The sequence below is a fragment of the Prevotella lacticifex genome (assembly GCF_019973375.1).
GTDB classification, from domain to species: domain Bacteria; phylum Bacteroidota; class Bacteroidia; order Bacteroidales; family Bacteroidaceae; genus Prevotella; species Prevotella lacticifex.
The window spans coordinates 149,459-207,129 of record NZ_BPTV01000003.1 but is presented as its reverse complement, the minus strand read 5'-3'; the positions used below and the strand labels follow the sequence as shown (position 1 = coordinate 207,129).

The 57,671-nt window shown below is 46.0% G+C and carries 46 protein-coding genes, 1 tRNA gene, 1 rRNA gene and 3 pseudogenes (1 of these 51 cut by a window edge); 26 read left to right on the top strand and 25 right to left on the bottom strand.

Features of this window, described 5'->3' with window-relative positions; translation table 11 throughout:
- The 8 genes from LDN30_RS14650 to LDN30_RS14615 all read left to right on the top strand — a co-directional run.
- Positions 1 to 207, top strand: the 3' portion of a protein-coding gene (locus LDN30_RS14650) for a DUF1810 domain-containing protein (protein WP_223930051.1). The gene continues 711 nt to the left of window position 1, outside the view; 207 of the gene's 918 nt are visible here — the last part of the coding sequence; its start codon lies beyond the left edge, outside the window; it ends in the stop codon at positions 205 to 207.
- Positions 208 to 363: 156 nt separating this feature from the next.
- A complete protein-coding gene (locus LDN30_RS14645) occupies positions 364 to 996 on the top strand; it encodes a hypothetical protein (RefSeq protein ID WP_223930049.1) in 633 nt (210 codons plus the stop codon).
- 343 nt (positions 997 to 1,339) lie between these two features.
- Positions 1,340 to 1,624, top strand: coding sequence for a hypothetical protein (locus LDN30_RS14640; protein WP_223925384.1), 285 nt, complete (start codon positions 1,340 to 1,342; stop codon positions 1,622 to 1,624).
- Positions 1,625 to 1,653: 29 nt separating this feature from the next.
- A complete protein-coding gene (locus LDN30_RS14635; protein ID WP_223927116.1) occupies positions 1,654 to 2,856 on the top strand; it encodes a hypothetical protein in 1,203 nt (400 codons plus the stop codon).
- Between the two features lie 37 nt (positions 2,857 to 2,893).
- The gene (locus LDN30_RS14630; RefSeq protein WP_223928292.1) at positions 2,894 to 3,481 is read left to right on the top strand and encodes an HNH endonuclease; all 588 of its coding nucleotides are present in this window, start codon (positions 2,894 to 2,896) and stop codon (positions 3,479 to 3,481) included.
- 73 nt (positions 3,482 to 3,554) lie between these two features.
- Positions 3,555 to 4,022: a hypothetical protein gene (locus LDN30_RS14625; protein WP_223928291.1), complete on the top strand. Its 468-nt coding sequence runs from the start codon at positions 3,555 to 3,557 to the stop codon at positions 4,020 to 4,022.
- A 27-nt stretch (positions 4,023 to 4,049) separates the two neighbouring features.
- Positions 4,050 to 7,844 carry a DEAD/DEAH box helicase family protein gene (locus LDN30_RS14620; protein WP_223930047.1) on the top strand — a complete coding sequence of 1,265 codons (3,795 nt, stop codon included), beginning with the start codon at positions 4,050 to 4,052 and terminating at the stop codon, positions 7,842 to 7,844.
- Complete coding sequence (locus tag LDN30_RS14615; protein ID WP_223930045.1) at positions 7,828 to 9,810, top strand: hypothetical protein; 1,983 nt, start codon at positions 7,828 to 7,830, stop codon at positions 9,808 to 9,810. The genes LDN30_RS14620 and LDN30_RS14615 overlap by 17 nt, the downstream gene beginning before the upstream one ends.
- A 600-nt stretch (positions 9,811 to 10,410) precedes the next feature.
- Here the strand turns inward: LDN30_RS14615 and LDN30_RS14610 are convergent.
- From LDN30_RS14610 to LDN30_RS14595, 4 genes are all read right to left on the bottom strand, one after another.
- Positions 10,411 to 10,484, bottom strand: a tRNA-Arg gene (locus LDN30_RS14610).
- A 145-nt stretch (positions 10,485 to 10,629) separates the two neighbouring features.
- Positions 10,630 to 12,984, bottom strand: coding sequence for an ATP-dependent helicase (locus tag LDN30_RS14605; RefSeq protein WP_223930043.1), 2,355 nt, complete (start codon positions 12,982 to 12,984; stop codon positions 10,630 to 10,632).
- A 119-nt stretch (positions 12,985 to 13,103) separates the two neighbouring features.
- Positions 13,104 to 13,781: a monofunctional biosynthetic peptidoglycan transglycosylase gene (mtgA, locus tag LDN30_RS14600; RefSeq protein ID WP_223930041.1), complete on the bottom strand. Its 678-nt coding sequence runs from the start codon at positions 13,779 to 13,781 to the stop codon at positions 13,104 to 13,106.
- Positions 13,782 to 13,990: 209 nt separating this feature from the next.
- Positions 13,991 to 14,680 (bottom strand): YiaD family glycine zipper/OmpA-like lipoprotein, encoded by a 690-nt coding sequence (locus tag LDN30_RS14595; protein ID WP_223928286.1) that lies wholly within the window; start codon positions 14,678 to 14,680, stop codon positions 13,991 to 13,993.
- 128 nt (positions 14,681 to 14,808) lie between these two features.
- On the opposite strand from LDN30_RS14595, the gene proS reads away from it, so the two are divergent.
- Positions 14,809 to 16,296, top strand: a complete 1,488-nt coding sequence (gene proS, locus LDN30_RS14590; RefSeq protein ID WP_223928285.1) for a proline--tRNA ligase — start codon at positions 14,809 to 14,811, stop codon at positions 16,294 to 16,296.
- Between the two features lie 35 nt (positions 16,297 to 16,331).
- Entirely contained in the window at positions 16,332 to 17,249 is a 918-nt protein-coding gene (locus LDN30_RS14585) for a hypothetical protein (protein WP_223928284.1), read from the top strand.
- Positions 17,250 to 18,116: 867 nt separating this feature from the next.
- Here the strand turns inward: LDN30_RS14585 and LDN30_RS14580 are convergent.
- Positions 18,117 to 18,761, bottom strand: a complete 645-nt coding sequence (locus LDN30_RS14580; protein WP_223928283.1) for a hypothetical protein — start codon at positions 18,759 to 18,761, stop codon at positions 18,117 to 18,119.
- 392 nt (positions 18,762 to 19,153) lie between these two features.
- Between LDN30_RS14580 and LDN30_RS14575 the strand changes: the two genes are divergently transcribed.
- On the top strand, positions 19,154 to 19,468 hold the full coding sequence (locus LDN30_RS14575; RefSeq protein ID WP_223928282.1) for a hypothetical protein: 315 nt from the start codon (positions 19,154 to 19,156) through the stop codon (positions 19,466 to 19,468).
- Between the two features lie 1,224 nt (positions 19,469 to 20,692).
- Here the strand turns inward: LDN30_RS14575 and LDN30_RS14570 are convergent.
- Complete coding sequence (locus LDN30_RS14570; RefSeq protein WP_223928281.1) at positions 20,693 to 21,424, bottom strand: sulfite exporter TauE/SafE family protein; 732 nt, start codon at positions 21,422 to 21,424, stop codon at positions 20,693 to 20,695.
- 481 nt (positions 21,425 to 21,905) lie between these two features.
- Here LDN30_RS14570 and LDN30_RS14565 point away from each other — a divergent pair, with 481 nt between their 5' ends.
- Complete coding sequence (locus LDN30_RS14565; protein ID WP_223928280.1) at positions 21,906 to 22,718, top strand: KilA-N domain-containing protein; 813 nt, start codon at positions 21,906 to 21,908, stop codon at positions 22,716 to 22,718.
- A gap of 4 nt (positions 22,719 to 22,722) precedes the next feature.
- Positions 22,723 to 23,868: a hypothetical protein gene (locus tag LDN30_RS14560; RefSeq protein ID WP_223928279.1), complete on the top strand. Its 1,146-nt coding sequence runs from the start codon at positions 22,723 to 22,725 to the stop codon at positions 23,866 to 23,868.
- A gap of 285 nt (positions 23,869 to 24,153) precedes the next feature.
- Here LDN30_RS14560 and rrf read toward each other — a convergent pair.
- From rrf to LDN30_RS14505, 11 genes are all read right to left on the bottom strand, one after another.
- Positions 24,154 to 24,266, bottom strand: a 5S ribosomal RNA gene (gene rrf, locus LDN30_RS14555).
- A 12-nt stretch (positions 24,267 to 24,278) separates the two neighbouring features.
- Positions 24,279 to 25,412 (bottom strand): retropepsin-like aspartic protease, encoded by a 1,134-nt coding sequence (locus LDN30_RS14550; protein WP_223928278.1) that lies wholly within the window; start codon positions 25,410 to 25,412, stop codon positions 24,279 to 24,281.
- Positions 25,402 to 25,716, bottom strand: coding sequence for a hypothetical protein (locus LDN30_RS14545; protein ID WP_223928277.1), 315 nt, complete (start codon positions 25,714 to 25,716; stop codon positions 25,402 to 25,404). Before LDN30_RS14545 ends, LDN30_RS14550 begins: the two co-directional genes overlap by 11 nt.
- A gap of 222 nt (positions 25,717 to 25,938) precedes the next feature.
- Positions 25,939 to 27,141 (bottom strand): hypothetical protein, encoded by a 1,203-nt coding sequence (locus LDN30_RS14540; RefSeq protein WP_223925382.1) that lies wholly within the window; start codon positions 27,139 to 27,141, stop codon positions 25,939 to 25,941.
- 29 nt (positions 27,142 to 27,170) lie between these two features.
- The gene (locus tag LDN30_RS14535; protein ID WP_223925384.1) at positions 27,171 to 27,455 is read right to left on the bottom strand and encodes a hypothetical protein; all 285 of its coding nucleotides are present in this window, start codon (positions 27,453 to 27,455) and stop codon (positions 27,171 to 27,173) included.
- A gap of 210 nt (positions 27,456 to 27,665) precedes the next feature.
- Complete coding sequence (locus LDN30_RS14530) at positions 27,666 to 28,037, bottom strand: hypothetical protein (RefSeq protein WP_223928276.1); 372 nt, start codon at positions 28,035 to 28,037, stop codon at positions 27,666 to 27,668.
- A gap of 69 nt (positions 28,038 to 28,106) precedes the next feature.
- On the bottom strand, positions 28,107 to 29,159 hold the full coding sequence (locus tag LDN30_RS14525) for a transposase (RefSeq protein ID WP_223925205.1): 1,053 nt from the start codon (positions 29,157 to 29,159) through the stop codon (positions 28,107 to 28,109).
- A complete protein-coding gene (locus tag LDN30_RS14520; protein WP_223925203.1) occupies positions 29,137 to 29,577 on the bottom strand; it encodes an ISAon1 family transposase N-terminal region protein in 441 nt (146 codons plus the stop codon). The genes LDN30_RS14525 and LDN30_RS14520 overlap by 23 nt, the downstream gene beginning before the upstream one ends.
- Before the next feature lie 463 nt (positions 29,578 to 30,040).
- Entirely contained in the window at positions 30,041 to 31,402 is a 1,362-nt protein-coding gene (mobV, locus tag LDN30_RS14515; RefSeq protein WP_223928275.1) for a MobV family relaxase, read from the bottom strand.
- A 378-nt stretch (positions 31,403 to 31,780) separates the two neighbouring features.
- On the bottom strand, positions 31,781 to 32,152 hold the full coding sequence (locus LDN30_RS14510; RefSeq protein ID WP_223928274.1) for a hypothetical protein: 372 nt from the start codon (positions 32,150 to 32,152) through the stop codon (positions 31,781 to 31,783).
- Between the two features lie 4 nt (positions 32,153 to 32,156).
- Positions 32,157 to 33,386 (bottom strand): site-specific integrase, encoded by a 1,230-nt coding sequence (locus tag LDN30_RS14505; protein ID WP_223928273.1) that lies wholly within the window; start codon positions 33,384 to 33,386, stop codon positions 32,157 to 32,159.
- A 552-nt stretch (positions 33,387 to 33,938) separates the two neighbouring features.
- Between LDN30_RS14505 and citD the strand changes: the two genes are divergently transcribed.
- The 5 genes from citD (at position 33,939) to citC (ending at position 39,311) form a co-directional block, all read left to right on the top strand.
- Positions 33,939 to 34,220: a citrate lyase acyl carrier protein gene (gene citD / locus LDN30_RS14500; protein WP_223928272.1), complete on the top strand. Its 282-nt coding sequence runs from the start codon at positions 33,939 to 33,941 to the stop codon at positions 34,218 to 34,220.
- A gap of 66 nt (positions 34,221 to 34,286) precedes the next feature.
- Positions 34,287 to 35,177, top strand: a complete 891-nt coding sequence (citE, locus tag LDN30_RS14495) for a citrate (pro-3S)-lyase subunit beta (protein WP_223928271.1) — start codon at positions 34,287 to 34,289, stop codon at positions 35,175 to 35,177.
- Positions 35,174 to 36,706 (top strand): citrate lyase subunit alpha, encoded by a 1,533-nt coding sequence (gene citF, locus LDN30_RS14490; RefSeq protein WP_223928270.1) that lies wholly within the window; start codon positions 35,174 to 35,176, stop codon positions 36,704 to 36,706. The genes citE and citF overlap by 4 nt, the downstream gene beginning before the upstream one ends.
- An 84-nt stretch (positions 36,707 to 36,790) precedes the next feature.
- Positions 36,791 to 37,540, top strand: a complete 750-nt coding sequence (citX, locus tag LDN30_RS14485) for a citrate lyase holo-[acyl-carrier protein] synthase (protein WP_223928269.1) — start codon at positions 36,791 to 36,793, stop codon at positions 37,538 to 37,540.
- Between the two features lie 22 nt (positions 37,541 to 37,562).
- Positions 37,563 to 39,311, top strand: a complete 1,749-nt coding sequence (gene citC, locus LDN30_RS14480) for a [citrate (pro-3S)-lyase] ligase (protein WP_223928268.1) — start codon at positions 37,563 to 37,565, stop codon at positions 39,309 to 39,311.
- 147 nt (positions 39,312 to 39,458) lie between these two features.
- On the opposite strand, the gene LDN30_RS14475 is transcribed toward citC, so the two are convergent.
- From LDN30_RS14475 to LDN30_RS14460, 4 genes are all read right to left on the bottom strand, one after another.
- Entirely contained in the window at positions 39,459 to 40,340 is an 882-nt protein-coding gene (locus LDN30_RS14475; RefSeq protein ID WP_223928267.1) for an RsmE family RNA methyltransferase, read from the bottom strand.
- Positions 40,341 to 40,517: 177 nt separating this feature from the next.
- Positions 40,518 to 41,186 (bottom strand): bifunctional nuclease family protein, encoded by a 669-nt coding sequence (locus LDN30_RS14470; RefSeq protein WP_223928266.1) that lies wholly within the window; start codon positions 41,184 to 41,186, stop codon positions 40,518 to 40,520.
- 34 nt (positions 41,187 to 41,220) lie between these two features.
- A complete protein-coding gene (locus LDN30_RS14465; RefSeq protein ID WP_223928265.1) occupies positions 41,221 to 42,555 on the bottom strand; it encodes an MFS transporter in 1,335 nt (444 codons plus the stop codon).
- Positions 42,556 to 43,145: 590 nt separating this feature from the next.
- Positions 43,146 to 43,775, bottom strand: a complete 630-nt coding sequence (locus LDN30_RS14460) for a DUF3256 family protein (RefSeq protein ID WP_223928264.1) — start codon at positions 43,773 to 43,775, stop codon at positions 43,146 to 43,148.
- Between the two features lie 682 nt (positions 43,776 to 44,457).
- Here LDN30_RS14460 and LDN30_RS14455 point away from each other — a divergent pair.
- From LDN30_RS14455 to LDN30_RS14440, 4 genes are all read left to right on the top strand, one after another.
- Positions 44,458 to 45,657, top strand: a complete 1,200-nt coding sequence (locus LDN30_RS14455) for an IS4 family transposase (protein WP_223928263.1) — start codon at positions 44,458 to 44,460, stop codon at positions 45,655 to 45,657.
- A 608-nt stretch (positions 45,658 to 46,265) separates the two neighbouring features.
- Positions 46,266 to 47,012, top strand: coding sequence for an SDR family NAD(P)-dependent oxidoreductase (locus LDN30_RS14450; RefSeq protein WP_223928262.1), 747 nt, complete (start codon positions 46,266 to 46,268; stop codon positions 47,010 to 47,012).
- Between the two features lies 1 nt (position 47,013).
- Positions 47,014 to 47,523 carry a hypothetical protein gene (locus tag LDN30_RS14445; protein WP_223928261.1) on the top strand — a complete coding sequence of 170 codons (510 nt, stop codon included), beginning with the start codon at positions 47,014 to 47,016 and terminating at the stop codon, positions 47,521 to 47,523.
- Between the two features lie 37 nt (positions 47,524 to 47,560).
- Entirely contained in the window at positions 47,561 to 48,454 is an 894-nt protein-coding gene (locus tag LDN30_RS14440) for a helix-turn-helix domain-containing protein (protein WP_223928260.1), read from the top strand.
- A gap of 107 nt (positions 48,455 to 48,561) precedes the next feature.
- Here the strand turns inward: LDN30_RS14440 and LDN30_RS14435 are convergent, their stop codons facing one another.
- A complete protein-coding gene (locus tag LDN30_RS14435) occupies positions 48,562 to 50,025 on the bottom strand; it encodes a tyrosine-type recombinase/integrase (protein ID WP_223930039.1) in 1,464 nt (487 codons plus the stop codon).
- Between the two features lie 327 nt (positions 50,026 to 50,352).
- Between LDN30_RS14435 and LDN30_RS14430 the strand changes: the two genes are divergently transcribed.
- Positions 50,353 to 51,567, top strand: a complete 1,215-nt coding sequence (locus LDN30_RS14430; RefSeq protein WP_223926253.1) for an ISL3 family transposase — start codon at positions 50,353 to 50,355, stop codon at positions 51,565 to 51,567.
- 192 nt (positions 51,568 to 51,759) lie between these two features.
- Here the strand turns inward: LDN30_RS14430 and ppdK are convergent.
- From ppdK to LDN30_RS14415, 3 pseudogenes are all read right to left on the bottom strand, one after another.
- Positions 51,760 to 54,482 (bottom strand): annotated as a pseudogene (gene ppdK, locus LDN30_RS14425) (pyruvate, phosphate dikinase).
- 93 nt (positions 54,483 to 54,575) lie between these two features.
- A pseudogene (locus tag LDN30_RS14420) lies at positions 54,576 to 55,128 on the bottom strand (EamA family transporter); the annotation flags it as partial.
- A pseudogene (locus LDN30_RS14415) lies at positions 55,125 to 55,475 on the bottom strand (alpha-amylase family glycosyl hydrolase); the annotation flags it as partial. The pseudogenes LDN30_RS14415 and LDN30_RS14420, both read right to left, overlap by 4 nt.
- A 184-nt stretch (positions 55,476 to 55,659) precedes the next feature.
- On the opposite strand from LDN30_RS14415, the gene LDN30_RS14410 reads away from it, so the two are divergent.
- The 3 genes from LDN30_RS14410 to LDN30_RS14400 form a co-directional block, all read left to right on the top strand.
- Positions 55,660 to 55,944, top strand: a complete 285-nt coding sequence (locus tag LDN30_RS14410) for a hypothetical protein (RefSeq protein WP_223925384.1) — start codon at positions 55,660 to 55,662, stop codon at positions 55,942 to 55,944.
- Positions 55,945 to 55,973: 29 nt separating this feature from the next.
- A complete protein-coding gene (locus tag LDN30_RS14405) occupies positions 55,974 to 56,552 on the top strand; it encodes a DUF659 domain-containing protein (RefSeq protein ID WP_223930038.1) in 579 nt (192 codons plus the stop codon).
- Between the two features lie 157 nt (positions 56,553 to 56,709).
- A partial coding sequence (locus LDN30_RS14400) for a transposase (RefSeq protein WP_223930036.1) occupies positions 56,710 to 57,671 on the top strand: 962 nt, incomplete at its 3' end.

Below are 57,671 nucleotides of genomic sequence, written 5' to 3'. Positions count from 1 at the left end.
AACAATGACGAACCGTCACAGCAGAAGTTGAAAGACTGCTATAAAGCGAATAAACTGGATGACATTTATCACTATACCAATCCACAGGACGTTGCCGACATCCTCATGAATGAAATCGACTTCCTGCGCACTACCAAGCCTTTCAACGACTATATCAGCGATCTCATCTACAATACTTCCTTGATAAAGAAACCATGGCAGTATTGAAATATTTACAGAGAAAACCTCAATCAACAACTTAAAATAGGTAAGGCATTATATTGGCGTCGCTATGAAGATTGGGATAGTGTAGCATTACACTATATATTTGCTTCATGATTTGGGATTATTATTCTATGTTTGCAACATCTAAATATAAATAAAATGCGAGACAGAACATTCAGATGTGTATATCCACCAAAAGTTTATTCTACATATTCCAATGTAGTCTATACAGAGAAGAAGTGGAATGAAAAAATCAACAACTTTCTTAACGACAATTACGAGGCCATAAAAGACATATTCTTGACATATGGTCTCCATTTCCATTATTTGCCAAAGGAAATCAAAGAAGTATACTACGTTAAGTTGGGCAAAACCCTGAGTAAAGATGATGAAATATTTTTGTCCAAAGAGGTGAATTCTGAAATAGGCAATTATCTTGATGACGGTTATGTGTGGTTATACGACGAGCCCTCACTTGTATGTCACAACAACCAACGCTTTCATAAGCATAGCGAAAGAGACGTATGGCTTACATGTCTCACGTTTGATGAGAGAAAAGATCTTTGGGAGCAGATAAAGGAAATGGCTTTCTATTTTTCAATAAGCTGCCCGACAGAAGAATCCGTTAATAGTGGGCAGATTGTAGAGTGCAAAAAGCTTATCCCAGAGACAGAAGAACAATTAACGGAGTTGTTCTTAAAGAGCTATAGTTTCCCACTTGGAGAACCCCTTTATAAAAAGGCTTTCCCAAAGGGTATGCGCATCTTTAACTTTTCAAAAAACTTTTTATGAGCAGTAGAATATTGCATTATCGGACTTCTCCTTTTAAGGTCATTTGCCCTTTCACATTTATTAAGCACTTGTTAAACTACTTTGTTTATGGGCATCCTGCTATTTGAACTTTTCAGAAACCCCTTGTTTATGGGCATTTTGAACAAGTGGGAAACTTTAGTTAAAGAGTAGGCTGTCAAAAATTTAGTCAGTTTTTATACTCATAATTGCTTTTGATTTACAAGGATTTATTCTTAACTTATATAAACATATTTCATAGTATATATTAACTTTAATAATTTGCATAAGTCATTGAATATTAGTACCTTTACATAGAAAATATAACAATGTAAAGTAAAATATTATGACAAAAGAAAGTGCAAAAATAAAGAGACTGGAAGCATTACTCGCTAAGAAGAACGAGAAGGAAAAGGCAGCATCGGCTAAGATTAAAAAATTAGAAGCTTCAATTATGGCTAAAGACAAGAGTAGTAAAAAATGGAAAGACAAGTACAAGGAGTTGAAGAAGGAGAGCAAGGCCAAGGATACAGAGCTCAAAAAAAAACGTCGTTTGAGTCTGAACACGACGGAGGAATTGTTCGACTTGCTTTCACGCCAGTTAAAGGACACTCATTCTGGGCGGAAGTGATAGCTTTGGCCGTGTGCATGTACATCCGCATGGGATGCGGATTTCGTTCAATCGTCAACGGATTGGAGTTATTCAATGACTTTCTCGGCGGTGCCCTCGGTGTAATACCATCACACCAGACAATTGAGAATTGGCTGCTCAAGGCTGGTATCGTAGAGTATCTTGACTCATGTAATAAGTTCAGAGGGAAGGAATACTCTATCATTATAGACGAGAGTATCACCGTCGGAAGTCAGAAGTTGCTGGTTATTCTCGCAGCTCCAGCACAGCACGAGGGCAAGACATTGAAGCATGGGGATGTCGAGGTGCTGGCAATGGCTGTATCGTCATCATGGAAAGCCGGAGACGTAGAAAGGGAGATAATAAAACTGAAGGACAAAATCGGAAAGACTCCAAAATATATTGTCAGCGACAACGGGCATAATCTCAGGAAGGGAGCAGAGTTAGCTGATGTCCCGCGCCATCGAGACATCAGTCACACGATTGGTCTTATTCTTGAGGACGAATACAAGGAAAGAACTGATTTCAAGGAATTTATGGATATAATGAACAAGAAGAGATTGTCATATCAGCTTACCGCTAACGCATATCTGCTCCCGCCAAAGTTACGGACCATATCGAGGTTCATGAATATGTCAAAGTGGGTGGAATGGGCTTGGGCCATACTCCAAGTCTATGACGATCTTGGCGAAAGCCAGAAGGCTGCCTATACGTTTGTGCTTGACTATAAGGAGCTAGTTACAGAGCTCTACCATGTAATGGAAACAGTTGACGTTGTATTCACGAAAGTAAAGAAAGAAGGTCTTTCGCATACCTCTGCAAAGTACTGCAAGGATTACATCTGGATCAATCTGTTGCGGAAGGACGAAATAGCAGAAGGATGCAAAAGAGTCGGTCGTGCCATAAGGCGTTACATAAATGAAGAGTGCGCCCTTCTTAAATCAAAGGACGAATGCCACAACATCACGTCGGATATCATAGAATCAACTTTCGGCGTTTATAAAAGCATACAGCCGAAAAACAAACACTGTGGGATAACGCCCATAGTTCTGGCCTTGCCTCTGTACGGAAAAGTTACGGACAGCAAAAAGAGAAGAAAGATTGACTTCAAGGAGAAAATGGAATGCGTGAGAATGGCTGATATAAAGGATTGGAAAGAAATGACTCTGCTTGACAATTGGCAAGTAAGGAGAATGTTGGACCTCAAAAGTAAGAAACGAAAAACGGCTTAAATTTTTGACAGCCTACTTTGTAAGCAAAGCTATAGCTATGGATACAGAACGAATATGCAAGGAATTTGATACTATCGACAGGCTGATAATAAGTGGCATCAGGCATGATGGCGACAAAATCATTTTGCCATGTGTCTACAAGGGCGGCGACGATGATTACTTATCGCTGTCTGCCATCAAGACAGTCATTGATAAGATAAATACAGGAGATGAGCAGGTAAGCCTTGTTGATTTCTCAGTACTTCCCATGGGAGTTGAGAATATCTTCACAGATACGAAGTGCTGGATTGTTCCCAATTTGTTTGTCCGTATAGAGTTTGAAGAAGCAACTCAATCCCCCAAATCAACTACAAGTCCTGCCAAATTAACAAAGAAGCAGAAAGTCCTTGCCAAGACCAATGGTCATTGTGCCTACTGTGGAACCTCATTGACTGAGAACACCATGACAATCGACCACATTGTGCCTAAGGTTCAGGGTGGAACAAAGGCTTTAGCCAACTGCTATGCAGCCTGTCAACGTTGCAATAGTTTGAAGTCAAACAAAAGCCTCAAACACTTCCGTCCATTACTTGCAAAAGAATTGGATAAAGAGAAGAATTTCATATTTTACTTTGAACAATTCTAACAGTAAACTTGCATATACGGCATTTTATTCCTAATTTTGCAAAAGTGACAACAACATATCAAAACTAAATCACATGTACTACAAAGGAAAGATTTACAGTGGCGAACCTTGGACGGCCGAGGAAAATCAGAAACTCAAGGAAATGGCCAAGGCTCAAAAACCATTCTATGAGATAGCCGAAAGCTTCAAGCCTAAAAGAACTATTAACGCGGTTTTTTTACATGCTCGCGAAATATCCCGATTAGACAGTGGTGTGAGGTTGTTCGATGATGACGGCACGAAACCCAAATCAGATATTTTCCCCAACAATAATGTCAAATGGACAGAGAAAGACGACAAGGACCTCATACATATGTTTAAGGAAGTCAAGATGAGCTACGACGAGATGGCAAAGCGGTTGGGAAGGTCAACCAACAGTATTACCTCACGGTTGTGCGCAATCTGCAAGGATAAAGACACTAATAGGTTAAGGAATTATACCTTTTCAAGTCTGTTTGATTCTATTCGCTTCCTAATATACGCAAAGCCGCTCAACCAATAATAATCACTTTTAATAATGTCAACACCTATGGATAAAGAGAATCATCCGTCCCCAAAGCAGCTATTAGCTGAATTTGTTGAACACATATTCGAAGGATACACGACCTTCGGGCTGCATGTATGTGATATAGCAACCGGAGGAGGAAAATCATATACCATAGGGAAGCTTACGTGCGAGTATTATCCACAGTATTTCAAACGGATTATCATCCTTTGTGTGCAGAACAAGCTCGTTGATGCCATGAATGATGAAATTAAAAAGTTCATCAACACAAAGGAAAGCAAGATAAGGGAAAAGGATGTAATAATAATCAGGAACAACTCTGACATCATAAGAGAAGCCATTAAGGACAAGACATTTGAAGAACTTCTCAACGAAATGAACTATGCCATTGGCGAGCAAAAACATAAAGGGCAGAATGTTTACCAATTGACTTATGCTTACAATAAGCTGAAGAAGACTTTCGAAGGACTGACTGGAATAGTACAAACTTATGAGAGCAACACTAACAATGATTATCTTCAGGGACAAGTGGACGAAGGCGAAAGTTGGGTAAGGAAACAGGTTCGAGCCTTCTTTGACATCTATAAGAACCAGCTTGAAAAGTCAGGGCAATACAAACGTGTGTCCGTCGATACTATAATTCATCAATTTCCTCACTTGGCAAAAGTATATCCACAGGTAACATACAATAGCAAGAAAGTTTTACTGATGACCGTACATAAGGCAATGTACGGCATTGACCCAATACTTTCAGAGAAGTTCTCCATCCTAAACCTGCCTGACAGGAAGAAGGAAACATTAATATTGTTTGACGAGTCAGACCAGGCTGCCACTGCAATGCGCGACACAATAATCGATCAGGCAATAAAGAATTCCGTAGGAAACAGGAAATACTCCAAGGGTTATAATGGATTCTTACAGTACAAGGAGTTGATTAGCAATCCGGGGCAGATAGCCAAAGGTTATTATAATGGCAAATTGTATAAGGCCATTGAGTGGGCTAAGAGTATAATAAGTACCAATTGGAAACGTATATGGGATGATATTCATTCCTATAATAGCATATTCCTTGACAAAGATGAGGACTTAGAGGACTACCGCAGGGGAGTTTTCTTCTCTGGTCCGGCAATTAGGTTGAATGTATCACAAGCTGACGCTAAAGGATTTGCATATATCTGCTATCGTGAAGGCGACAGACACCTTACCCTCGTTCATTCAGAGAACAAGGATGCTCTGGACATGCAGTTCAAAAAGGTCATTCCTCTCGATTTGTTCCTTTCCACTATAACTAACAGCATAACCGCAGTAAAAGCTCAATTCCGAAAAGTTGTCCATGAAGCCTATGAAAACAGCATAAAAGAATTTGAGAAAGAAGACAAGGACACTGCTAACAACGTTAAGACATCCCATCAGTATCTGGGTTACCCGACAATGGAGAGGGAAATTCATACCTTGTTCTCAAGATTTGAGTCCTCTTCAGAGAGAATGTTCGAGCAGCAGCTTAATGAATATATCACCAACCGAAAGAACATGATTATAAAGATTGGCGATAAGGAAAAGAAGCTTCCCGATTATTCTGTATATTCTCAAGGTGTACAACTTTACCAAGAAGAAATCGACGGCATGGACAACCAACATCGGGTCCGTCTATCATGCCGTGAAATAACGACAACTCCGGAAAAGATAATAGTTGACTTAGTTAATAATGGGAACACATGCATTGTGTTGTGCTCCGCTACTGCTTCAAGTATGTCCGTGGTAAGTAATCTTGACGTGAAATATCTTAAGCAGACACTGGGAAATCAGATGAATTCTTTGTCAAGTGATGACAAGAAAGAGTTTGACAGGCTTGTAGACAGCACATATCCTTCAGACCATAAAATAGAAATCATACCATTAGACAAATTCGATTTTACAGGGGAGAAGAGGACAAACCACCTTTCCCTGCCGGTCAAATATAAGGAAATGTTCTCAAAGGAAGCACAAGAGAAAGGGTTACCAGAGAAATGGTTTATCCTGACACGGCGAATCTTGGAAAAGTCGAATTTTGAAAACAATTACAAAAATATAACATACCAGTTCTACCGCCTGTTTCAATTCATTGAAGCATACAGTTTCTTCATCGATCATGGCGAGATTCACAGTATGCTATTTTTCCAGAACAGGAGAGGAGACCGACCGGTGGACCGGCAACAGATAGAAGTTCTCAGTTGTCTTGTGGATGGAAGCTTCACGGATATGAAATCAGAGTTTGACGACGATTTGCCTGATGATTGGGAGAACAAGCATATCCGTATAACCAAGGATTGGGAAGAGGTAGAGACCAATATTTTGAGCGACCTAAGCAATGACCAGGATGCCAAGATAATGCTGGTAGCTGCCTATGGAAGTTTCAAGGCAGGAGCTAATATGCAGTATACGATTCCTGCTGGAGCAGATTATGTGTCAGGCGATGACTGGGAAACAGATGAATCAAAGAAGAAGAAAGACTGGGATGCGATTTATGTTCAATCACCCACGACTTACCTTATGATGAACGAGGACGGCAATGAGACGACCTTTGAGAAAAGTCTTTACCATGCAATGCTGTCTCTTATGATGCTGTATTGGCGCGGTTGTCTGTCAAAGAAGGAAGTAGTCGGGTGGCTTAACCAGGCCCTTTCGAACAAGTTCTATTTCACAGAGAAGAACAACCCGGGCATAGCTAAGGACAAAGCAGCTTGGGCCCAAACTGTAGTAGAGCAGGCAATAGGAAGACTTTGCCGCACAAGGAACAAGCCGCGTACGACCTACATACTATACGACAGGGAGATGGAGAAGTTCTTCGACAAGACCAACTTGGACAAGTCGTTGACGAAGGAATTCCGAACCTTGGCAAATTATATTCTAGAACATCGAGATATTGACAATATAATAGGCAGTGAAGACTCCGACGAGGTAGTCCGTTGTAATGATGCCAACACTGCAATGGAATTATTAAAACGGCTAAGGACAATGGCTTTACGCTACACAGTTCATGATGTTGATTCAGATGAGGATGGCGACGAAGAGGAAGGCAACGTCTCTTACAATACAAGGATTGCGCAGGAGATGAATCAAAGCTATAAGCATACCATTATCCGCAAACCAGTAATTGACAGCCTTGACGAGTTGAAGAACGAGGACAAACAACTGACCTTTATAACCAAGTGCTATGGTGACTGGAATCAGGAAGAAGACGGTGGCTATACGTTTGCCTTTGCAGACAAAAGGATTTGTCCATTAGACAAAGGAAGAAACTATACTATTTCTCCGTCCAAAGTTCATTTGGATATACTCATGAAGAATGATATAATAAGAAGATATTTTGAGCAAAACGGCTATGCTACCAATTGGAAGAAAGGAAAATATATCCTTCATCCTGAGATATTAACAAGTGAGTATGCCGGAGAAATTGGCGAAGAGGCCTTTCTTGCTTTGGTCTATGAATACACCGATTGCAAGGAAGGTCAGATATCCCATCTCGAAGGGAAGGACTACGAGCTTGCAGATTTTGTCTTAAAGAATGAGGATGGCACTAATCGGATAGCTTTTGACGTAAAGAACAGAGACCCCAAGGGCGAGCAATATGATGCTTTAGGAGACATGCCTACTTCTGAGAAGAGAAGGATTAAACAACAAAGACTTCATTGCAACCTAATCACGGTCAATATGATTGAAATAAAGAAGGTTGCTCTTGACGAGACGCGTGAGATGCCTGGGCTAATCGACATGGAAGGTCAAATCATACCACAGAATATAGAAAGACTCAAAATCCTGATAAATGGCAAAAAGAATTGAAATTAGTGATGACTACATAAAGTCACTTCCTCTGACGACGAATCGGATAGAAGTGAAAGTAGACAGAGAGGCATTTTTCTCCAAATACTCCATTGTATCTTATAGCGGTCAGATAGGCAAGAAAAACATTCCCTATGAATATCTCTCCGACACGCCATGCCTTTCGATAGCAGGGATAAGGGCCAGATATGAAGAAAACAAATACCCCTATGTCAAATTCTTTGTGATGACAGAGAAAGGGAAAGAGCGAGTTGTTATCCAGAGTCTGCAAAAGTATCCTTCTTTGCGTATCATGGTTGATACTCTTGACTCTTATCCCAATGAGGTACAACAGCGTGTTTTCGCATCCTTAACCATAAACTCATTAGGCAAAAAGCGCAAAAACCGCATGATGTATAACAACGGTTCGTTGTACCTCTGTGATGACAAAAACTTTCTAATACCCAAATCTCGGAAGGAACTTGTATGTCTGAGAATAGAAGTTAATGTTTACATGAATCTTACTGCAAAGACAGCTTCTTTTTCCAATCCCCGTTCCATAGACGATTTGAAGAAGCACAAATATGGTGTTTTCCAAGTTGGTAAGGATATCGGGGGAGAGAAATGGCTCGGCATGTCGCTAAAGCCTGTTACATTTGAAGGGTCTATACCGAAGAATGTAAATCTTGAGAATTATTACATTCAGCGGAAACGGTTTAGCGGAAACAAGAACACTGTCCCTTATTGGCCTTACAATCCTGAGAATTTCTATCACGGCAAGTTGTTTGCCATTTGGCAAGTGCTGGAATCAGTCAATGAAGCCTATTCCGGCATTGTTGAGATAAAATTCTTTGATTATCCTGTCTTATATTATAATGAGTATAAGTCCGGCAATGATATGCTTGCATTCATGCAGGAATATCTCAACGGAAAGTCAATAGTATTCGAGAACCAATTCAAAGCCGATGGTGCTAAGAAGATGATAGTGGAATTCAAGGAGAAGGCTCAAGATTTAATGGACGGCAAGCTGCTTTTCCCTACATCTCCCAAAGGTACAGAGATGCTGCTCAGCCTTTGCGAACCCAAAGAGGATAACGCTGCACAAACCAACTACTCAAAATCCATGCAGCGAATGGTACGTGGCAGTAGCGCCTTACAGCACATCGTTTTCCACAATAATGAGAAAGAGGATGAGTTAGGCAAGTCAGAGGTGAGGCGAATTCTTATCGAATTGGTCGTCAAGGACAGTCTTGCCAACAGGGTAATGCCTCCCTCTTTGCGAAAGGGAATTAAAGGATGGACTTTCTATCGGTATAAGGTAAAGGACGGTGGAGTGCATGGCGCATCATTGAATGTCATGGAGAATGGCAAGATTAACTTTGAAAATTTCGGTACTTTCAATAATGACATTCTTGGAGTTAGCTTATCCACCTTTGCCAATGAGCATTTTCATTTCCTTCACTATCAGAAAATCAATGGCTTTAGGGATTACAAAGCTCTGACCAAGGATGGCAATTCCTATATTATCATTGACACTGACGAGATTCCCATACTTGATGTGGCTGAGATAGACGAAGGATATGGCGATATAGTAAACAAGGGCGAGAAACTTTCAATGTTCAAGCGAAAGAAAGAAGCACATAAATACCTGCGTGGCTATATCGGTTTCCATCTGTGGGAAACAGAAGGATTAGACGGTGAGCCATACTGTTCATATTCCTACATTTCAGGCAACCATCCCCAAAACATGCAGATACTACATTCGGGTAAGATGGACAAAATGCCACGCGCCCGCCGCATCTTTATTTTGCACGAAGAAAATCCTGATACTGTAAAAGACGACATCCATGAGATAGCCGACATGATGCGCTATGGTTTCGGACGATGGAATGAGGAAATGACATATCCTTTTCCTTTCAAATACCTTTATGAATATCTAGATAATGAATGCGAAATATGCCTCAGCAAGCATTGGGATGCGTTTTGATTTTACAGCCTAACAAATGACCATTCGCTAAGTAGCTTTTTATCATTCGCTGCATAGCAAATGGTCATTTGCTATAAGCTTACAACATAAGTTACGCTGATACGGGGCCAATTCCATGCCTTTGCGGCCCCACATTCAAGCTGTTTAATCCCCACACTCACGCTTTAGTCATCATTTTATGCCTTTAAGGATATTAATATCACGGGGCAATCCAATTAATATACTTTGCCATTTATATCAATATAGTTGGGCAATTCTATTAATATAATTTTTATTATTTGAGGGTTGATGATTTTGCCTTGGCTACTTTATGAAAAGAAGTCTCTTAGAATAAAATCTGCATCAGAGAAATACATGAAAAAGTTTCTATTCTCAGGTAAGTACCTATCAAAAGATGGGCACAATATAGTCCAATGTAGTCCAATATTACACTTTAAAACTGACCACTTTTGAGGGTGGTTAATAAACATTTTTGCGTAATAATCAAAAAGGCTACAATGGCCTATAAATAGTGTAGTTATCGAATAATCAAACAAAAAAAAAGAGTCAGATTTTCATCAGACTCTTCTCTTTTCTTACCATGTAAGATATTTACTTTAGTGACTCCGCTGGGATTCAAACCCGGAACCTTCTGATCCGTAGTCAGATGCTCTATTCAGTTGAGCTACGGAGCCATATTTGTTATTTCTTAATTGCGAGTGCAAAGGTACTGCCTTTTTTTGAAACCACCAAATATTTTTCGAAGAAATTTTGAAAAAAATTCTTCATGTTGTTCCTTCATGTCGTCTTTCCTGCTGATTGTCAGAGTGTAACGGCTATTTAGCCGATAATCTTAAATCTTGCGAATTTCAGCAGGAGTTGCTTCCTTCCTAAGTTTCTGAAGTCGACAGTAGCTTTCGTGTTTTCGCCTTTTCCTTCGAGTTGAGTTATCGTTCCCACGCCGAAACGCTCGTGCTCGATGATACTCCCTACTTTCAGTTCGCCCGATTTTGTCTCTACCTTATAGAATGTCTGCACTGGTTTCTCCGGTTTTCGTGGGTGTGTGACCTTCAGTTTCGGGTCGGCCATGAATCTGTCGGCTACGGGCTGCGAGTTCTGGTATCGGTTGTCGAGACGCGGTCCTGTCTCCCACGAGCGCCTCTTGCGGTCCCATGGCATGCGGCCTCCGTAGCCTGCAATGCCTTTGTCGGTTGTCGTATCGTTGTCGGTTCCGTCCTGGCAGTTTATCAGATTTTTGTCGATATCAGCGATAAAACGGCTCGGCACGTCAAACTGCATGGTGCCGTAGCGGAATCTGTTCTGCGCGTTGGTGAGGATGCAGTGGCGCTCAGCACGCGTGATGGCTACGTAGAGAAGGCGTCGCTCCTCCTCCAGTCCGCTGCTTGAGTTGATAGCCATGGGACTCGGGAAGATGTTCTCCTCGAGCCCGACGACGAAGACGGTCGGAAATTCCAATCCCTTGGCCGCATGGATGGTCATCATTGTCACGGTGTCGTTGTCGTCGTCGCTGTCCTGGTCGGTGAGCAGTGACACGTCGGCCAGGTAGTCGCTGATGAATATCTCGTCTTCCCTGCCCTCTTCGCGGTTCTGGTCAACGAAGGCCTGCATGCCCGAGAGCAGTTCCTCGAGGTTTTCCTGCCGGGATATATGCTCTGCGTCGCGCGACGAATAGAGGTCGGCCGATATGCCGCTAATCTTTACGATGTCCTTACCGAGAGCGTAAATGTCGGTATTTTTAGTTTTTGCAAGGAATCCTTCTATCAGTGTGGCAAAGCCGTCGAGTTTTGTCAGCGTCCCTTTGTTGACGTTGAGACCGTAGAATCCAGGGCGTCGGATGACCTGCCACATCGATGTTTCTCCGTTTTCGGCGGCCACCGTGATTTTCTGTATTGTTGTATTGCCGATGCCACGTGCCGGGTAATTGATTATTCGCAGCAGGGCCTGGTCGTCGTCGGGATTGGCCACAACACGCAGATAGGCGATGATGTCCTTTATCTCCTTGCGCTGGTAGAACGACAGTCCGCCGTAGATTTTGTAAGGTATGCCGTCTTTTCGGAATTCCTCCTCGAAGGATCGGCTCTGGGCGTTGGTCCGGTAGAGAATGGCGAAGTCGCTGTACTGTCCGTTCTCGGCTTTCTTTATTTTCCTTATCTCTTTGGCTACGATAGCTGCTTCCTCTTTGTCGCTGTAGGCTGGCCGGTAGACTATTTTGTCGCCCTCGGCCTCATCGCTGTACACATCTTTCTTTATCTGCCGCTGGTTGTGTTTCATCAGCGAGTTGGCGGCCTCAACGATGCGCTGAGTGCTGCGGTAGTTGCGTTCGAGTTTGAAGAGTTTGGCACCGGGAAATTTCTTCTGGAAGTCGAGGATGTTGTCGATATTCGCCCCGCGGAAAGAATATATGCTCTGATAATCGTCGCCGACGACGCACACGCGGTTGTACTGTGTCGACAGCTGCGATATTATGGCCTGCTGGGCGATGTTTGTGTCCTGATACTCGTCGACGAGAATATAGCTGTAGTGCTGAGCGTATTTCTGTCTGATATCTTCGTGGTCGCGGAAGAGAACATAGGTATTGAGGAGCAGGTCGTCGAAGTCCATAGCGTTCGACTGTCGCAGATGTGCCTCGTACGACCTGTATATCGATGCTACTGCCGGCATACGAGCCTCCTGATCGCGCTCTATAGCCGCCGCGTCGTTGGCGTAGTCGTCGGCGGTGATAAGGTGGTTCTTGGCCATGGAGATAAGGTTATGGACAGTCGCCGGCTTGTATTTCTTGTCGTCGAGACCCATGCCTTTGATAATATTCTTTATCAGTGTGCGGCTGTCGGTCTCGTCGTAGATGGTGTAGTTGGCGTTATAGCCTATGCTGGCCGACTCTATGCGCAGTATTCGTGAGAAGATGGAGTGGAAGGTTCCCATGTTCAGCTGTCGTGCCACATCAGTGCCGACGATACCCCCTATTCGTTCCTTCATCTCCCGTGCTGCCTTGTTAGTGAAGGTCAGGGCAAGTACCGACCACGGTTTCATACCCCTCTGGAGCAGGTATGCAATCTTGTATGTTAGTACACGCGTCTTTCCCGACCCTGCGCCGGCAATGACCAGTTGTGCGCCGTCACAGTATTCTACCGCGGCTCGCTGACTGTTGTTCAATTCGTTAAGGAGATCTCTCATGTTTAGAGTCAAATGTGTTTATGCGATACAAATGTAGGGACTGTAGGGCGCTGGTTTGTAGGCTTTGACCGTGTTTCAGCCATTGCTGACCGCCTTGCTGCGGCTGTATAGCCGGAGGTTTATCGTGGAAATGCCGGCATGTATGTCATCTGATGCAGTATCCAGCGTTGCCGTTTGCGCATGTAGGGGCCAGGGTTCTTCGAGCTGAAATGGCGCGGATTTGGCAGTGTCGCGGCTATCAGGGCACAATCGGCCCGTGTGAGCTCGCTCGCCGTACAGTTGAAGTGCTGTTCGGCTACGGCCTCGACACCATAAATTCCGTCGCCCATCTCGATGGAGTTGAGATAGACTTCCATGATGCGCTGTTTGCTCCAGAAGAGTTCAATGAGGAACGTGAAATAAGCCTCGAACCCCTTTCTCACCCACGACCGTCCTGGCCATAGAAAGACGTTCTTAGCTGTCTGCTGCGATATGGTGCTACCGCCACGTATGCGCCGGCCACGGACATTCTCTTTGGCTGCGCGCTCTATGGCGCCGTAGTCGAAACCATGATGCTTTAGGAAGTTCTGGTCCTCACTCGACATCACGGCCACGGGCATTGACGCGGGCATGTCGTCGAGCGATACCCATGAGTGGTGGAGCTTGACGCTCTCGCCGTCGGAAATCTGCTCGAAACAGCGGATGAACATCAGCGGTGTGGCCACGACAGGAATGAACCTATAGGCTATCACCGCCAATATCGATGATGCGAAGAGGAGGACAAACGTCCACTTTACTATCTTCAGAAATTTCTTCATACCTTGGCTGATGGTACCGGAACGTTTATGCTCCGGTACCTGGTTGTGTGCCGGTATCGGGGTCTTTTAACTCCGATACCTTATTTTGAGCCAGAACCGGAGCCATTAAGCTTCGGCTCATTGTTGTGTTCCTATTGTCACCTCATTGTCGCTTATGCGGCTGTGGAGCCGGTGTGGACGGCATGGGGCGAGCGTTGGAACGCTGTGTCTTATTCTCCAGCCTGCTTCTTGGCCTGGTTGATCATTGCCTCAGAAGCATAGATGTAAATCTCGACGCGGCGGTTGGCCTCATCGTTGATTGTGTTCTCGTGACCGGCAACAGGATCAGTGCTGCCCTTGCCCTCAACGGTCTTGAACTGTCCGTTGCTGACACCATGCTGCTTGAGGAAGTCGACGACGGACTGAGCTCGCTTCAGCGACAGCGGATTGTTGATGGCATCGGTACCGGTCTTGTCGGTGTGGCCATAGACGTTGATGCTGCAATCTGAGTTTTTCTTCAGAACGTTGGCAAAGTTGGCAAGGTCGGTCTTCGATGTTGCGCTCAGCGACGAAGAGTTCAGTCCGAAGAGGATTCCCGAGTTGAACGACACCTTGACCATCTTCAGGCCGTTGGCATCGGTAACCTCCTCAACCTTAGCGTTCTGCACCTGAGCGGCTGTTTCCTGAGCCACCTTGTCCATGTGGTGACCGATGATGGCACCAGTGCCTGAGCCCACGGCAGCACCGATGGCGGCACCAATGGCCGTAGCTTTCGAGTCCTTACCGATGATATTGCCGATGATGCCACCGACGACGGCACCTACACCGGCACCTCCGGCACTAAAGGTTCCCTGCTTTGTGGCGCAGCTTGTGAGTGCTAACAGACACATGCCTGCTGTTATCGTCTTTAGATGTTTCATAGTAATTAATTTTTTGTTATGTCAATCTATTTTTGTGCAAAGATAAAATAAAAAAGTCAATCGCAATACTTTTACCAACATTATTTTGTACTTTTGCAGTATAATTAAATAATAAAGTAGAATAAATAATGGCAAAAGAACTAAAACAGCTTACTAAGAGAGCTGAGAACTACTCTCAGTGGTACAACGACCTGGTGATGAAAGCCGACTTGGCGGAGACAGCCCCTGTGCGCGGATGTATGATTATTAAGCCTTACGGCTATGCGATATGGGAGAAGATGCAGTCGGTTCTCGATGCCGACTTCAAGCGTCTGGGAGTCAAGAACGCTTATTTCCCTCTGCTCATCCCGAAGAGCTTCTTTGCCCGTGAGGCCGAGCACGTAAAGGGATTCGCCAAGGAGAGTGCCGTTGTCACCCATTACCGTCTGAAGACCAGCGACGACGGCAAGGACATCATCGTCGACCCCGAGGCTAAACTCGACGAGGAACTCATCATCCGTCCTACGTCGGAAACAATGATATGGCACACCTATAAGAACTGGATCCACTCTTACCGCGACCTGCCGCTGCTCTGCAATCAGTGGTGCAACGTCATGCGATGGGAGATGCGCACACGTCCGTTCCTGCGCACATCAGAATTCCTCTGGCAGGAGGGCCACACCGCTCATGCCACTGCTCAGGAGGCTGAGGAAATGGCAAAGAAGATGCTGCATGTGTATGCCGATTTCGTCGAGAACTGGCTTGCCGTTCCGGTTATCAGAGGTGTGAAGAGTCCTACTGAGCGCTTCGCCGGAGCACTGAACACCTACACTATTGAGGCCATGATGCAGGATGGTAAGGCCCTCCAGAGCGGCACAAGCCACTTCCTTGGTCAGAACTTCGCCAAGAGCTTTGATGTCACGTTCCTCAATAAGGAGAACAAGCCGGAGTACGTATGGGCTACCTCGTGGGGCGTATCCACACGACTGATGGGTGCTCTCATCATGACCCACTCCGACGACAACGGTCTCGTCCTTCCTCCGCGTCTGGCTCCGCTGCAGGTCGTTATCGTACCTATATATAAGAAAGCCGAGCAGCTCGATGCCATCACCGAGAAGGTTAAACCTGTCATTGAGGAACTGAAGGCCAAGGGCATCAGCGTGAAGTACGACGATGACGATACCAAGCGCCCTGGATTCAAGTTTGCCGACTACGAGCTGAAGGGTGTTCCAGTGCGTCTTGTCATCGGAGCCCGCGACCTTGAGGCCGGTACCGTAGAGGTTATGCGCCGCGACACTCTTGAGAAGGAGTCAGTTCCGTTCGATGGTATTGCAGCGCGCGTGGAGAATCTCCTCGACGACATACAGAAGAATGTCTTCGAGAAAGCCCGCAAATTCCGCGAGGAGCACACCTACGAGTGCGACAACTACGATGAATTCAAGAAGCGCATCAACGACGGTGGCTTCTTCCTCTGTCCGTGGGACGGCACTGCCGAGACCGAGGCGAAGATCAAGGAGGACACGCAGGCTACCATCCGTTGCATTCCTTTGGATGTCGACCAGACCAATGTCACCGGCACCGATATGGTCAGCGGAAAGCCGGCGAAGTACAAGGTCATCATAGCAAGAGCTTATTGATAAACTTAAAATAATAATTATCTAACTGAAATTTTATGAAGAGAACACTATTAACGCTTGTGCTGTTGGTCATGGTAATGACTGTCGGCGCTCAGTCGGTGAAGGTGGACTATCACAAAGGTGATGTCCGGATGTACAAAACGAACGTCAGTCTCTCCATGGGCATACCGATGCAGGGCGAGCAAAAGTGCGGACTCACCGCGGCTACAACCTACGCCGTCGATGAGGCTGGAGCCGACGGCTATATCGTTGAGCTGAAAACTGACGATTATTCGACTACCGGCAACGCCGATCTCTTAAGCATGGTTGGCGGACAGTTCTTTGAGACTCTGAAGAGTACCCCCGCTAAACTCAAGCTCGACAAGAAAGGTGCCATCACCGGGCTTGCCAACGAGGATGCATTCATAGCCGCTATTTCATCGACAGTGGTTGAGGGCATCAACAAGATGTATGCTGATAGGCCCGGATTGGAGTCGCAGATGCCAAAGGCAAAGCTTCTCATGGCCGCCAACAGTCAGCTGACTCCGGAGTTCGTCCTCAACTTCTTCAAGAATTTCACAGTGTTCTCGCTCAACGGCAGGGATCTGGCCAATGTCAAGAATGCCGACGAGACCATTTATGATTTCTTTAAGGTTAAGAGCTCATACGATGTCAGTTCGGCCAACGGCACTACCACCATCACGCGTACAGCAGTGAGCAATATGACCGACGACGACCTGAAGGCTATTCTGAAAAAGCAGATGTCGCAAGCAGGACAGGAGGTCGACGATACTCAGTTGGAGCAGATTTGGGGGCAGCTAAAGGCTATGGGCATGACATCATGCACCATCGACATGAATGATGTGTCGAACTTTGGCAATGGCGGCTGGCAGTCGTCGGCCAACACAAAGGCTACCATCAAGGCCGTTGGCGCCACCATTAAGGTCAACGCCGCTACGTCGCTTGCGCAGTAGAGCATATCGGTGCGGCTGATGCTTAGTTCGGCATCACCACGACGCTATACATTATTATATATATAAGCCCAGTCACCATCATCCGTGGCTGGGCTTACTTGTTGGTAACCCCGTTGACGGTGGTGGTCGTTATCACTTGCTCGTTATTTGCTGATTTCATCACTATTTAATAAAAATCACATCTCTTTCTGATTGTCAGCATATTATGATTTGTCTATGATGATTTCGAGTGACGCATTGACAGTTTCAAGCGATGGTCCCCCTCATTCAACGAAGAATCCATTCTACGGATAATCAACGGTTAAAGAAACAATCATAAATTAAGACCAAAACCAATAAAACCCTGTTGTCAGCGCCAAGGGCTTTCGCCCTTTGCCATTAGGGCTTTGAGGGCTTGTGAGAGGCTGGGCCTCTCACCGCCCCCAAAGCCCTAATGGCAGATCCTCCTCCGTCGGATCTTGGTGCTGACGCAAAGGAAAACCTTCAAAACCGGCTAACGCGACAGAAATTCGGTCTTACGACCGAATCTCTCCATTTTTTTTCTGACGGTTTTAATCCCGCATATCGGCTCCTGAAAAGGGATCACGTTGTCAATGGAGTTTTATTTTGTTTTTTGTCGGAAGAGAATTCCTATCCCCTCCCTCGTACTTATGAATATCAATCGCATCAGCCGTGCTCTATAATTTTTGGGTGACGCATTGACGAAGACAAGTGTCCTAATGAATCGCTGTTTAGGTTGATTCTTATTTTTCGCTGCAAAGTTACAAAATATTTATCCCGAATCCAAATTTTAGCAGGGTAGAAAGGGAGGTAGAAAGAGGGGTAGATCCAGACAATTTTGAAGATTCTGCCCCTTCCTTTGATGTTTTAGTCTATTTCCACTGAATCATCATGCGATTTGCCGATACATAGGAGGATGATGATGGCTAAGGCTGGTGTGGTAAATAAGGCAACTAAAAGCCACATGACTTGACTGCGGTTTCGAACTCTTGCCATATATGCGACCAAAACATATAAGCCGATCCAGAATCCGAGTGCAAATAAGCCGGCTGCGATTGCGAGAATAGCAGATAGCGAAGAGCTATTACTACTCGGTAATGTAGTTGCTGAATCGCTCTGAGACTCTTGATTATAGCCTTTAAGTTTAAATTTTATTTTGAACTTATGTGGCGATATCTGGCTGTCTTGAGATTTATAATAAGAGTATGACCTGTCGTATTCGTAAGCGGGTATGTCAATTTGCTTGGTCATACCCGGGTCTATATCTGTCTCCTTGGTAAATGTCTCATAGTCAAGGGGCTTCCCTGCCATGTTTAAGTATGTAATCTGAAAGGTTACATTATGAACGACCTCATTGGTGTTGTTTTTGATAGCGAGGGTCCCTTCCGAGTCTACCCAACTCTGTTCATAAGATTCCATCGTAATGGCATTGGCACTGTCCTTGCCTAAAGCAAAACAAGCACATGCTATTAACAACATCACTAATGTAGAAGTAAATCGTTTAGTATTCATGTCAAGTTATTTTATTGGTAGTTGAGTATTACGCTGCAAATTTAATGATTTTATTTGAAATTGCGAAGTAGTGAAATAAAAATATTTGCCAACCTATCAATGGCATTGTAAAGAAGTCCTCCTGACTTCGTCAATGTGTCACCCTGAATCGAGAATAAGTTTATTGGAAAATAGTCATGTACAGGCTTCGACCCCGAAAGGGGTGAGCTCCTCATGGAGCGTAAGCCTGTACATGATTTTCGCTTCCTTTATCATCTGGAGATGGCAAAGCAATATGAGCCGGGACAAAGACATTGACTGTCTGCGGGGCTGTTAAGGATGGATATCATTCCATAATTCGTAATTGCGTCACCATCAATTGCTGAAATAAGCTTATAACTAATTGATAATCAATGATGACACTTCATCCAACCAAAGATGTGATGAAGTTAGGAAATTTTTCTCTTGCAAAGCCTCAAAGAACTCAAAGCCAGGAAATGGCATCTTTTTCGACAAAAACCGGAAAAAACCTTGCCGTGATGCAAGGGCTGGCCCTATGTTTCTTCCCGTTGCCGACTTGCTCCGAAGCAAGCTTCGGCAAGTCGGCAACGGGAAGAAACAGCCTTCGTTCCTCAGGCTTGCATCACGGCAAAAAACCGGAAAAACAGCTGACGCCCGATTTTTTACTCAGTCAACGCAAAGCCCCGACGGGGCTTAATTCTCAATAACCCCAGACTAAGGGAGCGCAGCGACCGCAGTCTGGGGTAGAATGAAGACGCGAGAAATCCACGACCAGCCTCGGAGAGGTTGAATAGCGGAACGCGCAGAAACGTGTGCGCACTCCGTGCTATTGTGCGTCTTCGAGGCACAGAATGTATGGCTGTCGCATCTTTGATCCCCGGACTGCGCTCGTTATCACTCGCTTAGTCCGGGGTTATTGACGATTCAGCCCCGTCGGGGCTGGTAGCGGCTATGTATAATTCTTTCGTTGCAATATGATGTGGACACGCCCAACATCTATTGGATTGGCGTGCCACCCTGCCGCCATTGAACTGCATTGTGAGGTTGCATGGTGCGGATAGGCAGGGTTAGGGGCCGTCCGAAAACAAAAAAAATCAAGATTCGGTCTTACGACCGACCGGACGGCCATAAAGGCCGCCTCTGCAAGTGGATCGCGTTAACAACATATTGGTTATCAATGTGTTGCACACATCCTCCGTAGGGGTGGGGTTTATCCGAAGCTGCTGGAAATACATTTGTTAACAAAAACTGTAAGCAAGCATTTGTCTTTGACCCCATAAAAAGGGGTAAATTAAAGAAAATACGACTTCTTTTCGCATCGCAGTCAGCTAAAAGTTACAAATTGAAAGATTTTTGCTATACCCCTCTGTTTTTAGGGTACTTTTTCAGCAGCCTCGGTTTATCCCCGTCCTCGCAGCTGCGGGGTGTATATTTGGGATTCCACACATATTGAATGTTTATCCCCGTCCTCGCAGCTGCATTGTGTCTATTTGGGATTTCACACATATTGAATGTTTTTCCTCGCAGCTGTGTAATATATGTTTTGCATCTCGTCCGCTGTTGGTAGGACGGGGATAAACCCCGCCCCTATGGTGGCAGAGTGCTGCAAGTGTCTTAGTATCAGTGGTTTTGCCGGTTTTGCTTGATTCGTTGGCACGATGCCAAGCCACGGCGACGGCATAGCTTCTCTCTGACAATATGTAAATATAATTCAAACGACGAAAGCTTTTGCCTTGTCTGTGTAACCCGTTGAATAACAACTGATTAATAAAAGGTATCATTTGGACTTGCGATATGGCCCATTTCGCAGCCTCAAACGGTCCGTTTTGCGATGCGAAATGGACCGTTTCGGAACGCCAAACGATAGGTTTGGGATTGATGTAAAGAATTTTCGCGTTTGATGAACGCACGAAGTCGGGTTTTGCCTACGGCTATCTTCCTGCTGTAAGGAGAATCACTATGCCGCTGATTCCGATGTAGGTGTAGACGATATACTTGAAGATGCCGTTGGAGAGATGGTCGAACAGCCGTCCGCCGAGAGTTGTGCCGATGGCCACACCGCCGATGCCATAGAGATAGTCGATGCCGACGGTAGGTGTCATGAAGCCATTGTAGGTGCGGACGAGGGCCATAATGATGTTGCCGCTGAGCATATAGATTTGCGCCATGGCCATATAGCGATTCTTGTCGTTGGTCGTGGAGATGAAATAGAGTACGGCGGGAGGTCCCTGCATATTGAAGAAACCGCCCATGAGTCCGCTGAGCACGCCGGTGCCTATCTGTGTTGGCAGTGTCGGCCGCAGCCGTATCCGCTTGTTGAAGAAACAGAAGTAAAGACTGAAAAATATGAGTACGACACCGAGGATATGCCTCAGTACGACATCATCGATTTTGTGCAGGCAGAAGATTGATGCCGTCGATACAACTACGAAGGCGCAGAGGATTGGCACGACGCTCTGCCAGTGGACATAGCGGCGCATGCGTATGGCAATGTATATGGAGTTGCTCATGGCCAACAAGCCCGTCAGCGTGGTGGCTTCGGCATACGACGGCATGAGGAACGGTAGCATCGTCATGATGAAGATACCGAAACCGAAACCCGTTGTGCGCTGGATGAAGCTGGCAATGATGCAGAGCACGAAGATGGAAGCGAATAGAGTCATTTATATTGGTGCCTTAACAATGATTTCTGTCGGTGCAAAGGTACAAAGATTTTCTGTATTCACCTGACTCTTACCCTGTTATTATCTATACCCCTTTCTACCCCTCTTTCTATACCCCTTTCTACCCTATGAAAGTTTGGATTCGGCAAAATTATTTTGTAAAATTGGATAAAATCGCAAACCTTTTGTAAATAAAGGCAGTTTGAGGGATTGAGGAAAAATCAGGTTACGAATAAGAGACCGTTCTCAATTCCGCATTCTGCTTTGATTTGCTTGTCAATGTAATCGTGCTATGCACGCTTTGCTAGTCAAAGAACTCCCGACTCTGAACCACCAGCCTGTTTAATGGCTCATTGTCGGGGACAAAGGTACACAGAATATAGGAGATTACAAAACTTTTGAGGGATTTTTCACTCTTCTTTCTTTAGTCTCATGATTTTGTGTTACCTTTGCACACATATTCTATAATAGAGATTATCCTATGGCAAAGATAATAGTTCAGAATACAGAGATAACAGTCTTGTCGCAAAATGACAAAGACTACATATCACTTACAGACATGGCTAATGGCAAGCAAAGCGAAAGTCGTGCTGCCGACATCATCAAGAATTGGATTCGCACAAGATACACCATTGAGTTTCTTGGTACTTGGGAGATGATACACAATCCCAATTTTAAAGTGGTCGAATTTGACCACTTTAGAATGCAGGCAGGTTTGCCAAGTTTCGTTATGAGTGTAAGCGAGTGGATTGAGAAAACCAATGCCATCGGTATCATTGTTAAAAAAGGGCGTTATGGAGGTACATACGCTTTTAAGGATATTGCTTTTGAATTTGGCACTGCCATTAGTGTAACTTTCAAACTTTACTTGATTGATGAGTTCCAAAGGCTGAAAGAGGAAGAGCAGAAGCAACTTGGGTGGACTGCAAAAAGAGAACTATCCAAGATAAACTACCATATTCATACTGATGCTATCAAGAGCCATCTTATACCTGAAGAAATAACCGCTGCTCAAGCCAGTATCATCTATGCAGAAGAGGCCGATGTGCTAAATGTGGCTATGTTTGGAATGACAGCCAAACAATGGCGCGAAGCTAATCCCGATTTGAAAGGCAATATCCGTGACTATGCCACCATCAATGAATTGATATGCCTGTCGAATATGGAGAATATCAATGCCGTGCTCATCAATGAAGGTATTCCACAGGGCGAAAGGCTTGTGAAACTCAATCAGATTGCTATTCAGCAAATGCAAGTGTTAGAAGGAAATAATAATAGGGGACTATTGAAATAGTAAGATGAGTACAGGAAATGAGAAGGCATATTTCGGCAACTATACACTTGAAAAGATTTATGATTTAGTAGGGAGGAATGATTACACTTCAACTATCACTTTCCGTCCTAATTCCCAGTCTGAAAAGTTATACGGCAACACATTGACAATAGTATTCCTTTATACCCAACAAGAACGTGAGGAACTAGAGGATAACATCAAAAAAGGTATTGTAGGAAGGCACGGATATGTAAAAGCTAAGTACCTCCTTTATGATTTGCCTGATACCAAAATAAAAGAACTTGAGAAGGTTGGCGTTAATTCCAATGACATTACAGATATTGAGTGGCTACCATATACAGAGCCAAGAAATACATATGGGAGTAAAGAGAAACGACATATTGACACATTAACGATAGAATCCAAGCCTTCCTGTTATGAAAATGATATATTGTGGATGTATGGTGCTCTCAAAACGTATAAAGAGAAAGGTATCGGCTTGTGCCCAGAAGAACAGGATAACTATTTGGCATATAAACTAATCTTAGAGCCAACCAAACTGACAGAAGAAGAAAACGCTGTTATCTATGATGCGAATGGTAAAATGAATGAAGATATCGCTTATGAGTATTTGGGATATAAATGCGTAACACTAAACATTTCAAAAGAGGAGATAATTGAGCTAATGAGGATATGCCAGAATCGTTATACAAAGCGTATGGCTATCTTGGACGAAAGACTGCAAGAAATTGGTAGCAGCATAAAGAAACTTAAAGAGTCTGAACCAGACAAAGCAGATTTCTTAATTAACGCCGTTCGTAGATTCCATGAGAAAAGATATAATACTTATGGCAAGTTTCCTTTGTATCTTAACTTAGAAGGTTTCTTACATATCTATTTGCGTCATGTTGAAGATTTACAAATTGGTAGTCAATATGCTCACAAAGACAAGTTTCAATTGTATGAAAAAGATATAGAGGCTGTTATTTCGCGTGTCCTCCATGGTATAAATACCGACTATCAAGTATATAAATCAGACCATCCAACTCAAAGATATGGAAAATATGGAAAAGATAGTTATTATCTTTTAGGTGACTACTACACTATTCAAGTAAATGAGGATGGAAGTATCGGAACCTTTTACAAAAATCGTACCATCTCTAACAAATAAATAAAATCCCCACCAACCCACCCTCCCTTTCGGGCATTGTTCAGGATAACAAGTTATCCAGCTTTTTAATCTACTTGCCTGCTTCGTATATAGCGAAAACAAGGCAAAACAGACCAAAGAGCCCAGGATTTGTAGCAGATATTACTGCTACGTATGCCATATATACAGCAACCATTGACATCCCGAACTCAATGGCCTACTCCAAAGCTTTAATAAACTTCTTCATAAGATGTTTTGATTTAAATTTATAGTCTAAACCACTCTTATATTGAGTAGCCATCATCTTATTGGCGGCTTCCTACTCTCCCACATTTCATTGCAGTACCATCGGCGTAAGCGGGCTTAACTTCTCTGTTCGGAATGGGAAGAGGTGTGACACCGCCACAATAACCACCAATATTTTATTTGCGCTATAGTCTCGGACTGTAATCAAGTTTGAAATGCTCGCAGAATGCGATAGCCTCTTGGTTTCCGCATAAAGCAGCAAGAATAGCATACCGTTCAGATTTTGCGTCATTATGAAAATACACAGCCTGCATCTTGCTTATAGAATACAGCCATATCCCAATGCGTTCATCTTTTATTCTCCCTGCACAAAGGTCTTCGGCGTTTACTCCTAAATACCTCATACGATATTGGGTTGCTATATCAAATGCTTCTACGCTATTCTCGTATGCATTACCTTCTAAATAATTGACTGCTTTCTGATTGTAATAGTAAGACAATGTGTTAGCATCTTCTCGACTTGTTCGCTCCACAGCGTCAATGCTTATCAAACGAATTGCTTTCGCAAACCATGTGTCTGCATCATAATGACTTTTAAGCCCCATATAGGATATTCCCATAAAATAGCAAACGTCTGGCTCATGTGAGGGGGTAGTTTCCTTGTAAGTTCCCATCCACTGCTGACAATACATGAGGGCTTTGTTGTATTCCTTTGAATAGCAATAGCACAGTGCCAAATTGAACACATCCCTTTCTTCCATAGCATCCTGGCTTTCGATTCTTTTCAATGAAGCTATGGCAGCGTTATATTCCCCGTTTTCAATATGGGATTCTATTTGGCTTCTGATTCCTGCCAACTGGGAATTGGGTAATATGGAACTATCTATTATCAGTCTGTTTCCTTGCAAAGTAACTTTGCCAAGTTTCTGTATGGCTGATAAGCCTAACAGTAGTGGTACATTCTGCCCCTCGATAACTACTGCATCAACGTTCTTTAGGTGTAACCCAGAAATCTCAATGTCCTTTAGAACGATAGCCATGTTGTCGACAATATGGCCGCTTGCTGTTTGGCTCCTACCGTATCCTTTTATATCTGAATCGGATAACTTTCCTTGGCGATAGAGCAGTTCTGCCAGTTGCATAGATATTGTAACCGTTGAGGCTCCTGTATCGAAGACAAGAGAACGCTTGACACCATTGATTGAGCATGGAATTGTATAAACGCCATTCTGTTTCGTAAGCAAAATTACCTTTTGCCCGAAACAGAATGTACATATTAACGCAACAAGTAGAGTAAGTGAGAATCTTTTAGTAATCATCTTCTCTTTGATATAGATAGTATTGGAGCTTGGGCTTTTCATCTCCAAATGTTCCGTAGAACAAATAGACTATATCCAATACTACTGAATTAGCTTTCCATCTCATACCGCACACCGACGGGGTTCCTGACATATCATCCAAGCTGAAACTGTTGTTTCCATACTTCGCCCTCAGACTTGAATACCATGATAGCAATTCATTGGCATTAAACACACATGCACCACTTGCGTCAGCTGGATATGTCTTAGTCAGCTGGATGGCATAGACTTTACCATTGCTCTCAACAACAATCATATCATCCATTCTGTTGTTAAAAATGGAAAGATACCGACTTTCTCTTACGCGATATACGTTCTTGCCTTTAGAAGTATGGCTGAATGACAAGATGTCGCTATACTTGCTGATGGGCGCACCAATAGTTATTCCCTTGAAACTTGGGTCACGTTCGAGATCGGCCACTGACTGCGAGTAGGTTCCAACAGACAGTAAGGAAACGAGAAGTGTAAATAGTAGGCTGTCAAAAATTTAAGCCGTTTTTCGTTTCTTACTTTTGAGGTCCAACATTCTCCTTACTTGCCAATTGTCAAGCAGAGTCATTTCTTTCCAATCCTTTATATCAGCCATTCTCACGCATTCCATTTTCTCCTTGAAGTCAATCTTTCTTCTCTTTTTGCTGTCCGTAACTTTTCCGTACAGAGGCAAGGCCAGAACTATGGGCGTTATCCCACAGTGTTTGTTTTTCGGCTGTATGCTTTTATAAACGCCGAAAGTTGATTCTATGATATCCGACGTGATGTTGTGGCATTCGTCCTTTGATTTAAGAAGGGCGCACTCTTCATTTATGTAACGCCTTATGGCACGACCGACTCTTTTGCATCCTTCTGCTATTTCGTCCTTCCGCAACAGATTGATCCAGATGTAATCCTTGCAGTACTTTGCAGAGGTATGCGAAAGACCTTCTTTCTTTACTTTCGTGAATACAACGTCAACTGTTTCCATTACATGGTAGAGCTCTGTAACTAGCTCCTTATAGTCAAGCACAAACGTATAGGCAGCCTTCTGGCTTTCGCCAAGATCGTCATAGACTTGGAGTATGGCCCAAGCCCATTCCACCCACTTTGACATATTCATGAACCTCGATATGGTCCGTAACTTTGGCGGGAGCAGATATGCGTTAGCGGTAAGCTGATATGACAATCTCTTCTTGTTCATTATATCCATAAATTCCTTGAAATCAGTTCTTTCCTTGTATTCGTCCTCAAGAATAAGACCAATCGTGTGACTGATGTCTCGATGGCGCGGGACATCAGCTAACTCTGCTCCCTTCCTGAGATTATGCCCGTTGTCGCTGACAATATATTTTGGAGTCTTTCCGATTTTGTCCTTCAGTTTTATTATCTCCCTTTCTACGTCTCCGGCTTTCCATGATGACGATACAGCCATTGCCAGCACCTCGACATCCCCATGCTTCAATGTCTTGCCCTCGTGCTGTGCTGGAGCTGCGAGAATAACCAGCAACTTCTGACTTCCGACGGTGATACTCTCGTCTATAATGATAGAGTATTCCGTCCCTCTGAACTTATTACATGAGTCAAGATACTCTACGATACCAGCCTTGAGCAGCCAATTCTCAATTGTCTGGTGTGATGGTATTACACCGAGGGCACCGCCGAGAAAGTCATTGAATAACTCCAATCCGTTGACGATTGAACGAAATCCGCATCCCATGCGGATGTACATGCACACGGCCAAAGCTATCACTTCCGCCCAGAATGAGTGTCCTTTAACTGGCGTGAAAGCAAGTCGAACAATTCCTCCGTCGTGTTCAGACTCAAACGACGTTTTTTTTTGAGCTCTGTATCCTTGGCCTTGCTCTCCTTCTTCAACTCCTTGTACTTGTCTTTCCATTTTTTACTACTCTTGTCTTTAGCCATAATTGAAGCTTCTAATTTTTTAATCTTAGCCGATGCTGCCTTTTCCTTCTCGTTCTTCTTAGCGAGTAATGCTTCCAGTCTCTTTATTTTTGCACTTTCTTTTGTCATAATATTTTACTTTACATTGTTATATTTTCTATGTAAAGGTACTAATATTCAATGACTTATGCAAATTATTAAAGTTAATATATACTATGGAATATGTTTATATAAGTTAAGAATAAATCCTTGTAAATCAAAAGCAATTATGAGTATAAAAACTGACTAAATTTTTGACAGCCTATGTAAATAGAATCTTTTTCATTGCTCCGTTATTTATTAATCAAAAACGCTCTTCTTTATAGTCTCTTGATATGGAATCTCTTTGATTTTGTTCGTTCTTACATTATAGCATTTAGAACTGCTGTCAATATAGTATTCCTCAAATATTCTGTTCCTTGTTTCAGTATAACTTCCAATTCCTAACCCTAAAGGGTCTATTGGACGACTGATGCTAGAAGTGTATTTCTCATAAATCAATATGACAGAAGAACCATCTATAGGGACAACTCTGTCTGGAGCTCCTAATTCGTTTATTATTTGAGACCTTGTATATCCTCTATACCTCCTATTATAATCATCCTGTGCAGATTCGTACCTGTACTTTGTAACAGTTTCGTAAGTATAGCAAGATACCAAAGAAGTTGTCATGCTCAAAAGAGCCAAAGCAATAAAAATTTGGCGCAGGGGGATTTTTCCGTGGATGCCCCCTGCACTCGCCTAACCAAATATCGTGAAACAGCGGAACATGAAGAAGGGAAGGTCACTGACCCCATGCACCTGAGCACGCAGTCCCTTAATCTTTGAGTTGAGCGACTCGGCTGGCGCATTCGTTGACCTGTTGTTGAAGAAGTTTAGCACATACTCCTCTTTGGCCTTGATGGTGTCACGTACTGATATGATTTCCCGAATGCGGGTTCTTCCGACATTCTTGTACCACTTATGGAGCGCTTTCTTTGCACTCTTCCTGTCCTTTTTCTTGCTGAAGATGTTGCGCAGGGCGCAGAGCAGACCGTATGCAGCCTTCATCTTTGGCTCAATCTCAAAGAGCAGGCGCATTTCCTCCTTCTGGAAGTCAGTCCAGTCATTGTGGTTTTTCGTCAGCGGGTATCTTACGTGCGTCAGCAAGTCGGCTTTGGTCTCTCCATTGCTGAGTTTCTTCGGCTCAAACTTTTCATTCTTCCGCTTGCGCGGCCTGCCGAGGCGTTTGCCGTTCTTGCTCTTCTTGACCTCATGGGTCTCGGCGTACCTGTCCCTTGCCTTGGCCCGCTTCTCTTGCTGCTTTCTGAACTCCCGCTCCTCTCTCTTGACCTCGGTCGTGTTGGTGCGCTTGAGCTTCATGCGCATCGCATCAAGTCCCCTGGTCGTATAAAGCTGGATGACATGGAAATGGTCTATAACTATCTCTGCCTGTGGGAAGGACTTCTTGACAATGCCCATCATGCTGTCGGAGAAGTCCATCGACACCTCCTTGACTTTATTTCGGCTCTCTTCTTGTATCTCGTCAAAATGCTTCGTCACGTCAGCAACGGTCGTGCCCTTGACTGCAGCTATGAGTGTTCCCTTCTTGCAGTGTCCGTCCCTGTTGGAGAGGAACGTGATCAGGTCATGGTGAAGCATCGTCTCGTCTATGCACAGTCGCTCGCCCATGTTCTTCTCTTGAAGCACCCACTCACCGGCATGCTCCTTCTGGTCCCAGTCCGTAAAGCCACTCAGATGCTCCTTGTAGGCACGCCCGAGGTACTTCCCGTCAGTCCGGAAGAAGCGCCCCACGCATTGGGCCGTCACTGGGAAGGCATCCAACCATTTTTTTTAAGAAATCCGCAAACTCTACAGAGTAGCAGGTTCCCTCTGCCACAAGAGGCAGGGTTTCAAGGACGACGTTGTGACCGTCTCCGTCCAACCAACGACGGCGACGGACATGCAGCAGAACTTTATGCTCGCGTTGTGGGAAGTCATTGAACAAGCGAGGCTCCGTGAAACCGTTGGGCTGAAGGTCATGCCAGACCTTGTCACGCAGGTCGCGCTCGTCAAGGTAGATGTGAAGAATACGGATGACGGTGCCTGTTTCGTCCTTCTCGTTAGTAACTTCTTCGTCGATCTTAGTGATCTCGAAGTAATCAAGGATGCCATCGGGCAGCATGTAACGGACTAATGTTGAGTAGTCGAATGTCGATAGTTTCTTTGCCATGCTGCAAAGGTAACATAGTTTCCCGACATCAGCAACGCTGTTTCACTATATTTTAGTTAGGCGAGTGCAGGGACATCCACGGAAAAATCCCCCTGCGCCAAAAATTTTCCTTTTCATACACTCAATATTTAGAAGTTAATACTATTTTCTTTAAACGAAAACCAGCACCTACTTCTTTTTAAGAGGAAAGCGCAGACCTCGTCCATACCTCTGTCAGGCCTTCCACAGCCTCAATACACTTATGGGGAAGTCTGCGCATATAGCGCACACTTCATCAGTGTATTGATTGTTGCCCTTTACCTTGCGTGTGGAAGTTCGACAGAGGAATGAGCAATCAAAATGTAGTGTCTCATACGAAACACGATGCAAAAATACAAATTTTCTGCGAAAATAGAGTCTGATTAAAGAAAAATCGTTTATTTGGTGCGTCATTTTCGCTAATATTGACTAAAAAGGGATAGGCTTAATGCCTAATTCCCTTCTTTTGCCTCTCTTTTTCAGATAACCCAAACTGCTCCCAGAACCATTGCGCGATAGACATCTGATTGATATGCAGGAACAGATTGCGCTTCTCATCTCTTATCACTTGTGCCGAAACATTATTTGCAAGGGCATTCCGTCTGTACTCATTGGAGTGAAGCCAACCACTATAGTTGATAGTGTGACCGTGTAGAAGTTTGCCCGTCTGTTCTTCACTGAAGCCATATTGCAGACACTCACGCTCCATGTTGAGGATCCGCTTGAAACTCGGAAACCACTGGTATGCCTTATCAAGAATGCGTTTTAGGCTCGTGACTTCCTGCTGGTGCTGCTCGTTGGCTCTGTTCATTTCCCTTGTGTGGTTGTCCTTCATCTTCTGCATATCAGCGTGTAGCCTCTCTATCTGCCCGTTCAAGTCCTCCACCTCATTTCGTAGTTCCTTGTTTTCTTTTTCCAGTCGGTTCACCTTGTTACCACCAAGAAGAGAATTGATTCCGTTGAGTGCTGCGGTGGCTGTCTTGGTGGCAGAGTTCTTCAGTTCCTCCTTCTTTGCCTCTGCCTTAATATGGGCAAGTTCCTGTTTGGCTTGGGCTGCTTCGTCGATTACCTTCTTTGCCTGTTTAGCCTCGTCTATGGTACGCTGTGCCTCGTCCGCCTTTGCTAACAACTGAGTGATGTTCGCCTGTAAGTCCTCACCCTGTGCAATCAGGCTGCGGTAATAGTCATGGGTGGAAATATGCTGGGCTTCCGAGCCTTTGATGCCTCGTTGCAGTCCGTATGCCGCCATCTGTTCAGCGTATGTGTCCTGATAGCGTATCAGATTGACTCGACTCATGACTTCATCGGCACACAAGCGAGGTGCAGGGGCTTTCGTCCCATATCTCTTTTTGAAGGTCTGCTCCTTCTTCTGCTTCTTACGTTCTCCCATGACGATGGGGACGATGGTGGCATGAAGATGAGGTGTTTCCTCGTCCATGTGAAGCACTACCGACACAACATTGCCTTTTCCGTAGGTCTTGCAGAGCCAGTCAACGTTATCTTGACACCACTCGTCAAGTCTGCCGCTCTTCTCTATCTGCTCCATGTCGGCATGGGTGCCAGTCAGTACGATGCGGATAGCCTGTACCTGGTTCTTGCCTATCTTGCGTGTAAGCCCTGCCGTATTGAGGCGGTGCTGTATGGCTTCCGTCCTGTTACGGACTCCTTCGGGGAACTGGATAAGTTCTCGGTTTAGGTGCGTCCGTTTCGGGTTGGCATTCTTCGGTTGGATGGTGCGCTCGATGTGTGCCGACATTCCGCTGTCTACGCCCTTTGCTTTCTCTAAGTGTAATACTGCGTATCCCATTGGCTATACTTTTTTAGTTTGTTCGTTTACGATGTTCATATTCGTTTCTCGTTCCTGTTCATATTCGGCTTGTGCCGACATTCTTGGCAGGGAGTCCAGAGGGGTGCAGCCCCTCGGCCTATTGGGGATTTTTAGCGTTGTGGTAACAATGCGGCTCGAAAAATCCCCTAATAGGCTACGGTATTTTCCGCTTGTGGGAAATATCCGTACCTGCGTCAGCATGATTCCATCGCAGTATGCTTCCAAAATGTTGCAACATTGCAACGGACGGATGGACTGAAGGAGGGATAGAAGTAGTGTGTTAGAACGCGCCACCGTTCCAACACACCAACTATCCTCCTGAATGTCTGTCCTAAGTCCTCTCTACCGTTCTCGGTGCTAATTCCCTTTTCCTTTAGTAGCAGTCAGTATCACCTCAAAGGGCTTGTGGTCTCGGCTGATACGCTCTGTCAATTCTTTGCGGACAGCCCTTGCCTGATAGGAGTTAAAGCGGAAAGCAAGTAACAGAACGACCTCCATATTATATACGGTAAGGTATAGGTTGCGTTGTTGCTTGATTGTTCGCTCTGCCTCGTAAGGCTTTGCCAGTTCTTCTTTGTAGAGGGCTTGAATGGTGTTTCTTAACTTGGGGATGAACACTCCGAAAAGGTCGACCAGTTCGGACTCACTCATCCAAATCTCTCCACTCGGTATAGTCAGTTCTCTGTACTCACTATACTCAGTCCACTCAATGATGTTTCTCTGTTCCATATGCTTATACAGTTTTGATGTTACTGAATGATGCGTTTAACTTATTGGCCAACATCGTCAGGTCGTTATCCAACTTCTTCGTAGTTATCTTTGCGTAAATCTGGGTGGTCACAATGTTTGTGTGCCCCAATACCCGGCTAACGCTTTCAATGGGCATGCCATTGGTTAAAGCCATCGTAGCAAACCCGTGCCTTGCACAGTGAGCGGAGATAGGCTTGTCTATACCGCATTCCTTCATCACCGTCTTCAGTTTCTTGCAGACACTCCAATAGTTGACCTCACCGAATACTGACTTCGGATTCTCCTTGAGAAAGGTGCGATAACGCTCGATGATTTGCAAGGGAACATCTAATAGTTTCACTTGATAGGGGACGTCTGTCTTGTGGCGCTTGCCTACTATCCATTTGTCACCTTCAATCTCCACGATGTTGTCCGTAGTCAGTTCCTTCAAGTCCACAAAAGAGAGTGCCGTGAAGTTCATGAAAACGAAAAGGTCACGGATAAAGGCGAGGTTGGCATCTTCAAACTCATGCGTCATCACCGTCCTAAGTTCCTCTTCTGTCAGGTATGTGCGTTCCTTACATTTGGGGCTGATATGAAACTGGGCGAAGACATTGCGCTGTATCTTGCCGTTGTCGTGGGCACGTCCTACAACTCCTTTCAGGTGCATACACGACAGCCAGATAGTAGAACTTGCAAGTCCTCGGTCATTGCTGAGGTACACGGCAAACTCCTTGATGAAGTCGGGTGTCAGTTCCTGCATGGATATGTCGCTGCGTCTGTGGCACATCTGCAAGAAGTTCGCGACATAGTTCCTTGACCTCAACTGCAACTTGTATGTTCCCATTGCCCTGTCCTTGCCGACACGACGTTTGAGATTGGCTAAGTCCTTGTCGAATGCTCCCAACAGGGTTTCGTATTCGCTGCCAAATCCCTGATAAGCATTGCGTACCATCTCGGCAGTAACAAAGGACACCCTGTCAGACAAGTGCTGATAGTGCTTGATGATTTGAGCCTTTATATTATCAAGGTCGCGGTTCAAGTCAAGTGCCTCCCTGCTTCTGCCCTTGGCACAGTTGCCTTTCACGTCCCACATCGTCAGCGGGATGCTCCGCTTGCAACTGAACTGGCTCTGTGTACCGTTGATGGTGATTCGTCCCATCACTGGTACTATGCCGTTCTTGACCTTACCCTTGTTCACGTAGAACAATACCGAAAATGTGCTTCTATTCATTCTTCTTAATCGTTTTAAAATTCGGGCTGCAAAAGTAATACCTTTCTGGGAGAAAACCACTACGCAAATCGCGGCAGATTTAGGAAAGAAAAACGCGAAGTGTGAAAACGGTTCGAACTGCCGTGAACTGCCTTGATTTGCGTAGTCCATTAAGAAAGTTTAACTTTCGACCATAGCCCAATCGGGTTACGAATAAGAGACCTAAGTCGTTCCGCAATCTGCCTCGATTTGCGTAGGGCCTCTTGGCGAAAGTTACTCAAATTGCGCTCATTTGCCTTTATTTATGGGCTTATCTGCGTTAATCTACGAAAAATGCTTTTCTATTTCAGCATTATTTTGTAACTTTGCACCGGACAATCAACTTAACCGGAATAATTATGACTTTATATAATATGTATAGTCATTTTGATTATCAGCGACAAGGCTGTCGTCGACTGTAAAAAAATCATAAAAACGTCTTTTGGCCTTGGAATCTCAGAATTTATTTGTAGCTTTGAACAAAAATAACAAAACCGCTAATTATCAACATTGTTAACCCAAACAGCGAAGACTATGGAAATAAAGAATGCTTTTGCCGGGACACTGGAATCGGGCGACATCCTCATCCAGATTGAGCCCTCCGACACCCCCGGCCTTACCATCGACTTGGAGAGTACTGTTGCCTATCAGTTTGGCGACCAGATAAAGAAGGTTATTGCCGACACCCTCAAGGGCATGGGCATCGGTCAGGCTTACGTTCGCGCCACCGACAAGGGGGCTCTCGACTGCACTATCCGCGCCAGGGCCACTGCCGCCGTGGTGCGCGCCACAGGGAAAGATGTGTGGCAGGACTAAGATGCAGTCCGTTGCCGCACTGATGTGTCTACTAACGCTTTTTGTTAATTTCGAATAAACCTTATTATGGACAGACTACGAAGAACGATGATGTTCGTTCCGGGCAACAACCCCGGAATGATGCAGGATGCCTTCATCTATGGTCCCGACTCTATCATGCTCGACCTGGAGGACTCGGTGACGCTTGCCGAGAAGGACACTGCACGACTGTTGGTATATAACGCTTTGCGCACCGTCGACTACGGAAACATTGAGATGGTGGTGCGCATCAATCCCCTGAGCACTCCTTACGGCCACAAGGACGTAGAGGCTGTAGTCAAGGCCGGTGTCGATGTGGTGAGAATGCCGAAGACGGAGACCGCCGACGAGGTGCGTGAGGTGGAGACAGCTATAGAAAAGGTGGAGACGGAGCTCGGCTGTGTGGGCAGAACGAAGATTATGGCCGCCGTAGAGAGTGCCCTCGGCGTTGTCAACGCCTACGCCATAGCCACAGCGTCGAAGCGGATGATGGGTATAGCTCTCGGTGCCGAGGACTACTGCGCTAACCTTAAGACCCAGCGTACGCCCGAGGGAACGGAACTGCTCTTGGCCCGTCAGACCATTGTTGTGGCGGCACGTGCTGCGGGCATCGACTGTATCGATACGGTATTCTCCAATCTCAACGATATGGACGCTTTCCGGCGTGAGGTGGAGACGATAAAGAAATTAGGTTTCGACGGAAAATCGATTATCAACCCGAGACAGATAGAGATTGTCAACGAGGTGTTTACCCCGTCGCAGAAGGATATCGACAAGGCCGTAGCCATCGTCGGTGCCCTTCATGAGGCCGCACGCCGAGGGTCGGGAGTCATAGCCCTCAACGGAAAGATGATTGACAAGCCGGTGGTCATCCGTGCTCAACACACAATAGACCTTGCCATTGCCGCAGGGGTTTTAAAGAAGGAGGATTTGTCATGAAAGGATACGAAGAGAGACAGAAACTCATCGGACGCATTGCCGACAGTTTCCATAAAGGTGTTTACCATGGTGGCGAACGGAAGATAACAGTACCGCGAAAGGAGTCGCAGGCCACAAGCGAGAAGGTTGTAAGCCTTGAGGAGGCTATCCGCCGCTGTGGACTTCGCGACGGGATGACGATATCCTTCCATCATCATTTTCGCAGTGGCGACAAGGTGCTCAATCTCGTTATGGATAAGATTGCAGAGATGGGATTCAAGGATATCCGCATAGCTGCGTCGAGCCTTAACGATGTCCACACTCCGCTCATTAACCATATACGCAATGGTGTCGTCACCCACATCTCCACCTCCGGAATGCGGGGCGAATTGGCCAAGGCCGTGTCGCACGGACTGATGGACAATCCCGTAGTATTCCGGTCGCATGGTGCCCGCGGAAGTGCTGTGGCCAACGGCGACCTTCACATCGATGTGGCCTTTCTCGGTGCATCATCGTGCGACCCCATGGGCAACGCCTGCGGTTATAGCCGATCGCCAAACGCGAAGTCGATTTGCGGCTCATTGGGCTATGCGCTGCCCGATGCACGCTATGCCGATAAAACCGTGATCCTCACCGATGATCTCGTCGATTATCCGAACACTCCGACATCAATATCGGAGCACGATGTCGACTACGTCGTGGTGGTTGACAGTGTCGGCGATTCGTCGAAGATTGCGTCTGGAGCCATACGCGATACTAAGAATCCACGTGATATTCTCCTGGCCAAAACGGCTTGTAAGGTGATAGTCAACAGTGGTTACTTCCGCAACGGATTCTCCATTCAGACGGGTTCTGGTGGTGCTTCGCTTGCAGTAGTTAAATATCTGCGACAGAGTATGATAGAGCAGAACGTTAAAGCATCGTTTGCACTCGGTGGAATCACGTCGCACATGGTTAAACTGCATAAGGAAGGACTCATCGACCACCTCATTGACGTCCAGTCGTTCGACAGAGTTGCCGCGGAGAGTCTGCGCGACGATCCCAAGCACAAGGAGGTGTCGGCAAACGAATATGCGTCGCCCGACGAGCCCGGTGCGGCAACGAAATTCCTCGATATCGTAATCCTCTCGGCTTTGGAGGTAGATACCAACTTCAATGTCAACGTGTTGGTGGGCAGCGACGGAATAATCAGAGGAGCCATAGGAGGCCATCCCGATACCGCCGCCGACTCAGCACTGAGCATTGTCGTCTGTCCTTTGCTCCGCGGTCGTATACCGTGTATCGTCGATGAGGTGACAACGCTGATAACGCCGGGACCGACCGTCGATGTTGTCGTGACGGAGTATGGCGTTGCCGTGAACCCGCGGCGCCCGGATCTTGCCGAGCGCCTCGCTGCCGCCGGACTGAGGATAGTGACCCTCGAAAGTCTGCTCGAGCGAGCCCTGCATGTCATCGGAACGCCCGCTCCCCTGCCCTTCGGCGATAAGGTCGTCGGTGTGGTGATGAACCGCAATGGTGAGGTGATGGATGTGATAAGGAATATCCTTTGAAGGTTTTAATGTAATAATGTGATACTCATGGGGATGGCAACGAGATGTCATAAAAAATGATGCGAGCTGCCATCCCACATTTTTATGAACGGAGAAAATTTTATGATGGATGAGGCTATAACCCTCGAAGAACTCCTCGAGAGCCGTGACCGGCGCTGGGCAACGGAACGCCATCTTCTCGGACTCGATGCCGAGGGCTATGCACCGACGTCGGTCGACAAAGGGCTATCGTCAGCTGCTACGCGATTATCTTCGGCTGATAAAGGCCATTCTTCTACTGCTGCGGAATTATCTTCTGCCGTCACAAAATCAGGTTTTGCGCTTACAGAAACATCTTCTGTCACATCTCCGCAAATTGTTGATGTAGAATACAATAGCTCCCGCCGCGTTGAGATTGTTCTCACTGTGGTTATGCCGGGACGCGTGAAGCGTAATGCGTGGTCGCTGACGGTGGCTCGTGCCGCTGTGGAAGCCATCGTCGGGGCCACGGGCGAGAAGCCAGTGATGGAACGTGACCTCAGAACGGGCTTCGAAGGTTATTGGCTCGTCGAGGGTGATGCAATGGAGATAAAACGGCGGATGTGCGGAATAGAGAGCAGCCACATCCTCGGCCGACTTTTCGATATCGACGTGCTGCGGCCTGATGCCACTCCGATTTCACGGCAGGAGGTGGGTCTGACGCCACGCCGATGTCTGATATGCGGCAGAGAGGCCCGCCACTGCATGAGGAGTCTGGCGCACTCGCAGGAAGAAATAATGAAAAAGATTGCAGAGATTATCGAAGAATATAAACGACAGAGAGTAAATAGCGATGGATTATTTGATGAACGATAACCTCTGAAAGAGTTTTGAGAATATGTACGCAGACTACGAAATCAACGAGATGCCGGTGGCTTACGCTCCGACGCGACTGAAGGTTGAGAACTTCCTGCACCGTCATGGCATCGACCTGGACAAAACCGATTACTATGCAGCCATCTCACCATCGGGCGATGATACCATTGTTGCTGCCGGTGGACTGCTGCGCGACACCATCCGCTGCATAGCCGTCGACGATGCTGTCAGCGACGAGCATCTCGCCAACCGACTCGTGACGCATCTCATGGAAATCGTTCAGCGGAGGGGATTCCCGACGGTGAAAGTTTTCACCAAACCAAAATATGAGGACATCTTCAAGTCGTTGGCTTTCAATACTATAGCCACAACCGACAACGTAGTGTTCATGGAGAATAGCCGTCAGCCGCTGAACCGTTATATTGATAAACTCCGGGCTCTCGCAAAGCCCGGAGTGTCGGGGGTGGTCGTGATGAATTGTAATCCTTTCACCTTGGGACACAAGTACTTAGTGGAATATGCCGCGCGGCATGTCGACAACCTCTATATCATCCCGCTCCTCGACAGAAGTGTGGGATTCAACTACGAGGAGCGTCGAGAGATGATTTGCCGTGCAACGGAGAATCTGACGAACGTGACGGTTTGTGAGGGCAGTGCTTATTCGATATCGAAAGCCACCTTCCCCACTTATTTCCTCAAGAAAGTCGATGTCGTCACACAGCAGCAGATAGAAATCGACTTGCAGATATTCTGCCGCTATATTGCTCCGGCCCTCGGTGCCACGGTGCGTTTTGTCGGCAGCGAGCCCTTCGACCAGCTCACGCGTCGGTACAATGAGGCAATGATGGAGCGGCTGCCGCAGTGTGGGATAGCCGTCAGATGCATCGACCGTGTGGAGAAGAACGGTCAAGCGGTGTCGGCATCGAACGTGAGGAAACTCATTGCTGCCAACCGCATGCACGCTGCCATGGCTGAGGTGCCACCGTCGACGCGTCCGTTCGTCATGGCGAAGTTTGCCGTCGACGCTCTGAGCCGTGAACTCGCTACTACACCGAAACCGGGTCTCGTCGACAAGGCCAACAACGGGGCCCACAGCGACATGGACTTTATCCTCATGCAGAGGAGCATCGATGCGCTGCGCCCTTACTTCGTCCGGTTGGCTCAACTCGGCAACAGTTCATCGCCACTGAGCATCGCCGATATTCAGCAGACTGGTGTTGAGGCTGAACGATGTATGCTGCGGACGACAAACGGCGTCAACACTCACCGCGGGGCCCTCTTCTCGTTGGGGATAACAGTGGCGGCAGCGATGTGGTGCTATAATAATTATGATGGGAATGTGGATGCCGGGAACCTCTCAAGGGTCATAGCGGACATCGGAAGCCGATGGCCACGGACATCGGGAACGCACGGCGCACGAGTAGCTGATAAAGAGAAGGTTACGGGAGCACGTGACAACGCTGCCACAGGATACCGCCAGCTGTTCGATGTGTGGGTGCCCTACTACCGTGCTCTGCGCGACGACCGTCATCGGGATCAAAAAATGCTGTTGAAGATTATGTCGATGCTCGACGATACGAACATTTATTTTAGGGCGGGAAAAGATGTGGCCGAAAGAGTGAAACACTCGAGCAGCGTGCTTCTCGACCACTTCTCTATGCAGTCGCTCGAGGATATGGATGAGGAATTCATAAAGCACAATATATCGCCGGGTGGTGCCGCGGATATGTTGGCGCTGACAATCCTTGTCAATGCCATCCTGAAATACTGATATTCTGATGTCGACAATCCTTGTCAATGCCATCCTGAAATACTGATATTCTGATGTCGATAATCCCCCTCGTCAATGCCATCCTGAAATACTGGTATTCTGACGTCGACAATCCCCCCTCGTCAATGCCATCCTGGAATTAATCTGTCAGCAGCGGCGCGAGAGATTAGCCATCATCACAGCGGAGAGTCCCGCTGTCTCGGTGCGCAAACGGCTCGTGCCAAGGGTCACCGACTCGTAGCCGTTGGCAAGAGCCTCGCGGACCTCATCAATTGAGAAATCGCCCTCGGGACCCACAAGGACTGTAATGTCGCCAGCGGAAGAATCGTAGCCTGGGCTAGTGCTGACAATGGAGCCATTTGCTTCTGTGGAACTGCTATTTACGACAATGGAACCATTTGCACCTGTAGAACTGCCATTCCCGACAATGGAACCATTTGCATCTGTTGAATCGCTATTTGATTTGTCACCACCGATAATAGCCCCGCTGTTTATAGCTGTGAAGAAGTCGGCCCGTTCTATCTCGTTGTAGCAGTGGCAGATAAACTTCCGGCCTTTGCGCTGGCGGGAGATAAAATCGTGGAACGGAACCATCTCGTTGACCGTCGGCATCCAAGCTTTTCGGCTCTGTTTGAAAGCTGCTACCACAATCTTTCTTATGCGGTCGGTGCGGATGACCTTTCGCTCGGAGAACTTACACGAAAGAAAGCTTATCTCGTCGATGCCCACCTCCGTGGCTTTCTCCACCATCCACTCTATGCGCTCCATCATCTTCGTCGGGGCTATGGCTAAATGGATGTGGCCCCGCCATGTGCGCTCCTGTGGCATCGACTCGGTAATGTCGTAATAGCAGTGCTTATTGTTGACGAGGGTGAGCAGAGCATGGTAGAACGTGCCGTCACCGTCCTGCAGATAGATGCTGTCGCCCTCATGCAGACGGAGGACGCGAATGGCGTGCTTAGCCTCTTCCTCGGGGAGCTCTAAGGCCTTGGCTGCGTCGGGAACATAGAAAAAGCGTTCTTCTTTCATTATTTTTCGTTATAGAAGTTGGATGTCGGATAACGGCCCTCCTTTATTATTTATCGGTGACTAAATTATGATCCTCGTTAATCTCACGAATTCTCTTGTCGGATAGCGGCCTTCCTTCATTATTAATAGGCAACCGGAGATAAAAAACTCGATTATAGCTGTGGAACTGCGACCGATTTAGAATGGAAAAACGTCGTCGTCATCGTCGTCGTCATCTGTGGGACGATCCTTCGCATTATTGTCCTTGGGTCCGGTGATATTGTTGAGGATGTCATCGATGTTATCGTCGCTGTTCTTCTTTTCGCTTTTCTTCCGCTTGTTAATCTCGTCGCGCAGATAAGATGCCAACTCGTAGTTTTCGTCGGCGATGGCATTCTCCATCGACTTCTTCAACATACTGTCGCTGAGGGCGTTGATTGGTATGGCCATACCGTTGGCGTTGGCACTGTAGCGCACACTCTGCCGCATCATCAGGTTATAGTCGATGTATATCGGTGTGTTGCTGATGAGGGCAAAGAGTATGGCATCGCTGGCGCGCATTGGCAGCGACTCGAATGTCGACTCGTTGACGAGCAGACAGCGGTATTCACCGTCGACGACATCGCTGATGAGCACCTCAAAGCGCATCTCACCCTGTTGCTTTACCACCGTGGTGAGCACCTCGGGCAGCAGACGGTCGGTGCGGGTCTTTGGGTTCAGCCGCAGTCCGAATTGATATTCCATTGCCTTGTCGCAGACAATGGTTATCTGCCGCTCCTTCATCTTGTCGGTGAGGGTGATGAGTCCGAGCTCGGGACCTTCGAGAATCTCGGAGACTCCCTGAAATATCAGTGGTACCTTTCTCAAGTTGTTTTCTCCTTATATAATATGTAGGTGGTTATTAGTCGGTTTTCTTCGGTTTGAAGACAAGGGCGAAGGCCACGAAGACGCAGAGGGCGAATCCGGCAAAGATAAACCAGCATGCGGGCCAGTTGCCCATGAGATAGGAAGTGTCGCCCACTTGCTGCCATGTGCAGAAGTGGTTGACGATGGCACCGGCCGACAGCGTTCCTATCGTTGCGCCGAGACCGTTGGTCATAAGCATGAACAAGCCCTGGGCCGACGCCTTTATCGAGGGATCGCACTCCTTATCGACGAAAATTCCTCCGGAGACATTGAAGAAGTCGAAGGCCACGCCATAGACGATACACGAGAGGATGAAAAGGAGCACTCCAGGCATTGTCGGGTTGCCGAGTCCGAAGAGTCCGAACCTTAGCACCCATGCGAACATGGCTATAAGCATGACACCCTTGATGCCGTAGCGCTTCATGAAGAAGGGTATGAGGAGGATGCAGCAAGCCTCGCTGACCTGTGATATCGATGTCAGCAGAGTAGCGTTGCTGGCTGCGAACGACGATGCCACCACCGGGTCGCTACTGCCCTGGAAACTCGAGATGAACGGTCCTGCAAAACTGTTCGTCACCTGCAGCGACATGCCGAGGAGAGCCGAGAAGATGAAGAACAGTGCCATGCGCTTCTCCTTGAAGAGTTTGAAGGCATCGAGTCCCATCTGCTGAGCGAGACTGCGGTGCTGCGACGGGTCTTTCTTTACGAGCTTACACTGCGGCAGGGTGAAGACATAGAGGAACATGATGATGCTCAGCAGTCCCGAGACGAGGAACTGATTGTATGTGTACTGAAACTTATGAGCGTTCTGCGCCAGAGTGAGCGTGAAGGAGCCATTGTCCCACACCGCGCTGTTGACAAAGAGCATAGTAATGATGAATCCTACGGTACCGCAGGAGCGGATGGGCGGAAAGTCGGTGACGGTGTCGCCGCCGTTGTTCTTCAGGATGGTGAAAGCGGTAGTGTTCGACAGTGCTAACGTAGGCATATAGAAGGCCACGCTGAGGGTGTAGATGGTTATGAAAAGGGCTTTGTTGCCGACGGCGTTGCCAAAGCCGGCCGTCATACCCATATACCACAGCATTATCATGAACGTTCCGGCCAAGAGATGGCAGATGCCGAGGAGCCGCTGAGGCTGTATCCATTTGTCGGCGACGATGCCGATGAGTGTCGGCATAAATATTGATACTATGCCCTGGATGGCATAGAACCACGAGATTTCAGCCCCGAGTCCGGCCACGCCGAGGTAGTTGCCCATACATGTGAGATAAGCACCCCAAACGGCGAACTCGAGAAAGTTCATGATGATAAGTCGTAATTTCAGATTCATTTCTTTCAGATGTATTTGACCGTATTACTTGTTTAGCGGTTTGTCTTCAGTTAGAGCTGCGGCATGGCCACGGCTGATTGTATATTTATTTGGCAAAGTTACTAAGAATAGATTGAACGAGCAAGTTTTATATGAGAAAAACATTGCTCCATGACGAAAGAAAGGCTATAAAACGCTGATAATTCCGATAAAAAGTTTGATTGATTCGGTTTATTCCTGTTCTACTGCCGTAATGTGATAACAGTTTTGGGCTTCGTGATTCCAATGTAAATTATTTATAATTCATACCTTGCAGATCCCTGCCATTCTACGTGGGATGTGTGCAATATGTTAATTATCAATGTGTTGACACGAAACGCACAATGCCGTATGTTCGTCGGTTGATGATGACCACTTACCCTATCCTCCTCTGCTGCTGACAAAATCTGCGGATGCCTTTCGTATAGGCACAAAAAAAATTGGTTGTCTCACGACAACCAATCTCATAAAATTAACCTTAATAATCTAATACCATGAAAAACACGATGCAAAGGTATATCATTTCTCATAAAGAAACAAGTATTTCTTCGAGAAAATTCCTATAGTTAACACTAATTAAATTTTTCTCCGTTCCACTTAAACTTTCTTTGCAATAAAATGCCTTTTAACTGCTTTATTTTGTCTTTTGGCACTTCGGGAATGGAGACAGTGTAGGTGAGCGTCTGCTCCTTTGGCGACACGCTGGCGGCTACGAGTTGTGGGTCGAGATTCTCGACCAGACTTTTGAAGTCGGCGTCGGTCATGGTGTCGGGTTTCTGAAGGAGCTGCTGCGCTGTTACCGTCGGTGCGAGATTGTCGCTGAGCCGGTTCCAGCGTGTATCGAAGAAGGCTACGGTGCTCTCCTTTGCAGGACCCTTATAGGTGCTGACGAGGCATACGACGGAGTCCTTCTCCGCTGTCCTCATGAGCAGCATCATCTCCATGGTGTGCGCTTTGTTGCACTTCAGCCGCAGATAGTTACTGCCGACGGCCTCTATGGCTGTGCTGTCGCCGAGATTGTTTACCACTACGGCCTTACCTTTGGCATTGGCGCTGTCGGCAAGCGACTGCCGCTCCGACGCGTCGAGATATGTCAGCCATGATGCCGGCATCGTGTTGAACAGTCCCACCATTTTGTTCTGTGCCGCAGCCAAGGCTGTCGCGGCTATGAGGACGGTGATGACAGTTATTATTTTCTTCATGTGATTAGTGATTTGTTATATAAAGAGACGGGCTCCAGTGCACAGTGGCACCGGCGTCCGTACTATTTAGATGATAATAAGTAGTCTTGGATTACTTACTCTCCTCGACAGCGGCCTGTGCGGCGGCTAACGGGAACTGATTATCAGCACTTTACGGCGAATCTGGGAAACATTTGGGAAACATTATGAGCATATACTGCACATTCTGCACCCGATTTCCTCAAAATATCCGACCATTTTTGCCACTTCGACTACTTTTCGATATTTTAATTGTTAAACACTATTGTTAGAACACAGATTGCATTACGACTTTTCAGCACGTTCTGCAAATTTTACTTGCAAAATTAATAATTTCTCATGACATTACGCTCGTTTTGCACGTTTTTCTTGCAGAACGTGTCTGTTTTTAATATAAATTAAGGCAATAACCACATCCATTTACCAATTTCTTGTTTCGATTAAAAGAAAAATGGATGGAATTCAATGCCATAAGTTTAGGTTTAAGTTTAGATGTTCTTATATATATAATAAGGTGCACTAGTGTCCACTTAAATCCTTTAACATTCGCTTAAACTGCCCTTAGGTCAGACATTTACAAGCATATACTTTACGTGTACTTTTCAATTTTGTACCTTTGCATGGCTATAGTCAAAAGTTACAAATTGTAAGTACATCGTAAAATATGCACAAAGGTCAGTTCATCTTCACTCAGGTCTGCAAGTTCTTGCCCAAACGAGCTTTTGATTGTCTTGTAAATAAATATGACGGCAATAAGTGGGTAAAGTCATTCACTTGTTGGAATCATCTCCTTGTTTTGATATACGGTCAACTCTCCAATAGAGAAAGTCTAAGAGACTTGGTGACATCACTCGCTCCCTTTCGCAATATGTTTCATCACCTCGGGTTTGGAGCCAACGTATCGAGGAGCAACTTGTCCAAAGCCAACGAGCAACGCGACCCAAGAATATTTGAGGAGTATGCACTCAAACTTATATCAATAGCAAGAGAGAAACGCACAGGCTTAAAGGACTTCTTCATTAGCAACAATGTGTATGCGTTTGATTCTACCACTATATCTTTATGTTTGTCTGTGTTTTGGTGGACGAAGCTTCATCACGGAAAAAGTGGCGTAAAGGTACATACACTATTTGATGTCAAGAACAGCATTCCTTCGTTTGCCATAATCACTGGCGCGGAAATACACGACTCGCAAGTCATGGATCAGATTCCATATGAGGTGGACAGTTTTTATATCTTTGACCGTGCATACATGGACACAAAGCAATTATATGCCATTGACAAGGTTGGGGCATTCTTCGTTGTGAGAGAAAAACAAAGGATGGTTTACGAAGTAGTAGAAGATAAGCGATACAACAATCCTAAGACGGGGGTCATGTCAGACACTTTGATTAAGCTTACCGGTCAAAAGACCAAGAAGCAATATTCTAAGCCATTGCGGAGAATCGTATTCTATGACAAAGAAAAGAACCGTACCTTCGTTTTTTACACGAACAACATTGAAGTGTCAGCGGAAGACGTAGCCCTGCTGTACAAATACAGATGGAGCGTTGAGCTCTTCTTCAAATGGATGAAGCAGCATCTACGCATAAAGGAATTCTATGGCACGACAGAGAATGCAGTAAAAATTCAAGTATACGCAGCTATCACAACCTATTGCCTTGTGTCTATCATAGAGACAGAAATGGCTGAGGAAATGACAACATACGAGGTACTAAGAGTCTTGTCGACTTCACTACTGATAAAGATGCCACTGAGACAGCTGTTAAGCAGTTGTCAAGAAGAATTACTTCTTGAAAATAAACGTGAGATAATTAACAACAACAAATATATTCAGTTAGAAATACCCTTCGACGAATGGTAAGTTACAATCAGTAAGCAAAGCCGAATGTTAAAGGATTTAAGTGGACACTAGTGAATAAGGTGTAGTAAACCCAAATCAGGAGATTGAAGGTTTAATGTTTAAGTTTAGAGAGGCATGTATATATACATGGGTAAACGTAAACCTAAACTTTGCAGAATGAAACGACTTGATGTTTCCCAAAAAATCACATTTTTCTTTTTACTGAAGATGAACCAATTTATGCTCTCCCCTTCTCATTCCACTTTCCTTTTAACTGAAAAAACTGATCTCTTAAATCTCCCATTTCTACTTTCGTGAGACGATGAAATTAGGTTGCAATGGTAACTATTGTGTCTTCATCTACCCAAGGTAATCCGATTATATGACTCAAAATCTATCAGCTGGATTTCAACACCACCAATTACTTCACCCGCTACGTGAAGCGCGTTCTTGGCATGACTCCCAGCCAGTATAAGGCAAAGTTTAGCGTAAAAAAATAAGGAAAATCACCCCATCAGTAATTTGTATACACCTTTCAGTAATTTATTTAGCGATGGTTCGGTGAAATCGTCGTACCTTTGCAGCCGAAAATAAATAACAGTTTTAATAACTTAAAAAAAATTGCGGTTATGAAGAGAACAATTATCATTACGGGTGGTACAACAGGTATCGGTAAGGCTACGGCTTACCAGTTTGCAAAGAACGGTTGGAATGTGGTTATTACAAGTAGAAGTGAAAAGAAGGGTCAGGCATTCGTCGAGGAAGCCAAGAACGAGGGGTTGGATATGACCTTCTTCCAGTTGGATGTGACGAACGAGGAGCAGGTGGCTCAGGTCATCGAGCAGACGGTGGCCAAGTTCGGCAAGCTGGACAGCATTGTCAACAACTCTGGCATCTCGCTGGGTGCCGCACCGCTGGCTGACACCGAGACGGACGAGTTCAAGCAGCAGCTGGACACCAACGTCCTGGGCGTTTATTACGGCATGAAGTATGCCATCCGCGCCATGCTGAAGACGGGCGGTGGCACGATTGTCAATCTGGCATCTATCGCAGGACTCAACGGACTGATTTACACCGCACAATATTGCGCAACTAAGCACGCCGTGGTGGGACTGACCAAGGCTGCTGCCATCGACTACGCCCAGCAAGGTATCCGCATCAACGCCGTTGCTCCCGGTGCCATCAAGACCGACATCCTGAAGCACGCTATCGAGGCTGGGGCTTATGATGAGAAGGGCATTGCTGCCATCCATCCGATGAATCGCATGGGCGAGGTGCAGGACATTGCCCTGGCTATCTATTATCTGGCTAGTCCCGACAACAAATTCCTGACAGGTACCATCCTCAACGTTGACGGCGGTTATAATTGTAGATAATATGGAACTGATTGACTATACCAACAAATGGTTGACTGGCGAAATTCAGGAGGATCTGGCAATGGTTGCAGGAGGCGTGGTATGCCTCCTGCTGGCCCTTGTGGCATGGCGTTGGGGCTCGTCGGAGTCGGCTCGCGCCATCATTCTGCCATTGACGGTGGTGGCGGTAATCTTTATCGGAGGTGGAGCTGCATTAGCCTATAATAATCATCAGCGGAGCAAGCAGTTCGTGGAACAATACCAGGAGTTGCCTGAGAAGTTTCTGGAGAGCGAGAAGGCTCGCGTGGCTGCTTTCATGAAGATCTATCCGCAGACCATCATCGTCTCTGCCGTCATGATGGTCATCGCTGTCTGTGTGTTCACCTTCTGCGATAAGCCCTGGCTCCGAGCATCTGCCCTTGCGCTCATCCTTGTAGCCCTCGCCGCCCTGACAATTGATTTCTTCTCGAAGGAGCGTGGCGTGATTTATCAGCAAGAGTTGGACACCGTGAAGATAGAAAATGTAGGATGATAGTCATTATCTGCGAAAAAATTTGTATCTTTGCGCCATGAAGATAAGACAAATCCATTTCCCCACCGTGTCGGCATTCATGCATGCCCTCGGACGTGACGATGTCCGCCATCCGCTCATTGAGGTCATCCATCTCGACGACCTTGCTGATTGCAGCTCGTTTGGCAACACCCGCTATACGTTTGGCTTCTACTGCGTGGTTTACAAGGATGCACGCTGCGGCACCGTGCGCTACGGGCGCAACGAGTACGACTACGACAACGGCACGCTGCTCTTCTTCGCCCCCGACCACGACGTTGAGCTGGGCACGCTCGAACAGAGCTACCAGGGCGTGATGCTCATCTTCTCGCCGGCACTGATGCAGGGATTATCGATGTCGCCCTACACCTTCTTCGGCTATTCAGTCAACGAGGCCCTGCACGTATCGGAGCGTGAGCGCCAGCAGCTGCACGACATCCTCGGCAACATCGAGACAGAGTTGGAACGCGGCATCGACCGCCACACCCGCCAGCTGATGGCGCAGAACGTCGCCCTGATTCTGAACTACTGCGTGCGCTTCTACGACCGCCAATTCATCACCCGCGAACCCGTCGACAGCCAGCTCATGCAGCGCTTCACCGTCCTGCTCGACGACTATTTTGCCCGAGGCCTAGCCGCACGTCAGGGAGTGCCCACCGTGCGCTACTTCGCAGACGCGCTGAACCTCTCGGCCAACTACTTCGGCGACCTCGTAAAAGCCCAGACGGGCAATAGTCCGCAGCAGCTCATCCAGCAGCACCTCATCGCTCAGGCCCGCCACCGCCTCACCACGACCACCGACACCGTCAGCCAGATAGCCTACGCCCTCGGCTTCGAGTACCCCCAGTACTTCTCCCGCCTGTTCAAAAAGCAGACCGGCCAGACCCCGCAGGAGTTCCGAAAGATAGGATAATACGGGGAACATACTTAGCATGTTTCTTCATCTAATACAACTCAAATTCCAAATTTGAGGATTTCTGGGTTTCCGTGAGGTCAATCGTACCAACGTTTATGTGTCTATCACTGAATTAGCCTCTGATATAACTGCGTTTGCTTCTTATCAAGATTTGTAATCTTTATCTGAACCTTGGATGGTCGTGATATGTCGTTAGGTAAAGAAACAAGAAGTTTCATTATGACCTGTTCGACATTTGTAAATCCAGAGTCCTCGATTACACATACACGGTTACCACAAATGAAAGCCTCTCCTCTGATAAGATTGTACTTCGACATTCTCTCAAAAAAAGTATTTGCGTCTTCAGATTTCTCTATATCTTCATTACTGAAGAAAACATAGTCAATGACTTTCTCATTCAACTCCCATGCCGGCGAGTAATCTATTTTCGTATAAACTCGTGCCAGTTTGAAAGTAGAGTGATTAAGTGCAAAGTCAACGTCACCAAGTGAGGCTCCACATCCATTCTGCGCTATCGTTGCCCATGAATGACGGAAGGAATACAGGCTGGCATGGAAATCAGGTGAGACTTTCTTGCAGATTTGACTGATGCCAGCATTGATATTGGCATTGAATGAGTCTGATGTGCTCAGGCGGTCTTGAAAGTCAAACAGCCAGGGAGATTCTATGTTTTTGGACAAGTACTTCTCGAATGTGGGCTTTATAAATTGTGGCACCCTTATCTCAAAGTATGCATTATCGGAACGGGATTTACTTGTTTTTCTTCTGTTATAGTGGAAAATGCCATTGTGATACTGGCTCTTTTTCGCATAGAACAAATCAATGCTGTTGATGCCACACATACAGAAGCTTATCAGCGCAATATCCTGTCCAAGTTCCTGGAGCGGATGCGTGAATCTACTGAAGTCGGGAACAACGGCGAAGAACCTGCGAAGCATATTGGGGCTTATTGCTCTCTTGTTTGGTGTATCTTCTTTGGGTATTGAAATCTTGGGCCAAGGGTTTGTGATTAACAGAATACCTCTTTCCTCATCGTTGTATTCCAACATGGCAGCTTTGTGAATCTGTCTGATGTTGATTGGGTATTTGTTTTTAGACCTTGCCGTCTGGGAAATAGAGTCTATCCATCGGGAAAGGAATGAGTAGGTCAATTGGGAAAACATGATCTCATTATCACCAGCAAACTTCTCCAGGCTATAAAGTGCCCACTTATAGTCGCGTGAAGTCCTTTCCTGACCTCTAGCTTTCATCTTCTCTATATGCTTACGAGCGTACATTGAGAACGATATTCCATCTTTCCCTTTCTGAATATAGTCCACAATTTCCTTGACCGTCCAGTCTTGTGTGTCAATCCTATTCAGAGTGTTGTAGTATTGATCAATCAATTTTGAGGTTTGTTGAATAACGAAAGGATCAAGAATATCCTTTTTGTTCCGACTCAGCCCCTTATCGTTAACCATCCATGAAGTCCTTAGATAAGAAACTTTACGATTGTGGGCAAAACGTATGTACACGACATACATACCATCTTTCCTTTTTGATTTTACAGTAGCTTTTAATGTTGCCATATCAAATGTATATTATATGATTATACGCAATAGTGCGCATTCATATAATATAATTCAGGTTTCATAAGGCTCGCTCAAATCTAGGTAAATTTTACTATAGACCAACCTATTGACACACGGAAAAGTGTTTGCACAATGGTATGTACATTATGCATATAAAGCAAAAAAATCAGCCGCAATAACCGCACTCAAATTTTTGGTAAACAGGCTCATATTTTGGTAAACAAATTTGGTTCATCCGACAAATCGTGTGATAAAGTGTGGATGATGTAAAGAAAATAGCTGGAAATCCATTACCTTTGTAAGTGATTAAAAAAAACAAGACAAATGGACACCAGCTATATCTATTATGCATACGGAATCAGGGACTTCGAATGCACTAAGACTGAGTACAAAGGTAATACTATTATTCATCATATCCAAAAAAGAGATGTAAAAACTCGATGTGAATGTTGCCATAGTCACGTTGTCGTACGCAACGGGTTCAAGATTCGTAAAATCCGCAGTGTCAACATTGGTACCAAGCAATCAATCTTACATGTAAAGGTGCGTCGTCTAAAGTGTAAGACATGTGGTGCTGATGTCTATGAGGATCTTCATTTCGTTACCGGCAAGCAGCGCTATACACATCGTTTGGCAAGGCTCGTGATAGAACTGCTTCATAGAATGACGATAAAAGATGTAGCCCACTATCTCGGTCTGAGTTGGGATACGGTGAAGGATATCCACAAGAACTATCTCAATCATAAGTTTTCTCATATAGATATCAAGGATGTCAAGCACATTGGTATTGATGAGTTCGCTTTGAGGAAGGGACACGTCTATCTGACTATTGTGGTCGACATGTTGAGTGGTGCCATTATACATGTCGGAGATGGCAAAGGAATCGATTCTTTGAAGAAGTTCTGGCCCAAATTGAAGAGAAGCGGCGCGAAGATAGAGTCCGTGTCTTCAGACATGTCCGCTGCGTTCATCTCTGCGATTAAGAAAAACCTACCTGATGCCATTCACGTTTTCGATCACTTCCATGTGCAGAAACTGGCAGGCGAAGCCTTGGACAAAGTCAGAAGAGAGGTCTATAATCAAGAGAAGGACTTAGAAAAAAGAAAAGTCATAAAGGGAACGCGCTGGCTGTTGTTGCGCCATGATAAGGATATTTTTACAGAGGATGAAAAGAAGAGATTGGATAACGTAATCAAGATGAACGAACCTCTGAGCAAAGCCTACATTCTCAATGAATACTTGCAAGAAGTATGGAAGCAGGACTCATATAAAGAAGGAGAAGCTGTGCTGGATGACTGGATAAAACAGGCTCGGGAATCAAAAGTTCCCACCCTTGAAAAGCTGGGTAATTCCATCGCCGCTTACAGAACTGGAATCCTGGCTTATTACAAATGTAGGACAAGCAATGCAAAAGTAGAAGGGATCAACAATAAAATAAAAGTCTTGAAGAGAAACGCCTATGGCTACCGGGACATTGACTATTTTAAGTTAAGACTTTTCAATTTGCATAATGACAAAATCACACGATTTGTCGGATGAACCACAAATTTGAAGCAGAACTACCTATTGGCACACGGAATGGCATTTTCTAAAAATATAACTAATTGTATATCAGTGATTTGTAATTTCAGAAATGTTTCCCGAAAAAACACGTTTTGGGAGAGATACAAAAAAACGCAAGTGCTTTGTTATCAAGCACTTGCGTTTTTATGTATCTCAAAAATCCGAAAATTATTCACATTCGAGAGCGCCCTGCGCGGCGGCGAGGCGGGCGATGGGCACGCGGAAGGGAGAACAGCTGGCGTAGTTCATGCCGATCTTGGCACAGAACTTCACAGAGCTGGGCTCGCCACCATGCTCACCGCAGATACCGCAGCGGAGCTCGGGACGCACCTCGCGACCCTTCTCTACGGCATACTTGATGAGCTTGCCAACACCCTTCTGGTCGAGCACTTGGAACGGGTCAACCTTCAGGATCTTCTTGTCGAGGTAAACAGGCAGGAACGAAGCAATGTCGTCACGGCTGTAACCGAAGGTCATCTGAGTCAGGTCGTTGGTACCGAACGAGAAGTACTGAGCCTCAGTAGCAATGCGGTCGGCAGTCAGGGCAGCACGAGGAATCTCAATCATCGTACCAATCTCGAACTCAACCTCGATGCCATACTCGGCGAATACTTCCTTGGCAGCCTCCAGAATGACTTCCTTCTGCTGCTTCAACTCATAGAGCGTACCAATCAGCGGAACCATAATTTCCGGCATAGGATTCTTGCCTTCCTTCTTCAGCTCGCAGGCAGCACCGAGGATGGCACGGGTCTGCATAGCGGTAATCTCGGGGAAGGTGATACCCAGACGGCACCCACGGTGACCCAGCATGGGGTTGTTCTCAGCCAATGAGTCAACACGACGCTTGATGTCCTCAACACTGACACCCATCTCTTTAGCCATCGTCTCCTGACCAGCCAAATCGTGGGGAACGAACTCGTGCAATGGGGGATCCAACTGGCGGATGTTGACAGGCAGACCGTCCATAGCCTCGAGAATACCCTTGAAGTCAGCCTTCTGATAAGGCAGCAGCTTGGCCAGAGCCTTCTCACGACCAGCAGCATTATCAGCCAAAATCATCTCGCGCATAGCGATAATCTTCTTATCCTCGAAGAACATGTGCTCGGTACGTGTCAGACCGATACCCTTGGCACCGAAGTTGCGAGCAACCTGCGCGTCGTGTGGAGTATCAGCATTGGTGCGAACCTGCAGCTTGGTGTACTTGTCACAGAGATCCATCAGTTCCTTGAAGTCGCCAGAAAGCTCGGCAGCCTTGGTAGGAACTTCACCGGCATAAACCTGACCAGTGGTACCATTCAGAGAGATATAGTCACCCTCCTTATATACTATGCCGTCAATCTCAACGGTCTTGTCCTTATAGCTAACATTCAGCGAACCAACACCAGACACGCAGCACTTACCCATACCACGAGCCACCACAGCTGCATGAGAGGTCATACCACCACGAGCAGTCAGAATACCCTCTGCGGCAGACATACCGGCGAGGTCCTCAGGAGATGTCTCGATACGAACGAGCACAACCTTGTGACCATCCTTGTGCCACTCCTGAGCATCGTCAGCGTGGAATACAATCTGCCCACAGGCAGCACCAGGAGATGCGGGCAGACCCTGAGCAATCACCTTGGCCTGGGTCAGTGCCTTCTTTCGAATACGGGATGCAACAGCTCGTCGAGCTTCTGAGGCTCGCAACGCTGGATGGCAGTCTTCTCGTCAATCTTACCCTCGTGGAGCAGGTCGATGGCAATCTTCACCATAGCGGCACCAGTACGCTTACCGTTACGTGTCTGCAGGAACCACAGCTTGCCCTCCTGAACGGTGAACTCCATATCCTGCATATCACGATAGTGTTCCTCGAGCTTCTCCTGGATACCATTCAACTGCTGATAAATCTCAGGCATAGCCTCCTCCATAGAAGGATACTTGGCTACGCGCTCTTCCTCAGAGATACCGGCACGCTCAGCCCAGCGCTGAGAACCCAGCTTGGTAATCTGCTGGGGAGTACGGATACCGGCTACGACATCCTCACCCTGAGCATTGACCAGATACTCACCGTTGAACACGTTCTCACCATTGGCAGCATCGCGGCTGAAGCATACACCGGTAGCAGAGGTATCGCCCATGTTACCGAATACCATAGCCATCACGCTGACAGCGGTACCCCACTCGTCGGGGATGCCTTCCATCTTGCGATAGAGGATGGCGCGCTCGTTCATCCAAGAACGGAACACGGCGCAGATGGCCCCCCAGAGCTGCTCGATGGGGTCGTTGGGGAAGTCCTTGCCGGTGCGCTCCTTGATGGCAGCCTTGAAGAGCTGTACGAGTTTCTTCAGCTCGTCGACGCTCAGGTCCTTGTCCAGCTTCACACCACGCTCGGCCTTCACCTTCTCAATAATCTCCTCAAACGGGTCGATGTCTTCCTTGTTGACGGGCTTCATCTCCAGCACCACGTCACCGTACATCTGTACGAAACGACGGTAGGAGTCGTAAACAAAGTGGGGATTGTTGGTCTTCTTCACCATACCCTCTGCCACCTCGTCGTTCAAGCCCAGGTTCAGAATGGTATCCATCATACCCGGCATAGAGGCGCGAGCACCCGAACGTACAGAGACAAGCAGGGGATTCTCCTTGTCGCCGAACTTCGAGTTCATCAGACCCTCAATATGCTTGACGGCAGCCATCACGTCGTCGTTGAGGAGCTCCATGATCTTCTGCTGGCCAACCTGATAGTATTCGTTGCAGCAGTCTGTAGTGATGGTGAAACCTGGAGGAACGGGAACACCAATCAGGTTCATCTCGGCAAGGTTAGCACCTTTGCCGCCAAGTTCCTCACGCATTTGTGCATTACCCTCGGCTTTGCCGTTGCCGAACAGGTAAACTCTTTTCTGACTCATACTTTTGATTTTATTAATCGTTTATAATAAAGATTTTTTCAATTGTGCAAAGATAATGTTTTTTTTATTCCACAAAATATTTCTATGTTTTTTTTATTCGGAGCCGATATACAGGAAAATCATACCCAGCAAAACAAGTATCAAGTCGAGTGTCTTTGCCTTAAGATTCTTCTCATGAAAGAACGCCGCACCGAAAAGGAAACTGACCACAACGCTACTACGGCGTACCATTGATACAATGCTGATCATAGCATCTGGTATTGATAACGAATAGAAATACACAAAATCGGCAGCACTTGGGAAAAGACTTACTCCGACAATAAACCAGTTCCAATGAAAAGGTGTGGTTTTCTTATGTGTAGGCCACCATAGCACGATTAGCACCACACCCATCATGATGCACTGGTAGAATGTGTACCAGCTTTGAACTATCATTTTGTCAAGACCTGCCCCACCCTCGTTCACAGGAGCCATTAGATAACGGTCATAGAGACCGCTGACTGCTCCCAAAAATGCAGAACCGACAACCATGTATATCCAATGGTCGTGCTTGAAGTCGATTCCTTCTTTCTTGCTGCTGTTACTAAGCATGAAAAATGACGCAACGGCAAGGAACCACACCAATCCACTGCCAGCCGTTCAGCCGTCAATATGATACTCATTAATCCAGTATTTCACACTCTCTATCATGAACTGCCTCATCATCGGTTTCTCACTTGCTGTCTCGTTACCGCAGCCGCTACCGTCTGAATATATTCCGTCGGCGTTCTTGCGGAAGAAGTAGTCGGGATAGGTTTTCTGGAAATTAGAGTTCGCGATGTCGAAGGTGTGGTTATACACCACATCGAGGATTACGCGTATGCCTGCATTATGAAGTGAATGGACCATCTGTTTAAATTCACTGATGCGTGTCAAGGGACAAAGGGCATTGGTGCTGTAGCTACCCTCCGGCACGTTGTAGTTAAGAGGGTCGTAACCCCAGTTATATTGTGGCTTGTTTGGTAGGCTGTCAAAAATTTAGTCAGTTTTTATACTCATAATTGCTTTTGATTTACAAGGATTTATTCTTAACTTATATAAACATATTCCATAGTATATATTAACTTTAATAATTTGCATAAGTCATTGAATATTAGTACCTTTACATAGAAAATATAACAATGTAAAGTAAAATATTATGACAAAAGAAAGTGCAAAAATAAAGAGACTGGAAGCATTACTCGCTAAGAAGAACGAGAAGGAAAAGGCAGCATCGGCTAAGATTAAAAAATTAGAAGCTTCAATTATGGCTAAAGACAAGAGTAGTAAAAAATGGAAAGACAAGTACAAGGAGTTGAAGAAGGAGAGCAAGGCCAAGGATACAGAGCTCAAAAAAAAACGTCGTTTGAGTCTGAACACGACGGAGGAATTGTTCGACTTGCTTTCACGCCAGTTAAAGGACACTCATTCTGGGCGGAAGTGATAGCTTTGGCCGTGTGCATGTACATCCGCATGGGATGCGGATTTCGTTCAATCGTCAACGGATTGGAGTTATTCAATGACTTTCTCGGCGGTGCCCTCGGTGTAATACCATCACACCAGACAATTGAGAATTGGCTGCTCAAGGCTGGTATCGTAGAGTATCTTGACTCATGTAATAAGTTCAGAGGGAAGGAATACTCTATCATTATAGACGAGAGTATCACCGTCGGAAGTCAGAAGTTGCTGGTTATTCTCGCAGCTCCAGCACAGCACGAGGGCAAGACATTGAAGCATGGGGATGTCGAGGTGCTGGCAATGGCTGTATCGTCATCATGGAAAGCCGGAGACGTAGAAAGGGAGATAATAAAACTGAAGGACAAAATCGGAAAGACTCCAAAATATATTGTCAGCGACAACGGGCATAATCTCAGGAAGGGAGCAGAGTTAGCTGATGTCCCGCGCCATCGAGACATCAGTCACACGATTGGTCTTATTCTTGAGGACGAATACAAGGAAAGAACTGATTTCAAGGAATTTATGGATATAATAAAGAAACCTCCATTTGAGACACTATACAATTTGGCCCTTGCTTTGCCGTTTCTGGCTTAGCAAGGGCTTTCTTTCGTAGAAAGCCCGTTTAAACTTCCCCTTGTTTTAGTCTCTGCATAATTATTTTTGCCAATATTATTGGTAATTTCTTGCAGATATGGCCATTTATTTGTACCTTTGTATAGTTCTTTTAATTATATAGATACTATACATATTTATGGCTATTCCAGAAGAGATAAAGTCAGTCGCCCGCCCCAAAAGTACGATAGTCCGACAGAGAGGCAGTCGTTTTGTCGTCATAAAAAGGACGAGCAAAAGAATTAACGGGAAGCCTATCCCCGTAGACCAAGGAACGGTAGGAGAAATTGTAAACGGCAAGTTTGTCGAGGGCTCATATATGCGCAAGAAAAATCAAGTGGATATTAAAGATTATGGAGAGGTGGCTCTCTGTGACAAGTACGGCAGTGGACTTCTTCAAGAACTCGCCAAGGTTTGGAATCTCGACGATGCAAAGCGCCTCTATGTCATTGCCTTGCTCCGTGCTTCATATGGAGGCATCATGAACCGTGACTTGCAGATACAGTACCTCTGCTCATTTGCATCAGAGATGTATCCGGGAGTGCATTTGTCTGAGACGGCAGTGTCCGGGTTTCTTGTGAAGATAGGCAAGGCGTACTCCCTTATCTGTGAGTTCATGCGCAATAGGGTGAACACCTTTACCGGCGGTGACATGGTTATCGATGGCATGCTCAAGGACTACAATGCCAAGACGGGGAGTCTGTCGGAGTTCTCGCGCAAGGGAGCGAAGAAAGGCTCCAAAGATATCAGCTTGCTGTATGCTTTCAACCCATTGACGCGTGAGCCCATAGCGGCAAAGCCTTACGCAGGCAACATGCTGGATCAGACGGCGATAGACGACTTTGTAGCGGAGTATGAGATTAAGAATGGTCTGATGGTATTCGACAAGGGTTTCTACAACGACAAGCTTTTTGAGAAAGTCGACAAGATGGAAGGACTGGCATACCTGATACCGTTGAAGCAGAATTCGGCGTTCATAAAGAATTACAAGATGGATGAGCCGACAATGCCATTGAAAGACTATAAGGACGGAACGATTCTATACAAAAAGCAAAAAATGTCAAACGGCAAGTTCCTCTACTCTTTCCGCGACCCGAAGGC

Excerpts from the sequence above, each read along its gene's own strand:
- LDN30_RS14535 (WP_223925384.1), bottom strand. The coding sequence starts at position 27,455 with ATGACAAAAGAAAGTGCAAAAATAAAGAGACTGGAAGCATTACTCGCT.
- LDN30_RS14595 (WP_223928286.1), bottom strand. The coding sequence starts at position 14,680 with ATGAAACATCTAAAGACGATAACAGCAGGCATGTGTCTGTTAGCACTC.
- LDN30_RS14465 (WP_223928265.1), bottom strand. The coding sequence starts at position 42,555 with ATGAATCTGAAATTACGACTTATCATCATGAACTTTCTCGAGTTCGCC.
- LDN30_RS14475 (WP_223928267.1), bottom strand. The coding sequence starts at position 40,340 with ATGAAAGAAGAACGCTTTTTCTATGTTCCCGACGCAGCCAAGGCCTTA.
- citE (WP_223928271.1), top strand. The coding sequence starts at position 34,287 with ATGGACAGACTACGAAGAACGATGATGTTCGTTCCGGGCAACAACCCC.
- LDN30_RS14640 (WP_223925384.1), top strand. The coding sequence starts at position 1,340 with ATGACAAAAGAAAGTGCAAAAATAAAGAGACTGGAAGCATTACTCGCT.
- citX (WP_223928269.1), top strand. The coding sequence starts at position 36,791 with ATGAACGGAGAAAATTTTATGATGGATGAGGCTATAACCCTCGAAGAA.
- citF (WP_223928270.1), top strand. The coding sequence starts at position 35,174 with ATGAAAGGATACGAAGAGAGACAGAAACTCATCGGACGCATTGCCGAC.
- LDN30_RS14570 (WP_223928281.1), bottom strand. The coding sequence starts at position 21,424 with ATGACTCTATTCGCTTCCATCTTCGTGCTCTGCATCATTGCCAGCTTC.
- LDN30_RS14635 (WP_223927116.1), top strand. The coding sequence starts at position 1,654 with ATGGGATGCGGATTTCGTTCAATCGTCAACGGATTGGAGTTATTCAAT.
- LDN30_RS14440 (WP_223928260.1), top strand. The coding sequence starts at position 47,561 with ATGAAGATAAGACAAATCCATTTCCCCACCGTGTCGGCATTCATGCAT.
- LDN30_RS14460 (WP_223928264.1), bottom strand. The coding sequence starts at position 43,775 with ATGAAGAAAATAATAACTGTCATCACCGTCCTCATAGCCGCGACAGCC.
- LDN30_RS14455 (WP_223928263.1), top strand. The coding sequence starts at position 44,458 with ATGCACAAAGGTCAGTTCATCTTCACTCAGGTCTGCAAGTTCTTGCCC.
- mobV (WP_223928275.1), bottom strand. The coding sequence starts at position 31,402 with ATGGGATACGCAGTATTACACTTAGAGAAAGCAAAGGGCGTAGACAGC.
- LDN30_RS14445 (WP_223928261.1), top strand. The coding sequence starts at position 47,014 with ATGGAACTGATTGACTATACCAACAAATGGTTGACTGGCGAAATTCAG.
- LDN30_RS14510 (WP_223928274.1), bottom strand. The coding sequence starts at position 32,152 with ATGGAACAGAGAAACATCATTGAGTGGACTGAGTATAGTGAGTACAGA.
- mtgA (WP_223930041.1), bottom strand. The coding sequence starts at position 13,781 with ATGAAGAAATTTCTGAAGATAGTAAAGTGGACGTTTGTCCTCCTCTTC.
- LDN30_RS14585 (WP_223928284.1), top strand. The coding sequence starts at position 16,332 with ATGAAGAGAACACTATTAACGCTTGTGCTGTTGGTCATGGTAATGACT.
- LDN30_RS14565 (WP_223928280.1), top strand. The coding sequence starts at position 21,906 with ATGGCAAAGATAATAGTTCAGAATACAGAGATAACAGTCTTGTCGCAA.
- LDN30_RS14580 (WP_223928283.1), bottom strand. The coding sequence starts at position 18,761 with ATGAATACTAAACGATTTACTTCTACATTAGTGATGTTGTTAATAGCA.
- LDN30_RS14520 (WP_223925203.1), bottom strand. The coding sequence starts at position 29,577 with ATGGCAAAGAAACTATCGACATTCGACTACTCAACATTAGTCCGTTAC.
- LDN30_RS14505 (WP_223928273.1), bottom strand. The coding sequence starts at position 33,386 with ATGAATAGAAGCACATTTTCGGTATTGTTCTACGTGAACAAGGGTAAG.
- LDN30_RS14450 (WP_223928262.1), top strand. The coding sequence starts at position 46,266 with ATGAAGAGAACAATTATCATTACGGGTGGTACAACAGGTATCGGTAAG.
- LDN30_RS14575 (WP_223928282.1), top strand. The coding sequence starts at position 19,154 with ATGATGACACTTCATCCAACCAAAGATGTGATGAAGTTAGGAAATTTT.
- LDN30_RS14645 (WP_223930049.1), top strand. The coding sequence starts at position 364 with ATGCGAGACAGAACATTCAGATGTGTATATCCACCAAAAGTTTATTCT.
- LDN30_RS14560 (WP_223928279.1), top strand. The coding sequence starts at position 22,723 with ATGAGTACAGGAAATGAGAAGGCATATTTCGGCAACTATACACTTGAA.
- LDN30_RS14540 (WP_223925382.1), bottom strand. The coding sequence starts at position 27,141 with ATGGGATGCGGATTTCGTTCAATCGTCAACGGATTGGAGTTATTCAAT.
- proS (WP_223928285.1), top strand. The coding sequence starts at position 14,809 with ATGGCAAAAGAACTAAAACAGCTTACTAAGAGAGCTGAGAACTACTCT.
- LDN30_RS14550 (WP_223928278.1), bottom strand. The coding sequence starts at position 25,412 with ATGATTACTAAAAGATTCTCACTTACTCTACTTGTTGCGTTAATATGT.
- citC (WP_223928268.1), top strand. The coding sequence starts at position 37,563 with ATGTACGCAGACTACGAAATCAACGAGATGCCGGTGGCTTACGCTCCG.
- citD (WP_223928272.1), top strand. The coding sequence starts at position 33,939 with ATGGAAATAAAGAATGCTTTTGCCGGGACACTGGAATCGGGCGACATC.
- LDN30_RS14605 (WP_223930043.1), bottom strand. The coding sequence starts at position 12,984 with ATGAGAGATCTCCTTAACGAATTGAACAACAGTCAGCGAGCCGCGGTA.
- LDN30_RS14530 (WP_223928276.1), bottom strand. The coding sequence starts at position 28,037 with ATGACAACTTCTTTGGTATCTTGCTATACTTACGAAACTGTTACAAAG.
- LDN30_RS14625 (WP_223928291.1), top strand. The coding sequence starts at position 3,555 with ATGTACTACAAAGGAAAGATTTACAGTGGCGAACCTTGGACGGCCGAG.
- LDN30_RS14620 (WP_223930047.1), top strand. The coding sequence starts at position 4,050 with ATGGATAAAGAGAATCATCCGTCCCCAAAGCAGCTATTAGCTGAATTT.
- LDN30_RS14405 (WP_223930038.1), top strand. The coding sequence starts at position 55,974 with ATGGGATGCGGATTTCGTTCAATCGTCAACGGATTGGAGTTATTCAAT.
- LDN30_RS14410 (WP_223925384.1), top strand. The coding sequence starts at position 55,660 with ATGACAAAAGAAAGTGCAAAAATAAAGAGACTGGAAGCATTACTCGCT.
- LDN30_RS14545 (WP_223928277.1), bottom strand. The coding sequence starts at position 25,716 with ATGGATGATATGATTGTTGTTGAGAGCAATGGTAAAGTCTATGCCATC.
- LDN30_RS14430 (WP_223926253.1), top strand. The coding sequence starts at position 50,353 with ATGGACACCAGCTATATCTATTATGCATACGGAATCAGGGACTTCGAA.
- LDN30_RS14435 (WP_223930039.1), bottom strand. The coding sequence starts at position 50,025 with ATGGCAACATTAAAAGCTACTGTAAAATCAAAAAGGAAAGATGGTATG.
- LDN30_RS14630 (WP_223928292.1), top strand. The coding sequence starts at position 2,894 with ATGGATACAGAACGAATATGCAAGGAATTTGATACTATCGACAGGCTG.
- LDN30_RS14615 (WP_223930045.1), top strand. The coding sequence starts at position 7,828 with ATGGCAAAAAGAATTGAAATTAGTGATGACTACATAAAGTCACTTCCT.